This window comes from Haloferula sargassicola, from assembly GCF_040362925.1.
Taxonomy (GTDB): domain Bacteria; phylum Verrucomicrobiota; class Verrucomicrobiia; order Verrucomicrobiales; family Akkermansiaceae; genus Haloferula; species Haloferula sargassicola.
The window spans coordinates 1-55,725 of record NZ_BAABRI010000004.1 but is presented as its reverse complement, the minus strand read 5'-3'; the positions used below and the strand labels follow the sequence as shown (position 1 = coordinate 55,725).

The following is a 55,725-nucleotide window of genomic DNA, read 5'->3' as shown; positions in this document are numbered from 1 at the left end:
CGCGGACGTGGATTTTCAAGTCGAGGTCCTTGGGCAGGTCGACTTCGGCGATGTAGAGCGCCTGATCTCCGATGGCGTGGTGCTCGACTTCTTCGATTCGGCCGTCGCGGGCCTGCGCTTCGATGGTCGTGCGGACCGCGGCGGGGCAGTCGGCGAGGCTCAGCTCGCGGCCGTCGTCATCGGCGGCGGCGAAGCCGGTGGTCAGGGTCAGGGCGATCATGGTCTTGGTCAGGTTCATGGTGTTCATGGTGTTCGTGGTTTCAGGAAAAAGGGATCTCTCAGCGATGGACGCGCACGGTGAGCGGTTCGCCGCCGAGCAGGCCGTCGAAGACGACCAGCAGGTCGATGTGCTCGCGGGTGTCTTCCAGCACGAGCAGGCCTTCGGCCTTGCCGCCGTTTTCGGGCAGCGTGCCGATCGACTGCGTCGCGGTGCCGGCGCCATCCCAGAAGCGGAGCTCGAAATGGTCGTCCGGTTGCTCGGCGAAGCTGACGGGGATCCGCTTGGTGGCGGGGGCGCTGGCGTTTCCCGTGACGATCACGAAGCCATCGCGCACGGCCGCGATTTCGCGGATGCCGCGGCCTTTGCCGAGCTGCAGGCGGTGGACCTTCAGGCTGGCAGGCGAGGCCTCGAAAGGCGCATTCGCGGGGACTTCGAGCACGATGCCGTCGCCATCGAGATTCGGGGCGCGAAGGCCGATGAAAAGCAGGCCGTCGCGGGCGGTGAGGCCCTCGATGTTGAGTCCGTTCTGCTGCAGCGGCTCGTGAAGATGACGCGCGACCGCCGGCGTCCTGGCCAGCCACGGCTGGAGGCTGGTGCGGTCGATCGCCTGCTCGCGGATCTGGCCGGTTTCCGCATCGACCGGTAGTCGGTAGAACGAAAGCCGGTCCGGCTGGATGTCGGCCTTCTTTTTCCCGACGCCGTGTGAGCCGACCACGTAGTAAGCCGAGGTCTGCGGGCAGAAGGCGACGCCCTCGATATCGACCTCCGCCTTGTCGATGGGGCCATCGACGGGCAGCGGGATCGGCCGGCGCGACTCGATGCGGTGCTTGTCCGGCTGCATCAGGCCGGGCTGCACGTGAAACATCTCGTCGCTGCCGACCAGCACCGTGCCGGGGCCGGAGGCGGCGAGCCCGCTCAGGTCGAGCGGGTTCTCGAATGCGGCGAGGTGCCAGCGCTCGTCGCGCAGCTCGAGTTCATGGGCGCCGGCGATGGCCGGCAGCGCGGCGAGGAGAAGGAGGGTCGGGTTCACCCCCGATCCCTAGCCCGCGAAGATGAGGGCCAGATGAGCGGGAGGGAAAAATCGGCTCAGAAGTAGTAGCCGAAGTTGATGTTGAAGCGGCTCTGCCAGCGCTGGCCGCGGTTGGCACCGAAGTTGGTGAACGATTCGTTGCCGATGAAATAGTTGCCGTTCGAGTAGGCCCAATCAACGTAGACATACCAGCCGCCGCGGGCGATCGCCATGCCGAGGACGTTCATGGCCGAGTCGTTGAGGCTCACGCCGGCGTTGTCGCAGCCGTCCTTCAGCAGGATCGAGAAGTCGTCGTAGAAGGTGATCGAGTCGAACCAGTCGTTGTTTTCCGGCTCCCAGGTGTAGGCGATGCCGACCGCCGGCAGCAGCCCGCGGCTGGCGACGGGGAACTCGAAGTCATACGCGCCCATGCCGATCAGGTCGTTGCTGAGGCCGGTGCCCGGGCGGTAGTCGGCGGCGTAGTCGTAGCCGGTGAGCTGGGCGACGACTTCCCACGGACCGCGCTGGTACGTCCCGTGCACCGCGGCGGCGAGCTGGTGGGAGTCGTTGGCGAAACGGGGATCCGCCTCGAGCAGGCCGGCCTGGAACGAGGCGCCGGCGTCGAAGCTGCGGTCCTCGCCGAAGCTGAAGTGGCGGATGGCGCGGAGGTTGACCTGGTGGCGCTCGCGGTAGTGCGAGTTCGGGCTGCCGTTGTCGACGATATCGTAGGAGTAGCGCGCGCTGTCGGCGGTGGCACCGCGGAAGTTCGGTTCGGCGGCGGCGTAGTAGGCGAGGTCGAGCGTCCAGTCGCCGGCTTCCTTGCGATAATTCAGGCCGAGGTCCATGTCGTCGGTGAGGCCAACGTAGTAGCCGAGGTCGAAGAACCAGTTGTGCGAGGTGCCGTAGGGCCCGGCACCGAAGGGGACGCGGTTGAGGCCGGCCTGGAGGACCGAGTCGTCCTCGAACCGCCAGCCGAGCCACGCGGTGTGGGCGAAGTTGTAGCCATCGTACCAGCGGTATTCGGCCTTCGCGAGAAATCCGGGCTCGCCACGGTCGTAGTCGAGATTGATGCGGAAGGTATCGAGCTCGAAGTTGCCACCGTGGCCGCCGCGCTGCGGGGCCGTGGTGCCATTGTGGGTGTAGTCGCCGAGCACGAAGTTGGCGCGGATGGCCCCGCCGATCCGGAGGTCGCCGAGGTAGAAGCCCGCGCGCTCCTCGTCTTTCTGCTCGATGGGCGCGGGGACGTCAGCTTGCTTCGAGGTCTCGGGTGGGAAATCGGAACCCTCTGCTTCCGCTTCAAGCTCGGGCATGGCCTCGCGGGCGGCGAGCTCGGCACGGGCCTGGGCGAGTTCGGCCTCGAGGCGGACCACTTTTTCCTCGAGCGATTCCGGCCCGCTGCGGTCCTGGGAAAAGGCGATCGCCGGCAGCCAGGCGACGGTGGTGAAGAAGGCGGCTTTCAGCATCAAATCATCAGGGGTTCGGAGCTTGGCGGGAGCGTTCCTCGGCGGCGACCTCGCGGATCTCATCGAGTTCCTCCTCGTGCCGCTGCTCCAGCTGGGCCTGCTTCAGGCCCTTGAGGAGCGACCACGCCATGAGCAGCAAAACGATGGCAAAGGGGAAGCCGGTGATGATCGAGGCGGTTTGGAGCGCCGACAACCCGCCGCACAGCAGCAGCACCGCGGCCACGGCCCCTTCCAGCAGCGCCCAGAAGATCTTCTGGATCACCGGCGGATTCGGGTGGCCGCCGCCGGTGATGGTGTCGATGACCAACGAGCCGGAGTCCGAGCTGGTGACGAAAAAGGTGACGATCACGAAGATCGCGATGGTGCCGGTCACGCCGGCCCACGGGAAGCGCTCCAGAAGTACGAAGAGTGCCGTAGAAACGTCCTCGCCGACGGCGGCCACGATCCCGCCGCCGCCGATTACTTCCTCGTAGAGGGCGGTGTTTCCGAACACCGTGAGCCAGAAGAAAGTGACGAGCGTGGGCACCAGCAGCACGCCGAGCGCGAACTCGCGGATGGTGCGACCGTAGGAAATGCGGGCGATGAACATGCCGACGAAGGGGCTCCACGCGATCCACCACGCCCAGTAGAAGATGGTCCAGCCGTTCTGCCAGTGCTCGGGGTTGCCGTTCGAGTCGGCCTGGTAGGCCTCGGTCCAGAACGCCATGCTGAGGAAACGCGCGAGGTAGCTGCCGAGGTTCTGCACGAAGGCATCGAGCAGGTGGGCCGTGGGACCGAGGATGAGCACCATCAGCAGCAGCGCGCCGGCGATGAACATGTTGGTGTTCGAGAGGAACTTGATGCCCTTGTCCAGGCCGCTGACCACGGAGCCGGTGGCGATGAGGGTGATCAGGGTGATCAGGATGATCTGCACGGTCGTCCCGCTGAGGCCGAGCGAGGTCGCGGCGCCATCGCCGCTGGCGGCGGCCACCGTTTCCGGCATCAGGAAATGCAGGCCCGAGTTCACTTGCTGCACGCCGAACCCGAGCGACGTGGCCACTCCGAACAAAGTCGCAACCACGGCAAGGATGTCGATGGCGTGGCCGATCGGCCCGCGCACGCGCTCGCCAAGCAGCGGGTAGAAGGTCGAGCGGATGGTCAGCGGCAGCTTGCGGTTGTAGGCGAAGAAGGCGATCGCCGCGGCCACCACGGTGTAGACGCCCCAGGCGTGCAGCCCCCAGTGAAAGAAGGTCAGGCTCATCGCGATCCGCTCGCCGGCGGGCGCGGCGACGAGGCTGATGTTCGGCGGCGATTGGTAGTGGTAGATCGGCTCGGCGACCGACCAGAACACGAGGCCGATGCCCATGCCGGCGGAGAACAGCATGGCGAACCAGCTCGGGTAGCTGAAGTCGGGCTTGGCCAACCGGCCGCCGAGCCGAACGTCGCCCAGGCGGGTGCTGGCGAGGAGGATGGCGACCAGCAGCAGCGCGTTGACCGACAGCACGAAGAACCAGCCGAAGGAATCGCTCATCCAGGTCTTCGCCGCATTGAAGGCGGCCTCCGCGCCGGCGGCATCGTGCAGCGCCCAGATCCCGCCACCGATGGTGAAGAGAATGATGAGCAGGGCGGAGACGGGAAAAACGATCGGATGGAATTCAAGCGGGCCGATCTTGATGTAGTCCGGGCTGTGGGCGTCGTCTCGGGCTTCCTCAGGCAGGTGGGTCGGCTTCTCGCTCATAAGACTCGGGGACAGGCCCCGAAGTCATGAAAATCGAAACAAGGCCGGTGAAAGTGGGCGGCAAGGGTAGGGCCATCCATCCCCAAGGTGAAGGACCGATTGAAAGAATTGAGACATTGGTCTTCATGCAACGCGGTGCTTCCTACTAGGAAAGCCGTAGTGGCAGCCGTCGCAGGCGCTTGCCGGTGGCGTGGTGGACGGCATTGGCGATGGCGGGAGCGACCGCGATGAGCGGGGTTTCGCCGGCGCCGACCGAGGGCAGGTCGGGCCGGTCGAGCAGGTGGACGTCGAGTTGCGGCAGGTCCACGAAACGAGGCACCCGATACTGCGCGAAGCTGCCGTTGGTGATTCGGCCGTTCTCGAAGTGGATGATTTCGCGAAGCGCCGGGCCGAGTCCCATCAGGATGCCGCCCTCGACCTGGGTGCGGACATTATCGGGGTTGTGGATCTTGCCGCACTCGAAGGCTTGGCAGACGAGAGTCGGGCGGATCGTTTCGCCATCGATCTCGACCTCGACGCAGGCGGCGACGACCGAGCCCTTGTCGAGCCCGCAGGCGAGTCCGACGGCGGACTTTTTCGCGACCCAGCGTTTCCTGAAATCGAAGGCCTCGGCGGCGGCGAGCAGCACGTCGCGCAAGCGCCCGTCTTCGAGGTGATCGAGGCGGAAGCTCAGCGGGTCGCGGTCGGCGACGAGCGCGAGTTCATCCATGAAGCACTCGCGGGCGAAAGTGTTGCCGGTGGTGGCGAGGCAGCGGTAGGAGCCGTGGCGGAGCGGCGGGTCGGCATCCACCGAGCGGACGTGGACCTTCGGGCAGCGGTAGGGCAGCTCGAGGCCGTGGCCGCCGGCGTTGATGTTGACGAAATGCCAGGAGGTCAGCTTGCCCCCGGCATCGAGGCTGGCCTCGGCCTCGATCTCGGCGGCAGGGCGGAAGTAGGCCCAGGAAAACTCCTCGCCGCGGGTCCAGCGGAGCTGCACCGGCTTGCCCGCGGCCTTGGCCAGGCGGGCGCATTCGACCGCGCATTCGCCGGTGTGCTTGCCGCCGAAGCCGCCGCCGAAGTCGGGCACGATCACCCGCACCTTGTCCTCGTCCATGCGGAAGGCGCGCGCCAGCTCGCCCCGGACGCGGAAGGGCATCTGGGTGCCGGTCCAGACGGTGAGGCGTCCATCGTTATCCCACTCCGCGACGGCCGCCCGCGGTTCGAGCGGCGCGTGCTGGACGTAGGCGATGCCATATTTTTCGCGCAGCGCGTGGGCAGCCGATTCCATTTCCGCGGCATGGGGATTGGCGGGGACTTCGGCGGTCTTCCGCAGGTGCACTGCAAGGTCCTTGCTGGTGGGGTGGGGGGCGGCCTCCCACTCGGCCGAGGCCGCCAGCGCTTCGATCCGCTTCGCGGCTTCGTGGGTGGTCGGGGCGACCACGCCGATGAAGTCGCCATCGCGGATCATCGGCAGATTCTTGTCGATCGACTTGAGCTTCGCCGTGTACGAGGGACGCCGTAGCACCTTGCCGTAGAGCATGCCCTCGCGGACGATGTCGCTCGGGTAGCGGTGGCTGCCGGTGACGATGTCGCGGGCGTTGGGGCGGGGAATCGAGTTTCCGAGCACCTCCCATTCGTTCCACGGGGTGAGCGTGACGGACTCGGGGAGCGTCTCGGCGAGCTTTTGGGTGGCGGTTTCGTCGGCGGCGAGGTCGGCGTAGGTGAAATTCTTCTCTTCATGGGTCGCGGAGCCCTTGGCGAAGACGACCTTGCCCGGCTCCACGCCCCAGGCCGCGGCGGCGGTGGCGATGAGGATCTGCCGGGCGGCGGCGCAGCCTTCACGTACGGCGGGCACCGTAGACGGCGTGGTGCGGCTGCCGGCGGTGCCGCCGTCGTCCGGGACCAGTGCGGTGTCCGCCATGACCAGCGCGATGCGGTCGGGCGGGACCCCGAGTTCCTCGGCCGCCGCCTGGGTGAGCTGGGCGCGGGCACCCTGGCCGCACTCGACCTTGCCGGTGAAGACGGTGATCGAGCCGTCCTTGCCGAAATGGACCCGCGCGCCGACGGGCGTGTCGTTTCCGCGGCCGCGGCGGCGCTGGGCGTGGGCGAGTGGCACCATCGAGACCAGCACGCCCGATCCCATCAGCTGCAGGAAGGTGCGGCGGCCGAGAGGGAAGTGGTAGCGGGTGTCGACGAGTTGGGCGTCGATTTCCTGCTCGCTGACCGGGAGATGGAGCGGCGTGGGTTTCATCGGCGGGCCTCCTCGCTGTTGAGGGCGGCGGCCCTTTTCACGGCGTCGCGGATCTCCGAGTAGCCGCAGCAACGGCAGAGGTTGCCGTTCATGGCTGCGGTGATACCGGCTTCGTCGGGCGAGGAATCGCGCTCTAGCAGGCCGACGGAGGTCATGATCATGCCCGCGGTGCAGTAGCCGCACTGGAAGGCCTGCTCTTCGAGGAAAGCCTGCTGGACCGGGTGCAGCTCCCCTTTTGCCGCAAGGCCTTCGATGGTGCGGACCGGCTTGCCGGCGATCGCGGAGACCGGCGTGCGGCAGGAAAAGGCGCGCTCGCTCCCGATGAGCACCGAGCAGGCGCCGCACTGTCCCTCGCCGCAACCGTATTTCGTACCGGTCAGGCCGAGGTCCTCGCGCAACACGTCGAGGAGCGGACGTCCGGGGTCCGTGCGGACCGTGGTGGGATCGCCGTTGAGGGTGAAATGGATGTCCTGCGCCATGATGGGTGAGCGGCCACTGTGGCACAGCCCGCGGGCGATGCCAGCGGATGTCACCTCCAGCACAGCTCGTCCATCGCCCAGACTTCGCTGGCGTGCTGGATCTCCTGCTGGCGCAGCTTGAAGATCTTTTGGCGGCGATCGACGCGTGTGACGTCGTCCAGCTTGTCGGGCTCCGCTTGCTGCTCAAGGCCGTTGGCCTCCTGCTGCGCCTGCTTCATTTCCCGCCAGTGCTGGATGAGCGAGCGGACTTCCTTGCGCACCGATTCGTCATCAAGCGTGGCAAGCACCTGCGGCTCGTCGGGGTGGAGGATCTCATCGAATTTCTCCTGCACCATGCGGGTGCCGGGGATGGCCGGCTTGTCGGAGTCGTGCGCTTTTTTCAGCGCGTTCACCAGTTCGATCGAGCGCCGCAGCCGGCACCAGCGTTGCCACTCGGTGAGATCGGGGTGGGTGGTGTGCTCGTAAGTCGGGAGCCCGGGTTCGTCCTTCACGACGTGCACGTCGTGGTATTCGGCATCGAAGAAATTCCGCACGTCGCCGAGCCACTTGCGGCGCTCGTCGCGCAGGGTGCCGCGCCATTGATCGACCGCCTTGACCAGCTTCGGATCGGCATCCTGCGGCGGCGGCGGGGAGGCGTTGACCTTTGCAAGCTCGGCATCGATCAGCGCGCCGAGCCGCAGCAGGCGGTGCAGTTTCACCTTTTCCTCGCGCATCCGCATTTCGGCATCGACCGAGCGCGCGGTCTGGTCCCAGGCGCTCTGTTCCATCTGGTGGGAAATGTCCTTGAGCTTGCTGATCGAGGCGAGCTGCTTGGGCAGCTGCGTGGCCGGGGTTCGCAGCGACGCGATCAACGCGTCAGGCTTGAGGGCATCGCCCAGGGAAAGGTCGACGGCGCCCTTCACCTCGTCGGTCAGCTCGCGGACAACCGGCTTTTCCTCGGTGGCCTGGGCGAAGTCGGCCTTGGCCTTGAGGTAATCGCGGTTGCGCGTCTTCATGAGGTTCTCGGCCTCGCTCCATTTCAGCTCGACGGTCTCGAAAGGCGACTGTGCCTTCACCTCGGCGGCATAACGGCGTCCCTCGACGGCCGTGTGCTCGACGACGGACTCGCTCACTCGCTGTTGGGCGCAGCTGGAGGCGAGGATGGCCGCCAGACCGATGCAGGGTAGGGAGCACGCCTTCACAGCCGAATCTACGACGCAGGCAAGAGGGTCTTTCGTAAATGTTGAGCAAATGATCGTGGGGGCGCAAGAAGCGCGATGATTGCGCCCTTGAGTGGAAACGATTAATGATGTTGTCATTTCGGATGTTGCTTCCCGCCGCGCTATGACATCCCAACGATCGATCGCCTTCCACGCCTTGCTGCTCATCTTCCTGCTGCACCGATCCGGCAGCGCGCAGGTGGTGCCGAACACGGTATTCAGCGGCAGCGCCACGGCGTATCCTTACGAGGGCGATGGGGCATACTCGATTCCTGCCGCGGAACTGCCGGCCTACACGGTGGCGATGAATGCCGATCAGGACGGAAACTCGGCCTGGGGCGGCGCGTGGGTGGAGGTGACGGGGCCGGAGGGCACGGTGCAGGCCATGGTCGTCGATCTCTGTCCGGGCTGCGGAAGTGGCAATCTCGACATGGACGAGGAGGCCTATTTCCAGATCGCGAGCGAGTATGGCATCGTCCCGATCGCCTGGAAATGGATCACCGCTCCCGGCGAGATCGGACCGATCCATTTCTATTCGGAGGGCAGCAATCCGTATTACCTCAAGCTGCAGGCGGCCAACATCCAGAACCCGGCCGAAAAAATGGAGGTGTTTTTCGAGGGAAGCTATGTCGATATGCCGCGGAGCGCGGACAATCATTTCATCTTCAGCGGTGGCGGCCCGCTGCCTGATCCCTTCACCATCCGCGTCACCGACATCTTCGGGAACGAGGTCGTGTCCGCCGGCCTGACCCTCGCGGGGACGGCGGAAGGACAGAATGGCTCCGGGAATTTCCCGAAAATCACCACCGGGGAAATCGTGATCGAACAACCGCTCGGGACGCCGGTCTTCGACGGGGAAGCGCGCGATTTCGGCATCTCCGTCGATGCTTCCCTGAAGGCGGTCGAGTTCACGGTTCGAAACGAAGGCTCCAGCTTGCTGACGGGGCTCGCCTTGACCATCGACGGCGCGGATGCCGTGGATTTTTCGGTCCGGACGGCACCGGCCCCGTCGCTCGCCCCGGGCGGCACGACGAATTTCAGCATCGGCTTCAGCTCCGCGGCCACCGGCGAGCGCGGCGCGGTGCTGCACCTCGCCAGCAGCGCCTCGGATCCGTCCCTGGCCTCGTATGAAGTGGTGCTGTCCGGTCGCGCGTTTTCCTCCTCCATGGATTCGGATCTCGATGGGCTGAACGATGCCGCGGAGGCGGCGATGGCCCCGCTGGGATTCGATTGGCAGGAGGCGCAGCCCGCGCTGGTGGCGAACTACTATGACCATGCGAATTTGGCCGGACTCTATGATGAATCCCAGGTGAAGGCGCTCCACGTGGATGTGCCGCTGATCCAGCGGCAGTCATCGGGATCGTTCGTCCTCCGGCTCGGGCTGCGGAAATCGGACGACCTGTCGATCTTCGCGCCGTTCCCTTTTTCCGCCTCCGGCATCTCGATCAACGGCGCGGGCCAGCTCGAATACGAATTCACTTCGCCGGACGACGCCGCCTTTTACCGGCTGGAGACGGATTGAGGTTCACTGGATCGAGACGCGGAAGAACCCGTGGCCGTGCGGAAAAAGCGCGGGCGAGGGGGTGATGGTCACGTCCCGCACGCCGCCCCCGGGATCTCTGACGGTGGCGCGATCCAGCACCGGGATGGTCTGAGCCCCACCGGTGGAGCGGGCGATTTCGATCCACAAGGGGCTGCCGAGATCCGCCGAGGCCTGGAGGACGTAATCGAGGTCGGTCCGGCTGGCATCGCATCGGAACCGGAGATCCGCGCCGGCACCGGCGTGGACGGGACGCGGGCCGAGCAGCGCGGCATCGCCGGCTTTCGGATCGGAGGAAAAGGCATACTCGAACAGGTTGATGAGGCCGTCGCCGTCCGGGTCGGAGCCGTCCGCCGCTTCGCCGCTGTCGGCCGGATTGCCGAAATGGTAGTTCCGCCAAGCGGCCCGGCTGGCGGTCGTCCAGCCCGCGCCGCCGGCGAAACGAAGGACCGCATAGTCAAGCGTGCCACCATGGCGGGTGAAGCCGGCGGCCACGATCGAGCCATCCGGCGCAAGGGCGATGTCCCGGCCCTCTTCGTCATCGGAGCCGAGCGAGGTGGTGAGGAGCCCGTCGCTGCCGAAGGAGGGATCGGGCGCGCCGTTCGGCAGCAAGCGCAAGGTCATGATCTCCTGATTGCCCCCGTTGCCCACGCTCAGGGAGCCGGTGAGGACGAGTTTTCCGTCCGGCTGCCGGGCCGCCGAGTAGGTGTCGTTGCTCATCGTCGTGACCCGGCGCACCACCTTGCCACCGATGCCGAAGGCCGGATCGGGCGAGCCATCGGGGAGGTAGCGGACGAGGAGGATGTCGCCGAGGTCCGACGAGCCGACCAGGAGGATCCGGCCGTCGGGTTCGAGCATCAAGCGGCGGCCGAAGTCATGGTGGGTGGAAACCGGAGTTCGCACGCGGCCGGTGCCGCCCAGGGAGGGATCGAGCGAGCCGTCCGCGCGATAGCGCACGAGGCAGAAGTCGTAGTCGGCGGCTCCCGTGGCATAGCCGCCGAGCAGGACCCTGCCATCGGGCTGGACGACCACGCAGCGGCAGTAGTCGTGGGTGTTGCCGCCGATGTCCGTGGTGACCCAGCCGCCGGAGCCGAAGGTGGCGTCGAGGCGACCATCGGGCAGGAACCGCGCGGCGGCGAAGTCGTAGGTGCTCGCGCCCTGCCGTTCGCCGGCCATCACCATCCGGCCGTCGTTTTGAAGTGCCAGTCCATAGGCCCGGGAGCCCGTTTCACCGAGCATCGACAGGACCTTGCCGCCGCTGCCGAAGTCGGGGTCGAGGCTGCCATCGGCCCGATGGCGGGTCATCGCGAACATCGTGTCCCCGTCTTGGTCGGCGTATCCGGCCAGCAGCAAGCGTCCATCCGGCAGCAGGGCCAGCCCGGTCACCTGCGAGCCATAGGTGCCGATGGCCGGCAGGATTTTCCCCCCGCTGCCGAAGGCCGGATCCGGGGCGCCGCCGGGGAGCAGACGCATGGCGGAAAAGCTCTTCCGCCCGGCGACCACCGACGACCCGGCCGCCACGATCCGGCCATCCGCCTGCACGCCCACGGCGGCGGCCACGTCATCGCCGGTGCCGATGGCGGTCACGACCGTGCCGCCATTTCCGAAACCGGGCATGAGGTCGGACGGAGCGAGAATGGTGATCCCGAAGCTCCGGGTGGAGGTCCAGCCGAAGGGGTTGGTCGCCGTGAGCGTGAACTGGAAAGCTCCCGGGGCCTCGCCGGCCAGCCGCATCTTGCCTACATCGACGACCTCACGCGCCTTCCCTGGCACGCGTGGCGCTCGCCCGCCGGGACTTGGAGCAAGGAGCAGGTCGCCCCGACCCACATGTCCTACGTTTACGGCCGCACCGGCCTGCTGCTGGATGGCGCGGACCTGCCCTTGGTCATGCTGGTCGACAACGGCGCGCTCAAGATCGCGCGCCGCACCTCCGGCGGCCAGTGGGTGCTCGACGAGATTGCCGATCTCCTGGACCCGCACGACCACGGCGTGGCCTGTTCGCTGATCCGCGGCCCCGAGGGGCGGCCGATGGTGAGCTACTACGACAGCCTGGAGCGCGACGTGATGGTGGCGTGGAAACCGGCGGCCGGGCCGTTGACGATCAAGCCGCTCGGCGGCCAGCAATACCGGCTGGAATGGGGCGGGGAAACGACCGGCGTGTGGATCGACCGCAGCCCGAGCCTTGATGCGGGATCGTGGATCGAGGCGGCGGGACCGGTGACGGGGACCCACTGGACGACCACCCAGCCGGAAGACCGCATGTTCTACCGCGTGCGCTCCGAGTAGGGACTTTTTTTCCCGGTGTGCGCGGGTAGCTTCGGGCCGTCGCGATGGTGAAGACATGGATGGGAGCGCTGCTGGAGAAGCGTCTGCTCGGCGAGCTGGAACTCGGCGCGGGGGAGTGGGCGATCGACTTTTCCCAGCCGCCGGGCGAGCCGGCGCTGGCCGGGCCGGACTCGGTCTCGTGGCGCGTGTTCCGGAGCCCGGTGGCGCTGCTGGTCGGCGGCATCGCGGCGGTGATCATGGAGCTGGCCGAGCCCCGGGTGCGCTCGGGGGTGTGGGATTACTCGAGCTTCCGCACCGATCCGCTATCGCGCATGCGGCGCACCGGCTACGCGGCGCTGGTCACCGTCTACGGCCCGCGCTCCGCGGCGGAAAAAATGATCGCCGCGATCGGTCGCATGCACGCCCGGATCCGCGGCACCACGCCGGGGGGAGAGCCCTACCGGGCCGACGATCCCCAGCTGCTGGCCTGGGTCCACGCCACGGCGCTCCATGGCTTCATGGAAGCCTACCACCGCCATGTGCGACCTCTTTCCGCGGGTGAGCGGGATCAATTCGTGGCGGAGGGCGTCCCGGCCGCCCGGCTCTACGGCGTGGAAAATCCACCGCGCTGCGAGGACGATCTTCACGCGATGTTCAAGGCCATGCTGCCGCGGCTCGAGCGCTCGGAGATCCTCTTCGAGTTCCTGGAAACGCTTGCCCGCCTGCCCTTGCTTCCCGGCCCCCTGCGACCTCTGGCCGGGCTGGTCATCCCCGCCGCGGTGGATCTGGTCCCTTCCGCGATCCGCTCGGCGGCCGGGCTGGGCCCGGGTTTCCCGATGCCGCCGGGGGCTCGTTCGATGCTGGCGTTTTCCGGAAAATCGATCGCCCGGCTGCCCATGCCCTCGCTGCCACCGGCAAGGGCCTGCGCCCGGCTCGGCCTACCCGCCGGACATTTGTTGGGGTGACGGGTGGCAAACAACGAGCCCGCGGGGCGCGATCGCGGGGGATCCTCACCGGTGCCTTCTCTGCCGCCTTCCGTGACCGGGGAGACCATATCGGCGGCCGGCAGATGGGTCGCCCACCGGGGATGGGCCGTGCGGAGATAGACCGGCGAAGATAAAGAAAGCGCAACACTCGGCCGGTTGGAGCGTTGACATGAGGCGGCTAACCCTGCTTTCTCCGGCCACTGGCGGCGCTTTTCGTTCGTCGCGGCCCGCCCGCACGTGGCAGGATCGGGACATGCCATAACAGGAACCACGAAGACCGATGTCGAAGAACATTTCCAACAACGCAACCGGACGCCTCAGCGACGAGGCGGTCGAAGCCATGGCCGCCACCTTCCGGGTCCTCAGCGAGCCCTCACGCCTGTCGCTGCTCCAGGAGGTGAAGGGCGGCGAAAAGTCGGTCAATGAGTTGGTCGAGGCGACCGGGCAAGGCCAGGCCAGCGTTTCGAAGCACCTCAAGATCCTGTTCGATGCCGGGCTGGTGAGCCGCCGGCGGGATGGCACCAAGGTCTACTACCGAGTCGAGGGCGACTTCGTTTTTTCCCTGTGCAAGATGGTCTGCGACCGGCTCGACGAGGCCCAGCACTCCCGCGGGATCATCGACTTCCGCTGACTCGCCACGCTCCGGCCGCGGCAGGGCCGGAAACGTCAAGCGCCCGGTGGCCGATGACCCCCGGGCGCCCGTTTTTCCCCGAATATCAAATCATCACGGCTGCGGACGGGGCGTCTCCGCGGTTTCGGCGGGCAGCTCGGGCAGCGTCACCTCCGGCAGCTTGCCGGTGAGCGACCGCAGAAAGGCGGCCACCTGGGCGACTTCGTTTTCATCCAGCACGCCGCCGAGCTGGCTGTCGCTCATGATCTTCACCGCCTCCTCCAGCGTCCAGATCTGGCCGGAGTGGAAGTAGGGCGCGGTCAGCGCGACGTTGCGCAGCGGCGCGGCGCGGAAGACGTAGTGGTCGGCCTCGGTGTTGGTCAGGGCGAAGCGGCCCGTGTCGCCGGCGGGAAGGATGTCGGCAGTGGGTTTTTTCAGCACGCCGAAGGGGTGGTAGCTCCGGCCGCCGATGTTCACGCCGCTGTGGCAAGCGATGCAGCCCTTCGTCACGAACAACCGCAGGCCGGCCTTCTGGTTGGCATCGAGCGCGGCTTCATCGCCGCCGAGGTAGCGGTCGAACGGCGCGTCCGGGGTGATCAGTGTGGCCTCGAAGCTCTCGATCGCCCTGGCCATGTTGTCGAAAGTGACCGGGGAATCCTCGCCGGGAAAGGCTCTGCCGAAGCGCTCGGCGTACTCGGGGATGCTCTTCAGCACGGACTCGACCCGCTCCGGCGTGCTGGCCATTTCCACTCCGGCCTGCACCGGCCCCTTGGCCTGCGTCTTGAGGTCTTCGGCCCGGCCGTCCCAGAACTGCGCCACGTTGAAGACGGCGTTGAGCACCGTGGGAGCATTGCGCGGGCCCTTCTGCCAGCCATGGCCCACCGAAGTAGGCAGGTTGTCGTCGCCGCCCATCGCCAGGTTGTGGCAGCTATTGCAGCTGAGAGTGCCCCCCTTCGAGAGGCGTGGGTCAAAGAAGAGCATTTTGCCCAGGGCCACCTTGTCCTTGCTGGTCGGATTGTTGGGGATTTCCTCCGCCTGGGCAGGCACCCGCCCGAACACCGCGCGTGCGGTCTGGAGAATCCTCGCATCGTCAGCCCGGGCGCTGACCAGGGTGGCGGCCACGCCTGGCACCACCCACACGAGGAGAATGAAGCGGGTTTCCATGGCGGCCGGGATCGTGGGGAACGTTCGACCTCAATGCTACGCATGGCTTGGGTTTCTCAGCCCGTGATTTGCCTAACCATGGCGGACGGAATCCTCCGGAATCCCGCACCGGGCTTATTCCGCGACAAAGCGATGGCGCTCGGCATGCTCCGTGGCGAGCGGGAGGAGCGTGGCGGCATCGTCGCCGAGTTCGGTTGCGATGATCTCCTGCTCTTTCTTCAGGTTGGTGTGCACGAGATACGGGTTGTCGGTATTGATGCAGAAGGGGATGTCGTGGCGCGCCAGATCCCGGATGAAATGGCCGAGCGTGGTGAAGTCCGGAATGACCTGGGTCACGCGGTTGACGGTCGGGCAGACCTCCAGGCAGGTCTGCCGCTCGCGCAGGATGGTCAGCAGGGTGGTGCGGAGTTTCTTTTCCGCGTGGCGCAGCTCGATGCCGTGGCCGATGCGGTCGGGCCGGACTTTCTCCAGCACCCGCCGGATGCCTTCGGGTCCGGTGCCGGCGCTCTCCCCCACGTGGTAGGTCAGTTTCAGGCCGGCTGCGCGGGCGGTCTCCATCATGCGTGCGATCTCGCCCAACCACTCGGCATCGAGTTCCAGCGCGCCGGATTCCGGGCCGGCCATGTCGAGGCCGACGACGCCGTTGGCGCCGTTCAGGGATCCCCGGCTGCGCCATTTCACCGCGGCCTCGATGATCTGCCAATTGGCATCAAGGGGCAGGTCGCGGCCGAGCGAGAGAATGATGCCGGTGGCCACGCCATAGTGCAGCGAGGCCCGCTCGAGGCCCTGCATGACGGCCAGGATGATGGCATCCATGGTGTGCAGGCCCTGGCGGACGCGTTTGTAGGGATTGAACCGGAGTTCGACGGTGTTCACCCGGGCGCGGCGATAGGCTTTGGCGACCACCTGATAGGCAGAGACGCTTGCCGCCGAGGGAGATGACTGGATTTCCTCGGTGACTTGAAAATAGCGGCCCAGGAAGTCATCGAGCGACTTCACTTCATCGGTTCGTGCGGTCAGCGACTGGTGAAAAGTGGTGAAATCCCGGAAGCTGGTCCGCAATCCGTTGTCGCATAGGATTTCCCATAGCACCGAGGACGGAACCGCGCCGCCGAGGTGGATGTGGAGGTCGTGCATGGCCCAGCAAAGCCACTCCCGTGCCGGATGGCAATGCCGGTGGAGGTAGGGGCACGGCGGACGGGGGACAGTGGGACACTCCGCCCGGTCCCTTCGGCGACAGGCTCAATCCGGACAACGGCGATCACTACTTCACCACGCCGATTCCGGTCATCGGCATCCAGGTCGATCATGACAACCGCGGAGATGGTGAGGATGATTTTCGAATCGATGTCGATGGAGTGATGTCGCTCAGCGATCCCTATGCGGCCTCCGGCGTGACCACGGTGAAGACCTATCTGCCGTATGAATGGCACAACGTCGGCACCTGCACCGACGACACCGGTGGCGGGATGACCTATCTGGGTGGGTTCTCGCTGGTGGTGAGCGACAGATCCTTCCCGAGCCGGCGGCTCCCTCGCTCATTGGTCTTTCCGGATTGCTGGTGGCCTGTGGCCGCCGCCGTGACTGACGTTCGCTGTTGGGGCACCCGGCCGGTTCATGGCTTCCTGCTCCGCGGGGCATCCGAATGAGCTAATGCTCGCGTTCCGGCGGCGTGGCGGGCAGAAGAGGGGCCGATGGATCGACGGGTATTTCTGGGCTGGGGGAGACCGCTGCTGGGGGCGGTGGTGGAGTGGCTTTGGGCGCGTCGCGGGGAAATGCCGGGGATGTTGGTGGTGGTGCCGACCGCCCAGGCGGGCCGTCGTTTGCGCGAAGCGCTGGCGGAAAAGGGGGCTTGTCTGGCGCCGCGGGTGACGACGGCGGGCCAGCTGCTGGTGCCGGAGGGCGCGGTGGGTCGGGCGGTGGAGGTGGCGGCGTGGGTCGAGGCGCTGGAGGCGGTGGAGGATTGGACGAAGTTCGAGGCGGTGTTCCGGGAGTCGCCGGGCGAGGGGGAGGCACCGGGATGGGCGCTGGCTTTGGCGCGGTCGATGGTGGATCTGGAGCGCTCGCTGCGGGAAAACACTCTGGCAATCCCGCAGGCGGCGAAGTGGCTGGAGAACACGATCGAGGCCGAGCGCTGGGCGGGCTTGGCGGAGCTTTCGCGTCGTCGCGATGAGGTGCTGCGGGCTTGGGGCATGACGGGCGCGAACCGGGCTCTGGCGGAGGCGCCGAAGCTGTCGGGGAAGTTGGTTTTCGCGGGCGTGTGGGATTTTCCCGATGCACTGGTGCGGCGGATCGAAGAGGCGGAGGTCACCTGTTTGGTGGCGGCTCCGGCGGAGGAGGCGAAGCACTTCGATGCGTGGGGTCGGCCGCTGAAGGAGTCTTGGGAAAAGCGCGACCTGGACTGGCCGGAAAGCGGTGGAGTTCATCTGGCGGCGCATGCGCGGCATCAGGCGCAGCGGGCGGTCGAGCTGGTGGCGGCGGCGGGGACGGGATCGGACGAGCTGACCCTGGGCTGTGCCGACGAAGAGACCTCGGGCGAGCTGGTGCGGGCCTTCCGGGCGGCGGGGTGGAAGGTGCATGATCCGGGCGCGGTGGCCGGCGCGGGGGCGCGGGCGTGGTTGAAGACATGGCGGCGGTTTTTGCAAAAGCCGGAGGCGGCGGAGGCGATCGATCTGCTGGGCTACGCCTCGACTTCGGCGCTGGTGGGCGGGAAGCGCGTGCAGCGGGCGGAGGCGCTTTCGAGGCTGCGCGATGCGTGGCTGGTGAGGGATTTGGACGATGTGAAACGGGTCGCGGCAATGGACGATCGCAGCGCGAAAGATGCGGAGCTGGCGGCGGAGACCTTGGAGCGATTGCAAAAGTGGCGGGGCGGTTTTTTGCGGCAGCCCTTTCCTGAGGCGATGGCGGGTCTGCTGGAGCGAGTCGATGCGGCGGGCGAGTGGAGCGGGCTGCGCGAGGCGGTGGAAAGCGTGGCGGCGGTGCAGGGACGTCGGCCGTCGAGCTTCTGGCTGGATCTGGTGCTGGGCGAGCTGAGCGGCAGTCCGGCGGAGGTGCCGGAGGGCCGGGTGGCGGACGTGCAGGGTTGGCTGGAGCTGCTGCACTCGGATGGCCGGCATGCCGTGATTTGCGGGCTGAACGAAGGTCGCGTGCCTTCGCCGGCGGGCGCGAATCCGTGGCTGCCGGAAGGCGTGCGTGAGCGGCTGGGGCTGGGCACCGAGGCTCAGCGCGGCGCGCGCGATGCCTTCGTGCTGCGGGCGGTGATCGAGTCGCGGAAGGCCGGAGGGCGGGTGGATCTGCTGCTGGCGAAGTCGGGCGGCGATGGCGATGCCTTGCTGCCATCGCGGCTGCTGCTGATGGCGAAAGGTGGCGAGCTGGCGCGACGGGTGAAGTTGCTTTTCCAAGGCGTCGAGCCGCCGGACGCAGGCGTGGCCTTCGAGATCGATTGGCGATGGCGGCCGCAGCGTCGCGAGGTGCGGGTGAAAGACGGCACGCGCACGATGTCGGTCTCGGCCTTCAAGGACTACCTCGCGTGCCCGTTCCGGTTTTACCTGAAACACGGGCTGGGCATGAGTCGGCCGGAGCCGGAGCGGGTGGAGTGGAATGCCCGCGATTTCGGCACGGTGGCGCACGAGGTGTTGGAAACGTGGGGCAGGGACCCCGTGGCCCGGGAGTTCACCAAGGTCGAGGCGCTGCGGGAGTATTTCGAAGCGCAGGTCGAGGATCGGCTGCGGGTTCGCTTCGGCGAGCGGGTGCCGCTGGCGGCGCGGATGCAGGCGGAGAGCCTGAAGCAGCGGCTCGGGTGGTTCTCGAAATGGCAGGCGGTGGAGCGGGTCGAGGGCTGGCAGGTGGAGGCGGTGGAAAGGGCGTTCACCTTCGAGCTGGCGGGCGTGACCGTGCGCGGGACGATCGATCGCATCGATCGTCGCGGCGACGAGATCCGGGTGCTCGATTACAAGACTTTCGCGAAGCTGAACGGTCGCGAGGTGCGGCCGTCGCATGTGGGCAAGGTGACCGCAGCGACGCGGATCCCGGCGCATCTCGAGGGGGTGGAGGAAACGCGGGTGTCGATGATTTCCGGGAGGTCGAAGAGCCCGTCGGAGCACCTGTGGCGCGACCTGCAGGTGCCGCTCTATGCGGTGGCGCTGGGCGAGGTGAGCGCGATGGGCTACTTCGTGCTCGGTGCAAGCGAGGGCGAGTGCGGGGTGAGCTGGTGGGGGCACTTCGACGACGAGCAACGCGACTCGGCCGTGGCCTGCGCGACCTGGGTGCTGAAGCAGGTGAAGGCCGGGGCTTTCTGGCCGCCGGCGGAGAAGATGAAGTATGACGATTTCGAGGCGCTGGCGGTGGGTCGTCAGCTTGAAGACCTGGTGATGGAACCGAAGGAGTGGAGCGATGGAGATCCTGCGTAAGAACCTCATGATCCGGGCCTCGGCGGGCTCGGGAAAAACTTATCAGCTGAGCAACCGCGTGATCGGTTTGGTCGGTCGCGGCGGGGTCGATCCCGAGCGGATCGTGGCGCTGACTTTCACCCGCAAGGCGGCGGGTGAGTTCGCCGATGCGGTGCTGGAAAAGCTGGCGAAGGCGGCATCGGATCCGGCCGAGAGGGCGCGGATCGAGGAAGCGCTGGGCGGGCCCTTCGATGCGATGGAGGTGCTGGAAAAGGTGGTGCGTGCGCTGCCGCGGCTGGCGCTGGGGACGATGGACAGCTTCTTCACGCGGGTGGTACGGGGTTTCCAGTATGAGTTGGGGGTGACCGGCGGGAGCTTCGAGTTGTTGGAGGGGCCGCAGCGGCGGGCGAAGCTGGACGCGCTGCTCGGCGGGCTGGTGAGCAACGCGCTGTGGGATGAGGACGCGGAGGAGTTTCTGTCGGCTTTCCGCCGGGCGACGATGGGTCGCGAGCAGAAGGCGGTGGTGGACCTGTTGTTGGGTTTTTTCAACGAGTGGCAGGACAAGTGGCGGGAGCGGGGAAACGTGTTGTTAGAGGGCTTGTCGCGGGCCTTCGGCGAGCTGCCGGAGGTGGACGAGTGGGAACGCTCGAAGGCGAAGATGGGAATGGCTTTGAGATCGGCGGCGAAGGACATCGAGTGGACGCGCAAGGGGCAGGACGAGGCGATGGAGAAGGCGATCGGGGCATTCGAGAAGCACACGATCGGCAGCGGCTCGTTGAGCGGCGCGACCGGTTTTCTGAAGGGAATGATGGAGTGGGAGGGCGACGGCCAACTGGTGCTGAAGCATTACAAGGAGGTCGTGCCGGGACCGGTGTTCGAGGACCGGCTGCGCGGGCTGATGAAGCTGCTGGTCGGCTGCGAAATGGCGGCGGCGGTCGAGCGGACGCGGGCGGTGCTGGGTTTGGTGCAGGCCTTCGATGCGGCCTGCGAGCGGCAGCTCCGGCGTCGGGGTTTGCTGGGCTTCGACGACGTGAAGGTGCTGATGGGCGAGTGGCTGAAGAGCGAGGCGGGCCGGCTGCGGCGGGAGGCGGTGGATTTCCGGCTGGATGCGCGCTACGACCACTGGCTGCTGGACGAGTTCCAGGACACCAGCGGGGCGCAATGGAACGGGCTGCGGCCGTGGATCGACGAGGCGGCGAGCGATGATGCTTCTACGATGTTTGTGGTAGGTGACGCCAAGCAGGCGATCTATGGCTGGCGGGGCGGCGACGTGAAGCTGTTCGACACGGTGCGGGATCACTTCAGCCTGCAGCCCGAGTCGATGCCGGTATCGCGTCGATCCTGTGGGGCGGTGCTGGATTTCGTAAACCGCGTGGGCGGGAACGAGGCGGGGATCCGGGAGGGGTTCGGAGCAGGTTTGGCCGCGCGTTGGTTGGCGGGCTGGGAGCGGCATGAGCCGGCGGATCCGGAGCTGAGCGGACAGGTGCGGGTCGAGGTGGTGGACAAGGAAGAGGAGCCGCATGCGCGGGTGGTGGAGATTTTGAAAGAGATCGGCGTGGGCGAGAAGCAGCTGACCTGCGGGGTGCTGATGCGGACGAACGATCAGGTGGTGGAGCTGGCGGATCGGTTGCGGGAGGCGGGATTCCAGGTGATCGAGGAAGGGCGGCGTCGGCCGACCAAGGATCACGCGGTGGGCGTGGCGCTGCGGGCCTTGATCGCTTGGCTGGCCAATCCGGCCGACAGGATGGAGCGCGGGGTGGTGGCGATGTCGCCCTTGGATGGGGAGCTGGAGAAGCGCTTCGGTGGCTACTGGCAGGCGCGCTGGGAGGGTCTGCTGGCGGAGGTCGAGCGGCGGGGATACGGCGGGATGCTGGAAGACCTGGTGGTGCCGCTGCGCGAAACGATTTCCGATTTCGGCCACGGCCGGGCGATGGATGTGATCCGCGCGCTGGAGGCTTTCGATGCCGAGGGAGATGGCGGTCCGCGCGAGGCTCTTCAAGCGATCGAGGGGCTGGAAGTGGCGCAGGAGCCAGGGGCGGCGGCGGTGCAGGTGATGACGATGCACAAGTCGAAGGGCCTCGGTTTCGACGTGGTGATCCTTCCGGAAATCAGCGACGACCAGGTGCCGAACGCGGGCAAGTTCGGGATCGCGGAGGGGCCGGACTGGCTGCTGCAACCGCCGGCGCAATGGGTGCGGCGGCAGGTGCCCGAGCTGCGCGAGGCGGAGGAGCGGTGGGGCGAATCGCAGCAATACGAGTCGCTGTGCCTGCTCTATGTGGCGCTGACGCGGGCGAAGCGCGGGCTTTTCGTGCTGCTGCCGCAGGTGTCGTCATCGCGCGCTGCGGGAGCGTGGGCTTCCCCGGCGGAGTTGGTGAGGTCGGCTTGTGGAGTCGATGGCCGGGAAACCGGAGTGGTTTGTGAAATCGGCGACGGAGGCTGGCTGGACGAGGTCGCGGCGAGCGAGATGAGGCCGGAGGTGGCCCGTCCGGTGCTGGTGAATGCCAACCCCCTGCGTTCGCGGGCGACGCCGAGCGGTGAGAAGTCGGCTGCTGGCGGTCGGAAGGCTGCATTTTCCACCTCGGGAGTCAGATTCGGGAGTGAGGTCCACGCGGCCTTCGAGGCAGTGGGTTGGATGGACGAAAGCGAGCCGTTGTTTCCTGTCGGAGCGGGGGGAGAGGTGGTCCGTGAACTACTAAGCATGGCGGAGTTCCAAATCCCGTTCGAGCGAAGAGGGAGAAGGGTGGAACTTTTCCGCGAGCAGCCGGTGGAAACGATCCTCGACGGCCGGTGGCTGAGCGGGGTGATCGACCGACTCCATGTCCATGAAGACGGTCGACGAGTGGAAGTGATCGATTTCAAAACCGACTCGGTCGCCTCGGCGGGCGAGCTGAGGTCGCGCTATGAAGGGCAGATGAGGAGTTACCGGAGGGTGATGGAACAGATTTATCCCGGCGCGGTGATTTCGTGCCGCATCCTCGCGGTCGCGCTTCGCAGGTGGGTCGAGATGGAGGGCAAAAATGCTTGAAATGATTCAGGAGGAGGGATAGATTGCGCCGTGTGAAGCAAAAGGTATCCTATGCCGACGAACCGGAGGACGACGGTCTTTCCTCCATTCTTCGCGAACCGGAAGCTGCCTATGTGGTGGAACGCGTGCGGGACGGGCTTGCCATTTCCGAGTTCCACGCAGCGCGGGTGTTGCTGGGACTGACCGAGGAGCGGCTTGGCGGGCTGCTCGGTATGTCACGGGCGACGCTGCATCGAAGGAAAAAGTCGAGGCACTTGGATCGGGCCGAGTCGGACCGTCTGGTGCGTTACATCCGGCTTTTTTCGAAGGCGTGTGAGGTCTTCGGCGGCGAAGAGGGCGCGCGGTCGTGGCTGGCATCCCCGGCGTTGGCATTCCGGGGAGAAGCTCCGCTGGATTTCGCGGATACGGAGATCGGTGCCCGTGAGGTGGAGGCCCTCCTGATAAGACTGGAACACGGCGTTTTCAGTTGATCATGGCGGCCTATTTCAGGTTGGTGCAGGCGCGCTGGGCCGGTGCTGCGATGAGTGGGGAAGGCGCGAGGCTGGCAGGAGGTCGATGGAATCCGCCGGGAGTGCCGGCGGTTTATTTGGCGGGTTCTCGCGCGCTGGCGGCTCTGGAAGTGCTGGTGCATGCGCCTCGCGAACTGCTCGCCGTCGAGTGGCGGATGATCGAGGTGCAGGTGGAGGAGGATGAGATCGATGCTGCGGCGGATCTGCCGGATGATTGGCGGGATCTGCCGTCGTCTCCGGGTGCGCGTCGGTTCGGAGGAAACTGGCTGCGGTCGGCGAGACAGCTCGCCTTGCGTTTGCCGAGCACGATCATCCCCCAAGAGGCGATCCTTTTGATGAATCCGAGGCACGAAGCCGCGGCGGGGCTGGTGATTTCGGAGCCGGAGTGGTTCCGCTTCGATCCGCGGATTTGAAGGAATTCAGCCGGGAATCAGGTGGGCGATCCAAGCGATGAGCCGGGCGCCCGGGGTGAGGAGGGCGTGGGCGAGGACGGTGCCGATTAGGCGGCTGACGCCCATGCCGAGGACGGCGGCGCGGAGCTTGGAATCGGTGTCGGTGCTGCCGGCGGCGGCGGAGTCGGTGATGTAGGAGAGGTAGGGATCGACGAAGGCGAAAAGGAGGATGGTTCCGAGGAAATTGACGACGGCCGAGAGCTGGCCGGTGGTCATCCGGAGCTCGGGCGCGTAAACGCCGGCGTAGAGCGAGCTCAGCACGCCGGTGGTGAGGAGCGCGCTGCCGCCGACATTGAGCAGGAAGATCCCCCAGGGCAGACGTTTTTCCGGTGAAAGGAATGAGAGGTTGTCGCGGGATGGAAGGGACCAGGCCTCGCGCATGGCGAGCCATCCGGCGGGGCTGAAGGCGTGGAAGGTGAGGCGACCGATCGAGGGGAACCGGTCGAAGGCCGAGACCATCGCGGAGATGTAGCGCTGGAAGCTGGGAATCGCGACGATCCCGATCAGCGTGGCGACGCTGGACGCGGTGATCAGCGCATGGAAATCGCCGGCGAGAGTGGCGGCGCTGCCATCGAGTTGCGACTCGACGCGCTTCGACAAGCTCGGAGTGAGCAGGGTGTTGGCGCTGCGCGAAACGAGGACGAGCAGATTGAAGAGCGAGAGGCAGAAGGCGATCTTCCCGGTGCGGGCACCGGCGATGCGGACGCCGTAGGATAGGGTGGAAACGAGGTGGGTGATTCCGAGGAACGCGCAGAGAAGCAGGATCGACACGGTGGTGATGAGGTTGACGGAATGCTGACCGGGCCGGCGCGGTCGGCAAGCCCGGGCTCAGGGGACCTTCACGGCGGCTTTTTCCTTCGGAGCGGGCAGGCGGAGGCCGACGATGTCGCCCTGCGCGAGGGCCATTTCCTCGACCTGCTCGCGGGTGGCCCAGACCTCGATCTCGCGGCGCGGACCGGTCTCGGGAAGGACGCCGAGGCGGGCGAAAGGACCGGCGACGAAGAGCCGGCTGACCCGGCCGGTGAGGTCGACGCCCTCCTCGGCGGCGAACTTCAGCTCGATCTCGTGGGGGCGGATGTAGCGGTCGCCGGAGAGCTTGTTGACCTCGCCGAGGAACTCATAGACGAAGGACGTACGGGGAGTGTCGTAGATCTGTTGCGGCGGTCCGGATTGTTCGATGCGGGCATTGCGCATGACCACGACCTGATCGGCGAGTTCGAGGGCTTCCTCCTGATCGTGGGTGACGAAGAGCGTGGTGAGCCCGATTTCATCGTGAAACTGGCGGAGCCAGCGGCGGAGTTCTTTTCGAACCTGGGCGTCGAGGGCCCCGAAGGGTTCGTCGAGCAGCAGGACCTTCGGCTGGATGGCCAGCGCGCGGGCGAGCGCGACCCGTTGGCGCTGGCCGCCGGAAAGCTCGGACGGACGCCGGTCCTGAAGGCCCTCGAGGCGGACCATTTTCAGGAGATCGAGGGTGCGGTCGCGGATCTCTTTTTTCGGCGGCCGCAGGGATCGGGGCTGCACGGCGAGGCCGAAGCCGATGTTTTCCGCAACGGTCATGTGGCGGAAGAGGGCGTAGTGCTGGAAGACGAAGCCGACGCTGCGCCGGCCGGCGGGGACATCGGCGACATCGTGGCCGTGGAAACGGATGCGCCCCTCGCCGGGATCGGCGAATTCGAGGCCGGCGATGATCCGCAGCAGCGTGGTTTTTCCCGATCCGGAGGGACCGAGCAAGGCGGTCAGGGACCCGTTAGGGACATCGAGCGAGACGTCGTCGAGGGCGCAGTAGCTGCCGAAGGTCTTGTGGATGTTCTGGATGGAAACGGACATGGTTCAGTGGTGGACGGAGCCCGGTCGGCCGAGCAGGTGTTCAAGGGCGGACTTGAGCCCGAGGGTGACGAGCGCAAGCAGGGCGAGGAGGGTGGCGGCGGCGAAGGCGGCGCTGAAATGGTACTCGTTGTAGAGCACCTCGATGTGCAGCGGCAGAGTGTTGGTCTTGCCGCGGATGTGGCCTGAGACGACCGAGACGGCGCCGAACTCGCCCATGGCGCGGGCATTGCACAGCAGGACGCCGTAGAGCAGGCCCCACTTGACGTTCGGAAGGGTGATGCTGCGCAGAATGCGCCAGCCGCTCGCCCCGAGGATGGCGCCCGCTTCCTCCTCGTCGGTGCCCTGCATTTCCATCAGTGGAATCAGCTCGCGGGCGACGAAGGGAAAGGTGACGAAAAGCGTGGCGAGGACGATGCCCGGCACGGCGAAGACGACGCGGATGTCATGGGCGGCGATCCACGGACCCCACCAGCCGTGACTGCCGAAAAGGAGCACCCAGACGAGGCCGGCGATCACCGGCGAGACGGCGAAGGGCAGGTCGATCAGGGCGAGGAGGAAGGAGCGGCCCTTGAAGCGGAACTTGGTGATCAGCCAGGCGGCGGCAAGGCCGAAGAGGGTATTGACCGGCACTGCGACGGCGGCGGCAAGCAGGGTGAGCCGGATGGCGGATAGCGCGTAGCGGTCGGTCAGCGAAGCCGCGAACACCGACCAGCCACGGCGCAGCGCCTCGACGAAGACCAGCCCGAGCGGGATGAACAGGAAGAGGCCGAGGAAGCCGACGGCGCCGGCGATGAGCAGGAGCCGGACGGGCAGGGACTCGGTGGTGACGGGGCGCGTGGACATGGCTCAGTGGATCCGCGCAACGAGGCGGCGCTGGAGGAGGTTGATGACGAGCAGCAGGGAAAACGAAACGATCAACATGGCGGCGGCGATGACCGAGGCGCCCGCGTAGTTGAACTGCTCGAGCTGGCCGATGATCAGGATCGGCAGGATCTCCGTCTTGAAGGGGAGGTTGCCGGAAATGAAAACCACCGAGCCGTATTCCCCGATCGCGCGGGCGAAGGCGAGGGTGAAGCCGGTGACGAGCGCAGGCACGAGGGCGGGGAAGATCACCCGCCGGACGGTGGTGAAACGGGCCGCACCGAGGGTGGCGGCGGCCTCCTCGAACTCAGGTTGGAGGTCTTCAAGTACGGGCTGCACCGTACGAACCACGAACGGAAAGCTGATGAAGGTGAGGGCAATGAAGACGCCGACCGGACTGTAGGCCCCCTGGACGCCGATCAAGGCGAGCTTTTCCCCGATCCAGCCGTTGGGACCGTAAAGCTCGGCCAGGGTGATGCCGGCGACGGCGGTCGGCAGGGCAAAGGGGAGATCGACCATCGCATCGAGCAAGCGCCGCCCCGGGAAGCGATAGCGGACAAGCACCCAGACCACCAGGAGGCCGAAGCCGGCCGCCGTTGCCGCCGCCAGCGCGCTGGCGCCGAAGGTCAGGCGGAAGGCCGCGGCGACCCGAGGAGTGCGGAGGATTTCCCAGCTCTGGGCCGGTCCGAGGCCCGCCGCCTTGAGGAACAAGGCGGCGAGCGGAACCAGGATCACCGCGGTGAGCGCGGCCACCGTGATGCCGAAGGAGAGCCCGAATCCGGGGATGACTCGTCGTGCCATGGGGGTGGGGTTCGCGGGTGCTATTGCCCGTAGATCTGATCGAAGATCCCGCCATCGGCGAAATGGGTGGCCTGCGCCTTGGTCCATCCTCCGAATTCGTTGTCGATCGTCACCAGGTTCAGCTTCGGGAACACGCTTTCGTACTTGGCCGCGGCCTCCGGACTACGGGGACGATAGTAGTGCTTTCCGATCAGGTCCTGCGCCTCGGGCGTGTAGAGGAACTCGAGGTAAGCCTTGGCCAGGTCGGCGGTGCCGTGCTTTTCCGCATTCCGGTCCACGACGGCCACCGGCGGTTCGGCAAGGATGCTGATGGAAGGGGCGACGATCTCGGTTTCTCCGGGAAATTCCTTCTGGATGAGGAAGGCCTCGTTTTCCCACGATAAAAGCACGTCGCCGATCTTCCGCTGCGCGAAGGTGGTGGTCGAGCCACGCGCGCCGGTGTCGAGGACCGGCACGTTGCGGTAGAGCGAGCGGACGAAATCGCGGGCGGCCTTCTCGTTGCCGCCGGACGAGTGACTCGCATAGGCCCAGGCGGCAAGGTAGTTCCAACGGGCGCCGCCGGAGGTCTTCGGGTTCGGGGTGATGACCTTGATTCCTCCGCGGACCAGATCGCTCCAGTCCTTGATGCCCTTCGGGTTGCCTTTCCGGACCACGAACACAATGGTCGAGGTGTAGGGGCAGCTGTTGTCGGGGAGGCGGGTCTGCCAGTCCTTCGGAAGCAGGCCGGCTTCGATGGCGATGGCATCGATATCGTTTGAAAGCGCGAGCGTGACCACGTCGCCTTCGAGGCCGTCGATCACCGCCCGGGCCTGTTTGCCGGATCCGCCGTGGGACTGTTCGATCTCGACCGGATTGCCGGTCGCGGTTTCCCAGTGTTGAGCGAAGAGTTCGTTGAACTCGACATAGAACTCCCGCGTCGGATCGTAGGAAACGTTGAGGAGTTTGGCGGGGCCGCCGGTGTGTTTGATGTCGCAACCCGTGAGGGAAAGGGCCGCGATGGTTGAGAGGAAGATGAATGATTTCATGATCGTAGGTTGGGGTGTTCAGAAGGAAAAGCGGATGCCGGAGAGCCAGGTGAAGCCGTCGTAGCCGGTGCCGGGAACGCCGCCGGAGAGCTTGGCGTATTCGCCGCCGGCCATGAGCTTGAGTTTGTCGCCGTGGATGAAGTATTGGGCGCCGAGATAGAGGGCGTGATAGGTGTCGCCCCGGGCCGCGGTGACCTGGGATTCGTAGCGGGACTGGAGCCGGACGCTGGACGGGCCATCACCGTGCGAAACCGAGCAGCGGCCGACGAGTTGCAGGCGCTTCGGAATCAGGTCGTAGGTTCCCAGAAGGTAGCCGCCGCCGACGTTCCCGTTCGAGCCCTGGCCGCCGGTGGCGTAGAAGGCTTCGGTGACCAGGCTCCATGGTCCGTCCTGCCACCACCACGTGGCGGAAACGACGTCCTCGTAGCGGCTCAGGACGTTGCTGTCGGTGTCCCGGTCGCTGTGGATCCAGTTAAGTCGCACCTCGTTCCTGGCAAAACCGGTGCTCCGGGAAAAATCGTAGCCCGCGCCGAGAGACAGGCTCCACGAGGCGTCGAAGTTGCCGAGGGCGTGCGAGAAGCTGTTGCGATCGGGATCGACGGAGTTCGAGAAAAGCCCGACCTGCCAGAGAAACGGGGGGTTTCTCCCCTCGACGGTCAGTCCCGTGGCCCGGTCGATGTTGAGCTGGTTGAAGATCTGCGAGCGCTCGAAAGTCGGTTGGTTGTTCGAGGATTGCAGCCAGTCGTAGTAGCCGATGAAGGGCTTGGTGCGGCCGAGAGTGATGTCGATGTCGTCGCTGGCCTTCCATTTCACGTAGGCATCGACGAGGCCGTCGTAACCGTCGCGGAAGCCGTCGTTGCTCTGGAAATCCAAGCGCGCCTCCAGGCGGGAATCGAAGAGCCTGGCATCGAAACCGAGCCTCGAGCGGCGGTCCTCCCAATCGCTGACCGAGCCTTGGGAGGCATCGATGTCGTAGTATTGCCCCTGGTAGCGACCGCGGAGCTTGAACTCCTGCAGGATCGGATTCTCTCGATTCTGGTAGAGCGTGAACCCGTCCCAGAAGCGTTCGAAGCTCGCGGTTTCCTCGGCGTCCGGGGTGCCGAGGAAATCGAAGCCCGGTGACGGCGGGGTGGTGAGTCCGAGCAGGAGGAGGGCGGCTTTTCTCCGAAGCCGGAGGTGGCCGATGATGTGGCTACGGACTTGCGGCGAGGTCGGCGGCGATGCTTTTCCGCGATGCGCGGGTGTTTGAAGACCGTGAAGGTCGTTGGAGTTCATGTGTTTCTGCAGAGCGTCCGTCTCCGGTGGTCCGGTGGGCGTTCGCAGAGGTGATGAAGGCCTCCGCGCGTGCGGCAGGCGAGAGGGGCACGGCAGTCCTATCGACCGCGTTGATGAGAGAAGCGGGTGCGTTCGAGGCTTTCGATCTGAGTCACTTGTCCGTCGTGGACGGTGATCTGGACCGAGCCGTATTTCAGGCGGGTGACTTTTTCCCGGACCACCTCGAGCCAGGCTTCGGCACCGGCCTGGGCGGGAGCAGCGGGATCAATGGGCGTCTTCGGATTCATGACCGGTGGCAAGTTGGGAAAGGCCGGCGAGGAACCCATCAGCGGGATCGGCGCGGCGTTTCGATGAGGTCGTGGGTTCGAAATCCTGGGTCAGGCGGGCGAAGGGAGGCGCCACGCCGTCGCGGCGCATCTTCCGCAGCGTCACCTCGACCACCTGGGCGAGCGTGTAGCGGTCGAGAATCCCGGCGATGGCGTTGCGGACATCGATCATGAGCATGCGCAGCCCGCAGTGATCCTCATCGGGACAGGTGCAGCGCTGATAGGCGCCTTCGCTGGCGCAGCAGATCGGAGCCAGGCGGCCGTCCATGAGCCGGACCAGGTCGCCAATGCGCACCGATTCGGCCGGCACAGCCAAGGCATAACCGCCCATCTTGCCACGCTTGGTTTCCACGATGCCCTCATTGCGGAGTTCCTGAAGGATGCGCTCGATGAATTTCAGCGGCAGTTGATTGGCCTCCGCCAGCTCCACGCCGGAAACGGTGGCCAGACCCAGCTCCCCGGCAATCCCGAGGTGGATCGTGGCACGCAGGGCGTACTCGGCTTTCTTGGAGAGGTTCATCGGTGAAACTAGACGGGATGGTAGGAAATAAAACTATACCTGCAAGTGGGAAATACGGGCAAAATTAAGGCCGGTCTCCGCGGGAGACCGGCCTTGGTTTGGGAAGGGTCGATCAATCCTTCACATCCATGGCGGCGTATTCGCCGTCCTTGCGGCGCCAGAGAATGGTCAGGCAGTCGCGGCGGGCGCTCTTGTAGAGGATGAAGGGGCGGTCGGTGAGCTCGAGCTCCATGACGGCATCTTCCTTGTACATCGTGCGGATGCCGTAGCGCTCCTTGTGGACGATGAACGGCTCGGGATCGGTGGCGGAGTCCTCGGGGTGATCGAGGGCGGATTCGTCGAAATAGCTTTCGTCGATATAGCGGATCGACTCGTTGCGATGGGGCCGCCGCTTCTTCATGAGGCGGGTTTTCTGCTTCCTCATCCGGCGCGCGATCTTGTCGATCGTGTCGTCAATGGCGGCGTACATGTCCTGTCCTTCGGTGTGGGCCTCGATCACGATGTGGTTGGCGCAGAAGAGGAGAATTTCGGCAATGTGACGGTTCTTTTGGACGTCGAGGATCGCCTTCGCCTCAATGATGCGCGGGTAGTCGAGGTGAAGCCCTTCGATCTTTTTCTGAGCGTACTCGCGCAAGGAATCGGTCACCGATTCGTGACGCACGGTCACCACAATGGGCAGGTTCACGTTTTCAGTTTGCATCGCTTTTTCTTGTTTTGGTTTCAGGTGAAATGGACGGCGGTTTTATCCGCCCTATCCACCCTGAACTCTGGAGCAGATTTGGAAAGGATGCCATGCGGATCTTCAAAAAATCACGGCATGCCTAACAAAAAGCGCTTCACCCGAGGGCCGCGGAAAGCCCCCGCGGGTGCTGGATCGTCACCGGCCCGAGGTCGGCCCCGTGGTGGTAGCCCCAAGTCACGCCGATGAAGGGGACGCCGGCGTTTTCCGCGGTCTGGCGGTCGATGGCTGAGTCGCCGACAAATCGTGCGTTTTCCGGGGAAATTCCCCACCCGGCGAGGAGGGCGAGGGTCGAATCCGGGGCCGGCTTGCGGGGGAAGTCGTCCGACTGGCCGAGGACGCGGTCGAAAAGGCCTTTTTCGAAGAGAAAATCGGCGATTTCGCGGGTGAAGGAGTGGGGTTTGTTCGAAAGGAGGGCGAGTTTGCGGCCACCGAGCGAGGCCAACATTTCCTCGATGCCGGGGTAGAACTCGGTGCCCTCGCGCCAGGTGTGCGCGTAATGATCGCGGAAGGCGGCCTCGAGGGCCTCGGCGGTCGTTTCCGTCCGCGCGGGGAGCGCGCGGCGGGCCAGCTCGAGCGAGCCGCTGCCGACGAAGTCGCGGACTTTTTCCTCGGGATGGGTGGGCAGGCCGGCGTCGGAAAGGGCGGCATTGAGGGCCGCGGCGATGCCGGGAAGGGAATCGACGAGGGTGCCGTCGAGGTCGAAAATCAGGGCTTCGGTCACGGGCCCCGTCGAATCAAAAAGCGATCAGACTGACCAGCTCGGCGTCGGTGTATTCGGACGGATTGTCGGCGGCGATTCCGACCGCTTCGGTGCGGACGAACTCGTCGAGCACGGCGAGCGATTCGCTGGCCGGCGGGGCCACTTCCACGACCTTCGGCGCGGTCGGCTGCGGCGGGTTGTTCAGCAGCACCACGCCGAGCACCACGGCGGTGACGGCCGAGGCAAAGGCACCCAGGCCGAGCGGCAGGGCGACTTTTTTCCACCACGGCTCCGGCTGGCTGAGACGGGCGGCGCGCAGGGTGTCATCGACGAAGCGCGGCCCCGCCTGGCGGGCAGGGGACTGCCGCAGGAGATCCCAGATCGGATCGTTTTCGATGGGGTCGGGGTCGTGCTTCATGGCGGTTCGCTGGGAACGTTGGGAAAACCCGGGATTCCGGAGGAAGTTGCGGCGGGTGTCAGACACCGCGCTGGTCGCCCCAGAGGCGGACGTGGAGACGATCGCTGAATCGCCACCCGCGTTCAAGCGCGGCGGCGGCGAGCTTGGCGGCGCTGCGGTCGAGCTCGGCGGCGGTCCGGCCCTCGGGCATGAGCACGATGCGATCCGGGGCGATGCCGTAATGCTCCGCAAGCGTCCCGATTTCCTCGAGGTCGCCGGGGCCGGTGGCGACGAATTTGAACCACGCCCGCGGGTGGGCGGCGAAGTGGCCGAGGGCGACCGGGACGATCCGCAGGGCCTCGTCCATGCCGGAGTGGGAAAGCTTCGGGGAAATGTTGAACTGCTGGATGGCGGCATCGAAGCCCGGCTCCGGGACGCGGGTGCCGTTGGTTTCGACCTCGAAGCTCCAGCCGGGGTCCGTGGCACGCAGCAGGCCGATCATTTCCAGCAGCTCGCCCTGCTGGAGAAGCGGCTCGCCGCCGGTGAGGACGACGTGGCGGCAGGGCATGGCGGCCAGCCGCGAGGCCAGCTCGGCGGGGGCGATCTCGAAGGTGACGTCGGCCTTGTCGTGCTTGGTGCCGCGGTCGTGCTCCCAGGGGGTGCCCTTGAAGTTCCACGTATAGTCGGTGTCGCACCAGCGGCAGTGGAGGTTGCAGCGCGAGGTGCGGACGAAGATGGCCGGCCGCCCGACCGACACGCCCTCGCCCTGGAGGGTGTGGAAAATCTCGGGTCCTGCGTCGAGTCGGGCGAGCTTCATCGGGCGCGGAGCTTGCATGGCGGAATGCGGGTTGTGAAAGCCGGATCGCCGGGTGTTAGCTCGTGGCCATGAAGATCGTGACCAAGCGAGGCGACAACGGCGAGACCGACCTGCTGTTCGGCAAGCGGATGAGCAAGACCTGCCTGCGGGCGGAGACGCTGGGGGCGATCGATGAGCTGAACTCGGCGCTCGGGCTGGGTCGGGCGGCGGGGCTGAGCGCGGAGGTCGAGGAAATCGTCGATCGGGTGCAGGCGAAACTGGTCGGCCTGATGGGCCAGCTGGCGACCCTGCCGGAGGACATGGAGCGCTATGAAAAGCAGGGTTTTGACAAGGTCGGCCCGGAGGACATCGCGTGGCTCGACGAGCGGGCGGAGGATTTCCAGCAGCGCGAGATCCGTTTCGACGGCTGGGCGCGACCCGGTGCCGAGGGCTCGATGGCCAAGGCGGGCCTGGATTTCGCACGGGCGATCGCGCGGCGGGCCGAGCGACGGGTGTGGGAGCTGCACGAGTCCGGCGAGCCGGTGCCGGAGGAGGTGCGGAAGTTCTTCAATCGGCTGTCGGACCTGTGCTGGCTGATGGCGCGTGCAGGATGACCCGCGTGGCGCCCCAGCCGCCGGTGGTGGCGGGGTGGTGGAAACTCTCCACCTCGGGCAAGCGCCGTAGCAAGGCGTGGACGCCCTCGCGCAGGGTGCCGGTGCCCTTGCCGTGGATCCCGCGCACCGAAAGGATCCCGCGCTGGCGGCATTCGCGGAAGTACTCGGGGAGCAGCTCGCCGATCTCGTGCGGGCGGAAGGTGTGAAGGTCGAGCTCGGAGGTGATCGGGTGCGGATGGGAGTCGTCCATGAAATGATGAAAAAGATTCAAGTGCCGCCCGTTTTTTCGCTTTCCAAAGAGGGGATGGCAACTTAGGTCTCCGCGCGCCAAGTAATGGTGACCGTAGCTCAGTTGGTAGAGCCCCGGATTGTGATTCCGGTTGTCGCGGGTTCGAGCCCCGTCGGTCACCCCACCTTTTTTTTCGGGGTTTTTTCGTCCGGGATCAAGAGGCGAAGGGCGGTCTGAAAACATGGAGCACAATCTCGAGAGCCGACTCGGCTACAAATTCCGCAATTCCTTCCTGCTGGCGGAGGCGATGACCCACCCGAGCCTGGCATACGAGTCCAGGCGGCCGCATTTCGACAACCAGCGGCTCGAATTCCTGGGTGACGCGGTGCTCCAGTTGATCCTGACCGAGGACCTTTTCCGCATGTTCCCGGATTTCTCCGAGGGCATCCTGACGAAGCTCCGCTCGCGGCTGGTGTCGCGGCGGGCGCTGGCGCGGTTCGCGCTGACGATCGACCTCGGCAGCTTCGTGCTGCTCGGCAAGGGCGAGGAGGCGACCGGCGGCCGGCGCCGGACCTCGACCCTGGCCGATGCTTTCGAGGCGCTGATCGGCGCGGTCTACATGGACGGCGGCTTCGATGCCTCGCGTGAGCTCGTCCTGCGGCTTTTTCAGAAGGAAATCGAGGCCCTGGCCGGCAGTCCGGAGGAGAAAAACCCGAAGGGCGAGCTGCAGGAGAGCCTGCAGGCGCTGCGGCCGGAAGCCCCGGAATACGAGATCCTCAGCGAGAGCGGCCCCGACCACCGCAAGGTGTTCCTGGCGCGCGTGATGTGGTGCGGGCTCGAACTCGCCCAAGGGCGCGGCAAGAGCAAAAAGGAGGCCGAGGCACGGGCGGCGGCCGAGGCCCTGCGCACCCGCGGCTGGGAGAAAAAGCCCGATCCGGAGGAGGCATAAGGATTTTTCACTGACCGGAGGTCGAAGCCGCACTAGGTTCGCCTCCACCCGAAGCGACATGACGAAGGAAGCGAAAGGAAAGGAATTGGCGGTGGCTTGTGCCAGGGCGGCGGACGAAATCCAGGCGGAGGACATCCGCGTGTGGGACCTCCGCGGGTTGTCGTCGCTCACGGACTTCATGGTCGTCTGCTCGGGCAGCTCGATGCCCCACCTGCGCGCGATCCTGCGCGACGTGCGCGGCCACGTGAAGGACTGGACCGGCACCCTGCCGGTGAACGCGGAGGGCAAGGCCGACACGCGCTGGGTGGTGCTCGACTACATCGACGTCATGGTCCACGTGATGCACGCGGAAATGCGCGACTACTACGGCCTCGAGCAACTGTGGGGCGATGCCAAGGAGGTCGCCTGGCAGGACGCATGAAGATCGAGATCCTGAACACCGGCAGCGAGTTGCTGTTGGGCACCACGCTCAACACGCACGGCCGGTGGATGGGTCAGCAGCTTTTCAAGCTCGGCCTGCGGGTGGCACGCCAGACGACCGTGCCGGATGGCGATGCGATCCGCGGCGCGCTCGATGAAGCCGTGCGCCGGGCCGATGTGGCGATCGTTACCGGCGGGCTCGGCCCGACCAGTGACGACATCACGCGCGAGGCGGCCTCGGCCGTGACCGGCACCGAGCTGATCGAGGACGAGGCGGCCCTGCGGTCGTTGGAGGCATTTTTCGAAAAACGCGGCCGCACGATGGCCCCCGACAACCGCAAGCAGGCGCAAGTGCCGGTGGGTGCCGAAGTGCTGTCGAATCCGAACGGCACCGCGCCGGGCATCTACATCCCACCGCGGCTCAACGGGGCGGCGAATTGTGCGATCTTCCTGCTGCCCGGCCCGCCGCGGGAGCTCTACCCGATGTGGGAGGCGGAGGTGGTGCCGAAGCTCCGGTCGCTGTCGGGAGGCGACGTGCTCGCCAACTTGGCCCAGCTCAGCCTGGCGATGGTCGGGGAAAGCGACGTCCATCAGGAACTCGACGCGGATTTGGCGAAGATCGCCGGCTTGGAAGTCGGTTACTGCGCCCGCTTGGGCGAAGTCGATGTGCGCCTCATCGGTTCGGATGATGCGGTCAAAGAGGGACGTGCGCGGGTGCTGTCGTCCTTTTCGGAAAACTGCTTTTCCGAAGCCGCCGAGTCGCTCGAGCAGGTCGTAGTCCGGCAGATGGCGGAGCATGGCCTGAAGCTGGCGACCGCGGAGAGCTGCACCGGCGGACTGATCGCCAGCCGGCTCACCGACGTGCCCGGAGCCAGCGCCGTGCTGACCCACGGCTGGGTGACTTATGCGAACGAGGCCAAGGTCTCGCAGCTCGGCGTTTCCGAGACGGACCTCGCCGACCATGGCGCGGTGAGCGAGCCGGTGGCGCGGCAGATGGCCGAGGGCGCGTTGCGGGTTTCCGGTGCGGATCTGGCGGTGGCGGTGACCGGCATCGCCGGGCCGGACGGGGGGACGAGCGAAAAGCCGGTCGGCACCGTGTTCATCGGGCTCGCCCGGCGCGGCAGGGAAACCGAGGTATCCCGCCAACTGCATCCACGGGATCGCCATGGCTTCAAGCGCATGGTCAGCCAGAGTTCTTTGGATCTGCTGCGGCGAGCAGTGGCGGAGAAAGCGGCGCGATCCTCTGGATTGTGAGAGTCGGGCCCATCCTCCGGTGGACCCTCGCCGGTTTAAGGACTCCCGCCCATTCCCTTCCACCTCTTTAAAGGGCCCCCACCACCAAGAAGACCCCTCGTCGTCTGCCGCACTGGAAACAGCCTGGCGTCACCTACTTCCTCACCCTCGATCGCTATCGGCTCGGCGGCAGAAGGAATCCTGGGACCATATCGTGCGGAGCTTGAAGCAGCTGGAGAGGTTCCGCGATTCCATCGGGGATAACCCGAGGCTGGCGAAGCTGGAGGAGGGGCGGTTTGTTGCGGGCACGGCGGACAGCACGTTCGGAGACGCGCGGTCCACTCGCAAACCCCGAGGTTTGCGCCACTCAGAACGGGATGTCGTCGGACTCGTCGGGCTCGTTGTCGAAGGCCGCGTCCAGCGAGCTGTTGGTCGGAGCGGAGCTGCCGGAGGAGGCCGGGGCGCTGCCGCCTCCGTCACCGGATTTCTCAAGCTTCCAGGCCACGAGGTTCACATAAAAGCGGTCCTTGTACTCATTGCCGCGGATGTCGAAGGTGACCTTGACGGTGTCGCCTTCCGACACGCCGTCGAGGATCGCGGCCTTGTCCTTCACGGCCTCGAACTTGATGTGCTGGGTGAAGTTGCCATCGGGGACCTCGACGACGAACTCCCGCTTCGAGAATCCGGAGGAAAACGTCTGGGTCTCGTAAAGTTTGTGGACGGTGCCCTCGAGTTCGTAAGCCATGCGGCGAGTCTTGCGGGTCAGGCCCCGGGTTTCAAGCGGCGGTACCGTCGCACTTCGAATTCGTCGTGCGCTTCGAGGACTTCCGGCTCGCAGAAAAGAGACTCGAACTCGGGAAACACGGTATCGCCCGCGTGATCCTGATAGACATGGGAAACCAGCAACTCGTCGAGGTCGGCCAGGAAAGCCTCATAGACCTGCGCGCCGCCGATGATGAAAACCGGGCCGACCAATCCGAGAGACTCCAGCGCCGCCGGCGAGGCCAGCGTTTCCACACCCTCGGCGGACCATGACGAGTCCCGGGTGAGGACCAGGTTGCGGCGTTTCGGCAGCGGTCGGCCGATCGACTCGTAGGTGGTGCGCCCCATGACGATCGGATGCCCGGAGGTGGTGCGCTTGAAGAAGGCGAGGTCCTCGGGCAGGTGCCAGGGCAGTTTTCCGCCGCGACCGATCACGCGCTCCGAGGTCATGGCGACGATGGCGATGAGCTTCATTTCAGCATTTCAGCATTTCAGCATTTCAGTGTTTCAGCTTTTACACCGAAACCTCGGCCTTGATGTGCGGATGCGGGTCGTAGCCGGTGAGCTGGAAATCCTCGAAGGTGAAGTGCTCCAGCTCGCGGACGGCGGGATTGATCTCCATCACCGGCAGCTTGCGAGGCTCGCGGGTGAGCTGCTCGCGGGCTTGGTCGAGGTGGTTCGAGTAGAGGTGGAGGTCGCCGAAGGTGTGGATGAAATCCCGCGCCTCGAAGCCGCACACCTGAGCGAGCATTTGGGTCAGCAGCGCGTAGGAGGCGATATTGAAGGGGACGCCGAGGAAAAGGTCGGCGGAGCGCTGATAGAGCTGGCAGGAGAGGCCGGGTCGCTCGCTTTCCGGCTGGTGGACGAAGAACTGAAACAAGCAATGGCAGGGCGGGAGGGCCATGCGGTTGAGTTCTCCAGGGTTCCAGGCGACGACGAGATGTCGGCGCGAGTGGGGATCGCCGCGCAAGCCGTGGACAAGCTCGGCAATCTGATCGACCTGGCGGCCGTCGGGGGACGGAAAGGAACGCCACTGGCGGCCGTAGACCGGGCCGAGGTCGCCGTGTTCGTCGGCCCACTCGTCCCAAATGCGGACACCGTTGTTCTTGAGGTAGGCGATGTTGGTGTCGCCCTTCAGAAACCAAAGCAGCTCGTGGATGATCGAGCGCAAGTGCAACTTCTTGGTGGTCAAGCAGGGAAAGCCTTCGCGCAGGTCGTAGCGGACTTGCCGGCCGAATACCGAAAGGGTGCCGGTGCCGGTGCGGTCGGATCTTTCTTCGCCGTTCGCCAGCACGTCGCGGAGCAGCTGCAGGTAGCCTTGCATGGGCGGATGCTGACGAATCGGCGTCCGGGAACAAGCCCGGGAGTTTACTTCGTAAACGCGGGACTTACGCGATCGCGTAATACATGAACGCGGAGTTCGGCGCATAGTGACCCCGTCAGCGCGAGGCGCTTCCTTGCTTCAAGCCTGACCCCGATTCCGGTTGTCCCCCCCGAAAAAGGAATCGGCTATTCCCCCCCGAAAACAAAGTCCCCGGGCGCTGGTGACCCCCACTAGCGCCCGGGGATTTCGGTTTTTGGAAACGTTGATGGGGAATCGGGATGAGGCGGCCCCGAGCGGGCGAGCGGGAAGAATCCCGAAGGGGCTTGGGTAAGGAGGCGAGCCGGGGCTCTCCCGTCCGGCGGCCGGAGACAGCTGCTCCTGTCGCAAGCCGGAGGCTCGCGTCACTTGGAGCGCCGATTGTGAAATCGGCACGAGTGGTCCCTGGATACGGAGATTCTCTGGCCCCCCGAATTCAGGGCATGGCGGTCTCGTGGCTCATTTGGCGAGGCGAGCGGGAGGCCGATTTCATCATCGGCGCTCCATCGGCTCGGCGTTCCCTCCTGCTCACTCGACTGTCACCGATTTCGCGAGGTTTCTCGGCTGGTCGATGTCGCAGCCGCGGTGGCGGGCGATGTGGTAGGAGAGCAGCTGAAGGGCGACGGCGGTCGGGATGGTGGCGACGAGGGGGTGGCAGCGAGGGACCTCGATGACGTCGTCCATGAAAGCGGCGGCTTCTTCATCGCCTTCGGTCACCACGCCGAGGATGCGGGCCCCGCGGGCACGGCATTCCTCGACGTTGCCGAGGGTCTTGTCCTTGCCGGCGATGTCGATGGCCAGCGCGACGACCGGGGTGCCTTCTTCGAGCAGGGCGATCGGGCCGTGCTTGAGCTCGGCGGCGTGGTAGCCCTCGGCGTGGATGTACGAGATTTCCTTGAGCTTGAGGGCGCCTTCGAGCGCGACCGGATACAGGTAGCCGCGGCCGATGAAGAAGGCGTGCTCGTTTTGTGCGTAGCGCTGGGCGACCCCCGCGATCTTGTCGCTCTGCCGGACGGTCTTTTCCACCAACTCGGGCAGGCTCTCGATCTCGCGCGCGAGTCGGATGCCTTCATCCCGGGAAAAGCGACGGCCGCGGCCGAGCTTCACCGCCATCATGAGCAGCACGGCGACCTGGCAGGTGAAGGCTTTCGTCGAGGCGACGGAAATCTCAGGCCCGGCGTGGAGGTAGACGCCGCGGCCGGTCTCGCGGGCGATGGTGGAGCCCACGACGTTGCACAAGCCCATGACAAAGGCACCCTTCTGGTTCGCCTCGCGGACGGCGGCGAGGGTGTCGGCGGTCTCGCCCGATTGGGAGATGGCGACGACAAGATCGCTGCGGGTGATGAGCGGGTTGCGGTAGCGGAACTCGGCGGCTTGCTGGACCTCGGCGTGGACGTCGGCGAGATCCTCGAACGCGTATTCACCGACCAGCCCGGCGTGGAGCGAGGTGCCGCAGCCGACCATGACGACGCGGGAGATCTCCGCGAGGTCGCGGGCGGAGGTGCCCATGCCGGAGAGGACGGAGGAGCCGAGGTTGAAATCGAGCCGGCCGCGGATGGCGTTTCGCAGGGCATCGGGCTGCTCATGGATTTCCTTGAGCATGAAGTGCTCGAAGCCGCCCTTTTCCGCGGCCTCGGCATCGAAGCCCAGCTCGGCGACTTCGCGGGTGACCGGGATGCGGTCGAGGTCGCGGATCTCGACGTTGTCCGCGGTGACGATGGCGATGTCGTTGTCCTCCAGATAGATGACCTGGCGGGTGTGGGAAATGATGGCCGAGGCGTCGGAGGCGACGATCGTCTCGCCATCGCCGACACCGATGACGATCGGGCTGCCGCGGCGGGCGGTGATGATTTTCCCGGGCTCGCGGGCGCACACGACGGCGATGCCGAAGGTGCCTTCCACCTGGTGAAGTGCGTCGCAGACCGCTTGGAAGAGGTCGCCCTTGTATCTTTCGCCGATGAGGTGGGAGAGCACCTCGGTGTCGGTCTCGGAGTAGAAATGATGGCCCGTGCCCTCGAGGCGGGCGCGCAGCGGGCGGTAGTTTTCGATAATGCCGTTGTGGACGAGCGCGATCTCACCCGACTCGTCGAGGTGCGGGTGGGCGTTGACCTCCGTCGGCGGGCCGTGGGTGGCCCAGCGGGTGTGGGCGATGCCGGACAGGCAGTTGGCGAAACGCTCGGCCGGCCATTCGCTGCGGGCCTTTTCATTAAGCGAAGCGACCTTGCCCGGTGCCTTGCTGACGATGATCTTGCCATCCTCAATGACAGCGAGACCGGCCGAATCGTAGCCGCGGTATTCGAGGCGCTTGAGGCCGTTGATGAGGACCCGCGGGGCGGGGGCTTTACCGATGTATCCGACGATGCCGCACATACTAGGACGATGGTAGATGTTGGATGTTAGTTGGTGGATGGGAGGTCGCGTTTGACGATCTCGCCGGGGAGCGTGGTGGCGCCGGGGCCGATCTTCCGGGCAGGGTAGATGGAAGTGTTGATGCCGGTGTGGACGCCATCGCCGATGACGGTGCCGAACTTTCGGCGGCCGGTATCGACGACCTTGCGGCCGACCAGCGTGCGATGGTTCCTGCCGTCATGGCGGAGGTTCGAGGTGATGGTCCCCGCGCCGAGGTTGACCTTTTCCCCGAGGACCGAATCGCCGACGTACGAGAGGTGCCCGACATTGGTGCCGGAGAGCAGAATGGAGTTCTTCACCTCGACCGCGTTGCCGACGTGGCAGTGGTCGCCGATCGAGGTGTTGCCGCGGATATAGCAGTTCGGGCCGATCTTGCAGTTCGCTCCGATGATGACATTTCCCTCGATGTAGACGCCGGGCAGGATGCGGGTGCCGGGGCCGACGTGAACTTGGCCATCCAAGATCGCCAACGGATGGATTCTTCCGTCGGACTTGGCCGAGGCAAGGGCGTCCCAATCTGTCTCAAAAGAGCCTACGTAGAGTTCGTTGGCGCGCAGGAAATCCCACGAGTGGACGATGACAAACGACTCCTGGGCCGGCACAAGCACGTCGGTGTCCGGCTCACCGCCCTTCCATGCGAGGGGAGTTCCTTCCGCATCGACGAGCGCACCCTTTCCGGCCTCCTCCAGCGTGGCGAGATCGGAGGGGGAAATCCAAGCATTCGGATGAAACGACCAGCCCGGCCCGAAGGCGGCCTGGTGGTCGCGCAGCGGGCGGTTGCCGATCGGAAAATCGGGGATCGAGCGGGTGAGAAGAACGGGCATGATGAATGCGGATGGCGGACGAAATTCCCTGCTGCTGGCTACCTGCGACTCCTCAGGCCGCTCCGAGTTCTTGCTGGACGATGCGGATGAAGCGGCCGGTCCAGTCTTCAACGGTGTCGGCGTCGCGGTGCTCGACGAGGATGCGGATCTTGTTTTCGGTGCCGGAGTAGCGGATGAGCTGGCGGCCGGCATCCCCGAAAGTGGCGTCGGCTTCGGCGATGGTCTGGGACAGGCCGGGGAGGGTGTCGATGGGCGGCTTGGAGGCGACGGGCAGGTTGATGAGCTTCTGCGGGAACTCGGTCATGCAGTTGGCGAGCTCGGCGAGGCCGGCATTTCTGCGCTTCATCATGCCGAGGATCTGCAGCGCGGAGAGGATGCCATCGCCGGTGGTGGCGTGGTCGGCGAAGATGAGGTGGCCGGAGTTTTCGCCTCCGAAAGAGTGGTTGTTTTGGCGCAGCGCCTCGATGACATGGCGGTCGCCGACCGGGGTGGTGATGACCTTGATGCCGTTTTTCCGCATCGCCTCGTGCAGGCCGAGGTTGCTCATCACGGTCACCGCCACGGTGTTGCCGCGGAGTTTTCCCTGCTCCTTCAGGGCCAGCGCGCTGAGGGCGAGGATGCGATCGCCGGAGACGGCCGTGCCGGTGGCGTCGGTGAAGATCACCCGGTCGGCATCGCCATCGAAGGAAATGCCGAGATCGGCACCATGGGCGCGGACGAGCTGGCCGGCGTGCTCGGGGTGGAGCGCGCCGCAGCCGTCGTTGATGTTGATGCCGTCGGGCGTGCAGCCGGTCTTGATGACCTCGGCGCCGAGTTCGCGGAAGATGAGCGGGGCGATGAACCAGGCGGCGCCGTGGCCGCAATCGACCACGATCTTGAGCCCGTGGAGCGGGATGTTGTCGGCAGTGTGCTTGGCGTATTCGATGTAGCGGCCGCGGGCGTCGTCGATGCGATGCGCCTTGCCAATCCGCGCGGGCGGGACGGCGGGGGCGTCGCCTTCCTCGCCGAGGATGTAGCGCTCGACGAGGCCCTCGAGCTGGTCGTTGAGCTTGAAGCCGTCGGGGCCGAAGATCTTCAGTCCGTTGTCCTCGAAGGGGTTGTGGGAGGCGGTAAGCATGATGCCGGCGGCGCAGCCCATCGATTTGGTGAGGTGGGCGATGGCCGGGGTGGGCAGCGGACCGGGCAGATAGACGTCCATGCCCGAGGAAACGAGACCCGCGGTGAGGGCGGTTTCGAGCATGTAACCGGAAATGCGGGTGTCCTTGCCGACCACGACGCGGTTGCGGCGGTTGCCGTCGGCGCGGAGGACTTGCGCCACCGCCTGGCCGACCCGCAGAGCGACCTCCGGGGTGATGGGGAACTCGTTGGCGCGGCCGCGGATGCCATCGGTGCCGAAAAGTTTCATGCGGGCTTATGTTCATAGAAAAATGAACTGGCAAGCTGGAAATGAGAATTGGATTCGGGGACGGACCCCTTCGAAGGGTGTTTGTTCAAGAATTAATGAACACAAGACTCGGTGGACGGAAAGAGGTGAGATTTCCAAAACAGTGACTTCCGTCCCCGTCCCTCCGTGCATGATTTGCCCGCCCATTCAGTGGGTTCAGGAATGAGTCGTGATTTTCGCTCGCCGGGCTTCGTGGGGGCGGGGAACTTGAAGCATGCAGAGGACGGCGGTGCTGAATGTGGTCGGGTTGTCGGCATCCTTGCTGGATGAGCGGATGCCGCGGCTGCGCGCCTTCGCGGAAAGAGTCGGCCGCCAAAGCTTCAGGCCGGCCTTTCCGGCGGTGACGTGCACGGCACAGTCGTCGATGCTGACCGGACTCCCGCCCGCGGAGCACGGGATCGTGGGCAACGGCTGGTATGACCGCGAGTCGGCGGAGGTGCGGTTTTGGAAACAAAGCAACCGCTTGGTCCGGGGCCGGAAGATCTGGGAGGTCGTCAAGGAGCGCGATGCGGCGTTTACCTGCGCGAACCTGTTCTGGTGGTACAACATGGCGACGGCCGCGGATTTCGCGATGACGCCGCGGCCCTTGTATCCCGCGGATGGGAGGAAGGTGTTCGACATCCACACGCAGCCCATGGGCTGGCGGGAGGAGGTGAAGGCGGCGCTCGGCGAGTTCCCGTTTCCGTCGTTCTGGGGCCCGATGGCCGGAATCGCGTGTTCCGAATGGATCGCCGCGGCGGCGAGGTGGACGGAGGAAAAGGCCTCGCCGACGCTGTCGTTGGTGTATCTGCCGCACCTCGACTACGGCTTGCAGAAATTCGGTCCCGGCGCACCGGAGATGGACAAGGAGCTGGGCGAGATCGACCGGGTGACGGGAGAGCTGATCGACTTCTATGAGGCGCGGCAGGTGAAGGTGATGGTGGTTTCCGAATACGGGATCGGGCCGGTGGAGCGGCCGGTGCACCTGAACCGGCTGATCCGGCGAAAGGGCTGGCTGCAGGTGAAGGACGAACTCGGGCGCGAGACGCTGGACGTGTTCGGCTCGGAGGTCTTCGCGGTGGCCGATCACCAAGTGGCGCACGTTTACGCGAGGAAGGGGGCGACGCCTGAGCTGCGGGCGTTTCTGGAGCAGATCGACGGCGTGGCCGAGGTGCGGGAGTCGATCGATGGCGAGCGCAGCGGGGACTTCGTGGTCGTGGCAGAGCCGGACGCGTGGTTCACCTATTACTACTGGGAGGACGACGCCAAAGCGCCCGATTTCGCGCGGACCATCGATATCCACCGCAAGCCCGGATACGATCCGGCGGAGCTGTTTCTCGACCCGGCGATCCGCGCGCCGAAATGGGAGGTGGCGAAGTTTCTCCTGAAGAAGAAGCTCGGGCTGCGCGGGCTGCTGGAGGTGATCCCGCTGGATGCGAGCCTGGTGAAGGGTTCACACGGGCGGGACGCGGTGGAGGAGGGCCTGCGGCCGGTGATCCTGGGAGCGGCGGGGGCGGTGAACTCGGCGGAGGATGTCTTCCGGGAAATGCTCGCCGCGATCGGTGCCGGGGCGCCTTCGCCCCACGGGGAGTGAAGCGGCCTCGCGAGCGATGGGAGGAAAGCGTGCCGTCTAAAATTTCTCCGCGGTCCGCCGGCGTTTCTCGAAGATCGCGGTTTCCCCGTAGCCGCAGGATTTGGCCAGCTCGGTCGCCGGGGCGAAGTCGCGGGCGACTTCGGCGGGGGTGTGGGCGTCGGAGGAAATGACCAGCGGGATGCCGGCGGCGCAGGCCAGCTTGAGGAAGTCGGCGCTCGGGTAGGCTTCGGCGCAGGGTTTGTGCCAGCCGGCGGTGTTCAGCTCGATCGCTTTTCCGGCACCGGCGATCGTCTCCACGACCGGCTCGTAAAAACGGGTCAGGTCGCCGCCAGGGGCGTAGGCGAATTTTTTCACCAGGTCCGGGTGGGCGAGAATGTCGAAAAGGCCGCTGGCCGCCATCTCGGCGTAGGTTTTCCAGTAGTGGGTCCAGACGTCCTCCACGTCCGCCTCCGCCCAGCGGCCGAGCCACTTCGGGTTGTCGAAATCCCAGGTGCCGAGATAGTGGACGGAACCGATGAGGTAGTCCCAGTCGTAGCGCCCGGCGAGATCCTCGATCCAGCCCTCGCAGCCGGAAAGCCAGTCGCACTCGAGGCCGGCCCGGACGGCGAGGCGGCCATCGGCATGGCGGCGGCCGCGCTCGATGAGTTCGAAATACCGCGGCAGGTCGGCCTCGCGCATCCGCCAATCGTCGAAGGGTTCGGGGCGGGCCGGGGCGTGGTCGGACATCCCGAACTCGCTCAACCCGGCGGCGATGGCCGCCTCGACATAGGCTTCAGGCTCACCTTCCGCGTGAAGGCAGAGCGGCGTGTGGGTATGATAGTCGGCGGGCAAGGCGGATTCAGGGTTGCGGGTGTTTCCTAACGGGCTCTATCTTGGAGCGGGCGCCGCCCTCCATCCTTGATGAACTTTGAAGCAAGCCAAGCTCAAGCTGTCGCACGATTCACCGATCCCCTGATCGCGCAACTCAAACGGCATCCGAAACGGGTGGTCTTTTGCGATGGTGAGGACCTGCGCGTGCTGCGGGTGGCCGAGCGCCTGGTGAAGGCCGAAGCCGTAGTGCCCATGCTTCTAGGCGATGCGGCGAGAATACGGGCGATGGCGGACGAGCATGGGATCAGCCTGACCTTCGTCAAGGTGCTGGAGCCCCGCACGGCGGCCGACTTTCCGCTGTTCTGCCAGCGGTATGAAAAAATCCTCAAATACCGTGGTTCAGTGGCCGACGACATCGAGAGCGTGGTGTCCAAACCCGCGGTGTTCGGATCCCTGATGATCCAGTACGGCCAGGCCGATGCCATGGTGGGAGGCAATGCGTCGATGCCGACAGCTTTGTTCCGGGCTTTGATCCAGAGCATCAAGCCCCTGCCGGACGTGCCGAAATTCTTCGGGGTGACGGTGCTTTCGGCCCCCCACCTCGATCATTTCGGGGGCGATGCTCTTCTTTTCCTGGCCGACACGGGCATGATTCCCGAGCCCACCACCGACCAGCTTGCCGCGATGGCGATCGAGACCGGCAAGCTCGCCCGACACATGCTCGGACGGAGACCCCGCGTCGCCCTGCTCAGCCATTCCACCAAGGGCTCGGCCGGCACCGGACCCGCCCGCAAGGTCGCGGCGGCCGCGGCCTTGGCCCGCGACAAGGCGACGGAGGATGGCCTCGACCTGTGGATCGAAGGGGAGGTGCAGGCCGACGTGGCGCTCGATCCCGAGGCGGCCGAAATCAAGCTCGCCAAGGCGGAGGACCGGGCCTCGGCCGACGTGCTGGTTTTTCCCAACCTCGATGCCGCCCACATTTCCCTGAAGCTGCTCCAGCACTGCGCCGGGGCGGTGAACTTCGGTCCGCTGGTGGTGGGGCTTGCCCGGCCGGTGGCCCAGGTGCCGCGCACCGTGTCCGAGGACAGCCTTTTCGGCACTGCCGCCGCCGTGGCGGTGGAGGCCATCAAATATCACCACTTGTATCCCGACGGAGAGGTCTGACGACAGGCTTCAGGCCTCCGGTCCGAGGCTCTCGGCGAGGCGGCCGAAAAGCTCGGCATCCTCCATTTCCTCGTGAACCGCGAAGGCGGCCTCCAGATCCTCGACGATGCGAAGTACGAGGTCTCCCGGAGTAAACGGCAGTCTGAGCCGGGATCGGAGTTCCGGTGAGGCCCGCATCAGCCGGCGGGCCAGGACGTCGCTCTCGATCGGGCTCAGCCCGCCGGCGGGGTCGAAGGTGCGATGCCCCCGCTGCGCATCCGGGATCACCAGGTAGAAGGTCCCCGGGAAATTCACGCCCCGCATCTGTGCCCCGAGACGTTGGCCGATGAGGAGCAGGATCGCCCCGAGCCCGAGTGAGTTCCCGGGCGTGCCTTCAGCCAAGGCGGCGAGATCGTAGTGCCGGGGAACCAGATCGCCCCCGCGATCGACCTTCAGATAGTTTTCCAGCAGAAACCGGCACAGCGCCGCCTCGCCGCCCTTGGAAAAGGAGGGCTCCGCTTCCTCGGCCAGAAGGTCCAGGGCATCACCGAGCGGTTGTCGCAGGCTCACTCCGTCGTGGAGGAAATCGGAGATCGCCCGTAGCAGCGACTCGGCGGCCTCCCAGTCCTCGGCCAGTCCGCCGAGGCCCCGGGTCGGGACCACCCATTCTTCCGCCAGGCGACGGCGGCGGGCTGGGCGGAGCAGACGTCCCAAGGTGCGACGTTCCGCAGGATCGAGGGGAGCGGGAAGGTCATCGATCCAGTCGCTCACATCACCGTGGTAGGCTTCCAGCTCGCGCATGACCGACGACCGGACTTCCGGAGTCTCGTCATCGACCAGGCGGACCAAGGTAGCGAGGTGTTGCGAGCTGGGTCCGGGCGTCGACATGGGGAAACAGGCACGTCCGCGGAAAAAGGGTGGTGAGGACGGCCCGCTGCGGGAAAAATGGTGCGCGATACTGGGTTCGAACCAGTGACCCCCACCGTGTCAAGGTGGTGCTCTACCACTGAGCTAACCGCGCATGGAGCGGGACTTTTTAGGGCCCCTGCCGCGAAGGAGGCCGGAGGCTAGGGGCCCGATCGGGTGGATGCAAACGCTTTTTTCAACGAGTTGGCCAGACCGTTTCCGGCGGCATCGGCACCGGGTGCCGGGGCACGAAAAAGGCGGAAGCCCGGGGGCCTCCGCCTCTTTAAAAACATCAACCGACGCGAACAGTCCGATCACGGCGGAGGTGACGAATCTGTCGCTGGGAGTGAAGTTACTTCTTCTTGGCGGCTTTTTTCGCGGCCTTCTTGGCGGCTTTCTTCGCCACCTTCTTGGCTGCTTTTTTCGCTACCTTTTTGGCGGGGGCCTTCTTGGCAACCTTCTTGGCGGCCTTCTTGGCCACTTTCTTCGTCACCTTCTTGGCCGGGGCCTTCTTGGCGGCCTTTTTGGCCACCTTCTTCGCCGCCTTCTTGGCGGTTTTTGTCGTCTTCTTGGCAGGCATGGCTTTGTGTCGTTTTAGTTCGCGTTCGATGTTGGTTTTCTCTTCCGGAGTCAAAGTTCCGGCGGAGAGTAGCGCGAGGAGCGCCTCGCCAAGGCGTCCTCCGAAAGCGTTGGTCAGAAAGTCATCGGCCGCCTTGCCGGCGATCTGTTCCTGGCTGTAAGCCGCTTCGTAAGTATGGGCCCGACCCGAGCGGGTCCGCTTGACGAGCTTCTTGCGCTCGAGGCTCTGCATGACGGACAGAACCGTGGTATAGGCGCGATCCTTCCCGTCCGGAAGTGACTCAAGTACGCCGCCTACAGTAGACGGTCCTTCGTGCCAGAGGACGGAAAGGGCCTGCAATTCTAGATTGGATGGTATCGCTGGCATCAGAGGTTGCTCTGTTTGTTACCACCATGAAGCTAGTACTACATATACCTGTCAAGTTCAAACACCCCGACATTTTAAATTTCCGAAATAATTTTTCCGGGTGCGCGCTGTCGCCTACGGCAGGTGGCGTAGATGAGCCGGCGGGGCGATATCAGTGGCTCGGGGCGCCAGCCGGGCGCTTGAAGCCGGGAACGATTTTCTGGATCGCGCTCCACAGCTCGTCCTCGCTCGGATGGCCGTTGAAGAGGATGCTTCCGTCGAGGTCCACCAGCACCATCGTGGGTGCCGACTGAATGCGCAGCAGGGGCGCCAGCGGCCGCTTTTTTCGGTCCAGCACCCACGGACCGGCGGGACGTTTTCCCAAGGACTCCAACATCGCGAGGGTGTCGGTGCGCGTCTCTTCGTCGGACTCGCCGACGATGGACATGACCGCGATGCCGGCTTTCTCAAGGGAGGAGGCGAGCTTGGCGAAGTCGCCGAGGCTTTCCTCGCACTCGCGACTCCAGGGAGAAAAGAAGTGGATGAGGAGCGCCTTGCGATCGCCGACGACTTCGTGAAGTGTCGTACTTCCGCCGTCGAGGGTCTCAAGGCTGATGCTGAAATCCAGGTGCAGGTTCCGCATCGCCTCCTGCAGGCGCAGGCGCTCGATGTGGGGCGCGAAGGCGGCGCCCTGTTTCGGGCTCAGCCAGAAGGCTTCGGTGATGTGCTGCTTGAAGCCGGCGGTGTCGTCCTTTTCGAGGCAGGCAATGGCCTGGGCGTATTCAACGACCGCCAGCCAGTCCTCGCGCACGCCGAAGATCTCGGAGTCGGCGAGCTTGAAGCTGTCCCGCCGGGCCTGGAACTCCGGTGCGAGGCCGGCGATCATCTCGTCTTCGCGGCGATCGACGGAGTAAAGAAAGCGCGCCTCCAACACCGATTGGTCGGAGGCGCCGAGCTGGCGGGCGCGGTCGATGGCTTTGTCGAGAGCCTGCTTCGACTCCCGCTCGGAAAGCATCAGGTCGACCGCCTCGCGGAGGCTCATGCCGGCCGCCGGCTCCTCCGCCCGGGCCAGGGGGGCGAGGGCGAGAAGGAGCGCGATGCCGGCCGCCCGCATCATCGGCCGGGAATGGTGAGGGTCTGGCCGAGCTTCACCGTCGTTTCGGTGGCGGCCATGCCGTTCGCCGAGCGCAACGCGTCCTGCGAAACGCCGTATTTCTTGCTGATGCCCCACAGGGTGTCGCCCCTGACCACGGTGTGAGTGCGGCCGGAAGAGGCGACCGACGGGGCCGGGCTGGCGGTCGAGGGGGCGGGTGCCGGAGCCGGAGCGGCCTCTTCGTATGCGGCGCTGCCGTAGGATGGATCGGAGGCCGGCGCGTTGACGTCCTGATAGGGCGCGGATTCGTAACCGCCGGAGTTGGGAACACCATAGGGGTTCGAGGTGTCGTAGCCACTGGCGGTATCGTAGTTCTCGTCGCCCTTGAAGGTGCTGCATGAGGCAAGCGCGGAGGTGGCGAGGAGGGCGGTGAGGCGGATCTTTGGATTCATCGGTCTGGTAGGGTTCGGGTTCTCAGGCGGCCGGTTTGGAAAGAGAACGACACCCGGCGGGTGGTTTATTCAATCCTCCGAAAGAAGTCGATGGCCGTTTGCGTGGTGTGGGCGGCGAGTTGCTCGACCGATTCGCCGCGGGCTGACGCGATCCGTTCGGCAATGACCGCGACTCTTGCGGGTTCATTGCGCTCACCCCGATGAGGATGGGGCGCGAGATAGGGGGAGTCCGTTTCCAGCATGAAACGGCCTGCCGGAACCTTCGTCGCGACCTCCAGAACGTCGCCGGCGTTCTTGAAGGTGGCGACGCCGCCAAAGGACACCAGTCCGCCGAGGTCCAGCACCGCCTGCGCGTTTTCCCCATGACTGATGAAGCAGTGGAAAACCGCGCGCACCTCCGCGGCGTGCCGGCGGTAGATCGACAGGGCGTCTTGGAAGGAAGCATCGCCGCTGCGATCGCGGGTGTGGATCACCAGGTTGAGCCCCGCTTCCGCGGCGAGTCCGAAGTGGGCATCGAGAAGCTCCCGCTGGCGTTCGCGAAAACCGGTCTCGTCCCAGCCCTCGGGCGCGGGATGAAAGTAGTCGAGCCCCGTTTCCCCGATGCCGCACACGCGAGGATCGGCGAGGTGAGGCCGCAGCTGGTCGATGACATCTTGCGGAGCGTGATGGACGTCGCAGGGGTGGATCCCGATGCAGCACTTCACGCCGGGGTGCGCCGCGGCGATCTCGAGGTTCGGCTGGAGGTCATCGAGGCAGGTGGCCAACGTCACCATCCGCGTCACGCCCCCCTCGCGGGCCCGGGAAACGAGGGCTGCGACCTCGCCGCGGGGGAACTTGTGGGAGGCGAGGTGGCAGTGGGAATCGGTCAGCATGGGAAAAAACTCAGGCCTCCTGGGTGCGGGGCCGGTAGAGGACGGCGAACGGCACGAAGAGCACGGCGGTCGCGGCCATCAGGGCGGTGAAAAACCAGAAGTAGGCGGCCTTCTCCAGCTTGTTGCCGCCACCCAGGCGGCTGGTCAGGGTGAAGGGTTCGGAGGACACCTCGGCCTCCAGCTTGCCGCCGTGACGGATCAGCCAGGGCTCATCGGGGTGAAAGCGATCACTCCACGAAGCCTTCGTTTCCCCCGGGGCGCCCTCGGCCAGCGATACCAGCGTGGTGAGGTCCCAAGGGGTCTTCATTTCGCCATCGGCACCGGCACTGGTGAGGCGCATGGTGAGGGAATTCAGGATGTCGTAGCGGATCGCATTTCCCCACGGATCCTCGCCGAGCCCGCCGACTTCCTCAGGCGTGGGCGGACGACCCAGCTCGACGGCTTGCCGGCCGATCTTCTTCGCCAGTTCCTCCATGGCTTCGCGACCGGGAAACTCGGCGGACTTGAGCTTGCCGTTTTCCACCCGGGCGATGAGGTCGTCGTCCGTGCCGGTGGTGCCGTCGTATCCGGGAAGCACCACGTTTTGCGGCGAGTCCTGCCAGTCGGACGGCAGCCGGTGGATGGCAGCCTCCAGCTGCGTCTTGGCCGGCTCGTCGATCTGGATGAAAATATTGACCAGGGCGGTGATGCCGTTGCCCACGAACACGGAGAACAGGAACAGCGACATCATCATCGACTTCATGTGCTTCGGTGCCTGGGTGTAGGCGAACTCGAGGCCGACGATGGAAATCATGATCTCCGCCGAGGTGAGCACCACATAGGCGGCGAGTTGCCAGGTGACGTGAGGGGCCTGGCCGGCATCGATCTTTTCCTGGGCGATCGCGACCAGCGCGAAGGCACCCGTCATGAGAAACATCCCGGTGGCCATCTTCCGCAGCGGCGTCACGCGCACAACCTTTCCGACCGCCGGATAGATGCCGAAGGCGAAGACCGGGATCAGAAGCAGGATCAGGATCGGATTCGCCGCCTGGATCTGCGAGGGGAGGAGCTCGATGCCAAACAGATGGCGGTCCATCGACACCGCCTGGAATACCAGCGTCGAGGCCGTCTGATCGAACAAGCTCCAGAACACCGCCACAAACAGGAACAGCGGGATCAGCCATGCCAGCGACCCCAGGCCCTCTTTGGAAAACACCTGCCCCACGAAATCGGAGCCGCTCGCAGGCACGTGAACGAAGCGGTGGCGCCCGATCCAGAAAACCACCGTCGCAAGCGCCATCAGGATGCCCGGCAGGCCAAACGCCCAGTGCGGGCCATACCACTCCAGCAGCCAGGGGATCAGCAGATTCGAGATCGCCGCGCCGAGGTTGATGGAAAGATAGAACAGGTTGAAGACCTTCGTCAGCAGATGCTGGTTGTTCGGTCCGAACTGGTCTCCAACGTGGGCGGAAACGCAGGGCTTGATGCCGCCGGCACCGATCGCGATGAATCCCAATCCGGCCAGCAGCCAACCCTGCACGATGCCGCCGATCCCCATCAATGCCAGGCACAGGTGGCCCACGCAGTACACGACCGACAGCGTGATGATGGTCCGGTATTTCCCCCAGAACCAATCGGACACCAGCGCGCCGAAGAAGGGGGTGAAGTAAACCGCGGCGGTGAAGGCGGCCACATACACGGTGGCCTGCGTCTCGGACATCGACTCGCCTCCGAGGTAGCCGAGGTAGTTGGCCAGGAAGATCGCCAGCCCCGCCTTCATCCCGTAGAACGAGAACCGCTCCGCGGCTTCATTGCCCACGATGTGCGGGATGCCCGTCGGCAGCTTGGGAGAGTCGGAAGGTTCGGTGCGGTATTCGGCCATGGGTCGGTCGCCTGCGAGGCACGTTGGACGCCAAGATCTCCGGGAATTGCCTCGATCAGAAAATCCCCCGAGAACGGGATCACCAGCGAACGGCCGCCGCCGCCCAGGTGAGGCCGGCGCCGAAGGCCACCAGCACGACGTTGTCGCCCTTCTTGATGCGGCCGGAGCGGTGCGCTTCATCGAGCGCGATCGCCACCGCCGCCGCGGACGTGTTGCCGTATTTCTGGAGGTTGGTGAAAACGCGGTCGTAGGGGACGTCGAGACGCTCCGCGATCGCATCGATGATCCGCAGGTTCGCCTGGTGGGGCACCACCAGCGCGATGTCCTCGGGCTTCAGGCCCGAGCGCTCGATGACCAGCTCGGCGGATTGCTTCATCCGCGTCACCGCGTGCTTGAAGACTTCCTTGCCGAGCATCGACATCGTCGCCAGGCGCTGGTCGGCGTTCTCGATCGTGATCGGGCAGGCCGAGCCCCCGCCGGGAATATTGAGCAGGTGGGTCTGGCGGCCATCGGTGCCGACCTCGGTGGCCAGGATCTCCCCCTCGTCCGGAGAGCTGGCTTTTTTCAAAACCGCGGCCCCTGCCCCGTCGCCGAACAGCACGCAGGTCGAGCGGTCGTCCCAGTTGACGAAGGCGGACAGCTTTTCCGCGCCGATGATCACCGCATTGCTGAAGGCGCCGTCGGAAATCAGGCGCTTGGCGATCTTCATCGCGAACAGGTAGCCCGAGCAGGCCGCCGAGATGTCGAAGGCCACGGCCCCCAGCGCGCCGATCTTCTGCTGCACGTAGCAGGCCGTGGCGGGCGTGAGGGTATCCGGCGTGATGGTCGCCACGATGATCAGCTCGATCTCGCTCGCCTCCATCCCGGCCTGCTCGAGCGCCCGTTCGGCGGCCTTGGCGGCGAGGTGGGAGGTAAACTCGTCATCGGCGGCGATCCGGCGCTCGCGGATGCCGGTGCGGGTGACGATCCACTCGTCGGAAGTGGCGACCATTTTCTCCAGGTCGGCATTGGTCAGGACCTTCTCCGGAACGTAGCTGCCGGTGCCTGCGATGCAGACCGGCGTCTCAGAATGCGCGGCGCTCATGTCGGCGGCGAATCTGGGTGCTGGACTCCAACGAGGCAAGGGGGAAGGGGGGCTTCGATAAACCACCCGCTGGCGCCCCTCGTGTGAGGGGCGACACGTCGAGCCCTTCAGATTCCCGTCGCCGACGTTGTTTCAATCCGCGCCCCTCGTGTGAGGGGCGACGGGCACGCATTCGAGCTGATCCCCCTCACCGTTGTTTCAATCCGCGCCCCTCGTGTGAGGGGCGACGACTCCAGCCTGAGGTGAAGGTCTCGCACCACCTGTTTCAATCCGCGCCCCTCGTGTGAGGGGCGACATTCCCGTGTGGTCGAACTGGGGACGCGCCAAGGAGTTTCAATCCGCGCCCCTCGTGTGAGGGGCGACCGTCTGAATCCCTCGTGTCCATTCGTCACCGCGGAGGTTTCAATCCGCGCCCCTCGTGTGAGGGGCGACTCGCGTCCGCTCTGCAAGGTGCTTGGGTTGCCACGTTTCAATCCGCGCCCCTCGTGTGAGGGGCGACTACGTCTCGTCCAGCGCCGGCGGAGCAACGGATGGTTTCAATCCGCGCCCCTCGTGTGAGGGGCGACGTTACGACCTGCGCTCCGGCGGCACGCATGTCGTGTTTCAATCCGCGCCCCTCGTGTGAGGGGCGACGTTACGACCTGCGCTCCGGCGGCACGCATGTCGTGTTTCAATCCGCGCCCCTCGTGTGAGGGGCGACTCGCGTTCTTCGACTTCGCCCGCGGCGGCGACGAGTTTCAATCCGCGCCCCTCGTGTGAGGGGCGACTGGAGCGGGCGCGGCAGGCTGCGCGCGAGGCGGCGTTTCAATCCGCGCCCCTCGTGTGAGGGGCGACTTCCTGGAACTGTTGGATGCGCAGCCAGTCGATGTTTCAATCCGCGCCCCTCGTGTGAGGGGCGACGGGGCGCGGGCAAGAGCCGTCTCGGCCAGGGCATGTTTCAATCCGCGCCCCTCGTGTGAGGGGCGACGCGCCGGCGGGTCAAGGGATGGAGGATGCCCGAGTTTCAATCCGCGCCCCTCGTGTGAGGGGCGACAGGTGATCGTCGCCGTGAAGGTGGTCCCTGCGGTGTTTCAATCCGCGCCCCTCGTGTGAGGGGCGACCGGAGTGGCTGGAATCCCAGCAACGCCGCGAAGGGTTTCAATCCGCGCCCCTCGTGTGAGGGGCGACAACAGCAAGCGATCGCTCCTCGGCTGACATCATGGTTTCAATCCGCGCCCCTCGTGTGAGGGGCGACTGACCGCGCGGGAGATCGAGGCGCGGGAAAGCGAGTTTCAATCCGCGCCCCTCGTGTGAGGGGCGACCGGCAGCGACCAGTCCTCCATGTCGGAGAGCTTGTTTCAATCCGCGCCCCTCGTGTGAGGGGCGACTGGGCTTCATCCTGATCAGCTCCGGACCGCACGTGTTTCAATCCGCGCCCCTCGTGTGAGGGGCGACGGTGAAGCCGGGGCACATGTTCAGCTTTCCGCGGTTTCAATCCGCGCCCCTCGTGTGAGGGGCGACCCTTTGCCGCTTTCATACGACAAGAACGCCGCGAGTTTCAATCCGCGCCCCTCGTGTGAGGGGCGACGCGGGTAGACCTCGGGGTGACCCTCAAACCAATTGTTTCAATCCGCGCCCCTCGTGTGAGGGGCGACAGGCGGGCGAGAAGCCGGAAAGCGATGATCTGATGTTTCAATCCGCGCCTCTCGTGTGAGGGGCGACCCTGCTCTTCAACGCCATCGACCACCGCGAGTGGTTTCAATCCGCGCCCCTCGTGTGAGGGGCGACCCGCGGGTGACGGAGGTCTCGAAGATCTCGCTGCCGTTTCAATCCGCGCCCCTCGTGTGAGGGGCGACGCCTGCTCTTCAACGCCATCGACCACCGCGAGTGGTTTCAATCCGCGCCCCTCGTGTGAGGGGCGACGCCGAGTGCACCGCCGCCATTGCCGAAGCCTACGTTTCAATCCGCGCCCCTCGTGTGAGGAGCGACCCCCGTCTCCACCGACCCGGCGGGGAGCGTGATCAGTTTCAATCCGCGCCCCTCGTGTGAGGGGCGACCGCCCGCGGGATGTGGTAGCTTAGGGGCCGCGATGTTTCAATCCGCGCCCCTCGTGTGAGGGGCGACTTACCTTGAGCCGGACCCCGAAAATCGGTCCAATGGTTAAGCTATGATTGTGGAGCGTGGGTTGGTACCGCAAACCGAACCGAACACGCACAAAATGAAAGGCAAACGCAGAAGACACGACCCCGAGTTCAAG

At 65.7% G+C, this 55,725-nt stretch carries 52 protein-coding genes, 2 tRNA genes and 1 CRISPR repeat array (1 of these 55 only partly in view); of the genes, 16 read left to right on the top strand and 38 right to left on the bottom strand.

Features of this window, described 5'->3' with window-relative positions; genetic code table 11:
- From ABXH26_RS04180 to ABXH26_RS04150, 7 genes are all read right to left on the bottom strand, one after another.
- Positions 1-247 carry the 5' portion of a hypothetical protein gene (locus ABXH26_RS04180; protein WP_353565784.1) on the bottom strand. Its footprint begins 233 nt before the window's first position, so the window shows 247 of its 480 coding nt (coding positions 1-247); its start codon is at positions 245-247; the stop codon falls past the left edge of the window.
- A gap of 31 nt (positions 248-278) precedes the next feature.
- Complete coding sequence (locus ABXH26_RS04175) at positions 279-1,250, bottom strand: DUF3616 domain-containing protein (protein WP_353565783.1); 972 nt, start codon at positions 1,248-1,250, stop codon at positions 279-281.
- 56 nt (positions 1,251-1,306) lie between these two features.
- On the bottom strand, positions 1,307-2,692 hold the full coding sequence (locus tag ABXH26_RS04170; protein ID WP_353565782.1) for a hypothetical protein: 1,386 nt from the start codon (positions 2,690-2,692) through the stop codon (positions 1,307-1,309).
- A 7-nt stretch (positions 2,693-2,699) separates the two neighbouring features.
- The gene (locus ABXH26_RS04165; protein ID WP_353565781.1) at positions 2,700-4,409 is read right to left on the bottom strand and encodes a BCCT family transporter; all 1,710 of its coding nucleotides are present in this window, start codon (positions 4,407-4,409) and stop codon (positions 2,700-2,702) included.
- 145 nt (positions 4,410-4,554) lie between these two features.
- Positions 4,555-6,639 (bottom strand): xanthine dehydrogenase family protein molybdopterin-binding subunit, encoded by a 2,085-nt coding sequence (locus tag ABXH26_RS04160; protein ID WP_353565780.1) that lies wholly within the window; start codon positions 6,637-6,639, stop codon positions 4,555-4,557.
- Positions 6,636-7,118 carry a (2Fe-2S)-binding protein gene (locus tag ABXH26_RS04155; protein WP_353565779.1) on the bottom strand — a complete coding sequence of 161 codons (483 nt, stop codon included), beginning with the start codon at positions 7,116-7,118 and terminating at the stop codon, positions 6,636-6,638. The genes ABXH26_RS04160 and ABXH26_RS04155 overlap by 4 nt, the downstream gene beginning before the upstream one ends.
- A 50-nt stretch (positions 7,119-7,168) precedes the next feature.
- A complete protein-coding gene (locus ABXH26_RS04150; protein WP_353565778.1) occupies positions 7,169-8,299 on the bottom strand; it encodes a hypothetical protein in 1,131 nt (376 codons plus the stop codon).
- Between the two features lie 142 nt (positions 8,300-8,441).
- Here ABXH26_RS04150 and ABXH26_RS04145 point away from each other — a divergent pair, with 142 nt between their 5' ends.
- Positions 8,442-9,839 (top strand): expansin EXLX1 family cellulose-binding protein, encoded by a 1,398-nt coding sequence (locus ABXH26_RS04145; RefSeq protein WP_353565777.1) that lies wholly within the window; start codon positions 8,442-8,444, stop codon positions 9,837-9,839.
- A 3-nt stretch (positions 9,840-9,842) separates the two neighbouring features.
- Here ABXH26_RS04145 and ABXH26_RS04140 read toward each other — a convergent pair whose 3' ends face one another.
- Positions 9,843-11,630 carry a delta-60 repeat domain-containing protein gene (locus ABXH26_RS04140; protein ID WP_353565776.1) on the bottom strand — a complete coding sequence of 596 codons (1,788 nt, stop codon included), beginning with the start codon at positions 11,628-11,630 and terminating at the stop codon, positions 9,843-9,845.
- A 54-nt stretch (positions 11,631-11,684) separates the two neighbouring features.
- Between ABXH26_RS04140 and ABXH26_RS04135 the strand changes: the two genes are divergently transcribed.
- The 3 genes from ABXH26_RS04135 (at position 11,685) to ABXH26_RS04125 (ending at position 13,739) form a co-directional block, all read left to right on the top strand.
- Positions 11,685-12,143: a hypothetical protein gene (locus tag ABXH26_RS04135; protein WP_353565775.1), complete on the top strand. Its 459-nt coding sequence runs from the start codon at positions 11,685-11,687 to the stop codon at positions 12,141-12,143.
- A 44-nt stretch (positions 12,144-12,187) separates the two neighbouring features.
- Entirely contained in the window at positions 12,188-13,087 is a 900-nt protein-coding gene (locus ABXH26_RS04130) for an oxygenase MpaB family protein (RefSeq protein ID WP_353565774.1), read from the top strand.
- Positions 13,088-13,388: 301 nt separating this feature from the next.
- A complete protein-coding gene (locus ABXH26_RS04125) occupies positions 13,389-13,739 on the top strand; it encodes an ArsR/SmtB family transcription factor (RefSeq protein WP_353565773.1) in 351 nt (116 codons plus the stop codon).
- A 93-nt stretch (positions 13,740-13,832) separates the two neighbouring features.
- On the opposite strand, the gene ABXH26_RS04120 is transcribed toward ABXH26_RS04125, so the two are convergent.
- Both ABXH26_RS04120 and ABXH26_RS04115 read right to left on the bottom strand, forming a co-directional pair.
- Entirely contained in the window at positions 13,833-14,882 is a 1,050-nt protein-coding gene (locus ABXH26_RS04120; RefSeq protein WP_353565772.1) for a cytochrome-c peroxidase, read from the bottom strand.
- Positions 14,883-14,996: 114 nt separating this feature from the next.
- Positions 14,997-16,019 (bottom strand): adenosine deaminase family protein, encoded by a 1,023-nt coding sequence (locus ABXH26_RS04115; protein ID WP_353565771.1) that lies wholly within the window; start codon positions 16,017-16,019, stop codon positions 14,997-14,999.
- A gap of 20 nt (positions 16,020-16,039) precedes the next feature.
- Here ABXH26_RS04115 and ABXH26_RS04110 point away from each other — a divergent pair, with 20 nt between their 5' ends.
- Genes ABXH26_RS04110 through ABXH26_RS04090 form a run of 5 tightly spaced genes read left to right on the top strand, consistent with a single transcriptional unit; the run spans position 16,040 to position 23,217 of the window.
- A complete protein-coding gene (locus tag ABXH26_RS04110) occupies positions 16,040-16,531 on the top strand; it encodes a hypothetical protein (RefSeq protein ID WP_353565770.1) in 492 nt (163 codons plus the stop codon).
- Between the two features lie 45 nt (positions 16,532-16,576).
- Complete coding sequence (locus tag ABXH26_RS04105; RefSeq protein ID WP_353565769.1) at positions 16,577-19,291, top strand: PD-(D/E)XK nuclease family protein; 2,715 nt, start codon at positions 16,577-16,579, stop codon at positions 19,289-19,291.
- A gap of 7 nt (positions 19,292-19,298) precedes the next feature.
- Positions 19,299-22,295: a UvrD-helicase domain-containing protein gene (locus ABXH26_RS04100; RefSeq protein WP_353565768.1), complete on the top strand. Its 2,997-nt coding sequence runs from the start codon at positions 19,299-19,301 to the stop codon at positions 22,293-22,295.
- A 32-nt stretch (positions 22,296-22,327) separates the two neighbouring features.
- Positions 22,328-22,765, top strand: a complete 438-nt coding sequence (locus tag ABXH26_RS04095; RefSeq protein ID WP_353565767.1) for an Xre family toxin-antitoxin system antitoxin — start codon at positions 22,328-22,330, stop codon at positions 22,763-22,765.
- Positions 22,766-22,767: 2 nt separating this feature from the next.
- Positions 22,768-23,217, top strand: a complete 450-nt coding sequence (locus ABXH26_RS04090; protein WP_353565766.1) for an RES family NAD+ phosphorylase — start codon at positions 22,768-22,770, stop codon at positions 23,215-23,217.
- Positions 23,218-23,223: 6 nt separating this feature from the next.
- On the opposite strand, the gene ABXH26_RS04085 is transcribed toward ABXH26_RS04090, so the two are convergent.
- The 12 genes from ABXH26_RS04085 to ABXH26_RS04030 form a co-directional block, all read right to left on the bottom strand.
- Entirely contained in the window at positions 23,224-24,027 is an 804-nt protein-coding gene (locus ABXH26_RS04085) for a lipid II flippase family protein (protein WP_353565765.1), read from the bottom strand.
- 57 nt (positions 24,028-24,084) lie between these two features.
- Entirely contained in the window at positions 24,085-25,083 is a 999-nt protein-coding gene (locus ABXH26_RS04080) for a sulfate/molybdate ABC transporter ATP-binding protein (RefSeq protein WP_353565764.1), read from the bottom strand.
- Between the two features lie 3 nt (positions 25,084-25,086).
- Complete coding sequence (gene cysW, locus ABXH26_RS04075; protein ID WP_353565763.1) at positions 25,087-25,926, bottom strand: sulfate ABC transporter permease subunit CysW; 840 nt, start codon at positions 25,924-25,926, stop codon at positions 25,087-25,089.
- A 3-nt stretch (positions 25,927-25,929) separates the two neighbouring features.
- Complete coding sequence (gene cysT, locus ABXH26_RS04070) at positions 25,930-26,745, bottom strand: sulfate ABC transporter permease subunit CysT (protein ID WP_353565762.1); 816 nt, start codon at positions 26,743-26,745, stop codon at positions 25,930-25,932.
- Between the two features lie 20 nt (positions 26,746-26,765).
- Positions 26,766-27,770: a sulfate ABC transporter substrate-binding protein gene (locus tag ABXH26_RS04065; RefSeq protein ID WP_353565761.1), complete on the bottom strand. Its 1,005-nt coding sequence runs from the start codon at positions 27,768-27,770 to the stop codon at positions 26,766-26,768.
- Between the two features lie 18 nt (positions 27,771-27,788).
- Positions 27,789-29,045 (bottom strand): porin, encoded by a 1,257-nt coding sequence (locus ABXH26_RS04060; protein ID WP_353565760.1) that lies wholly within the window; start codon positions 29,043-29,045, stop codon positions 27,789-27,791.
- A 98-nt stretch (positions 29,046-29,143) separates the two neighbouring features.
- Positions 29,144-29,332, bottom strand: coding sequence for a YezD family protein (locus tag ABXH26_RS04055; RefSeq protein ID WP_353565759.1), 189 nt, complete (start codon positions 29,330-29,332; stop codon positions 29,144-29,146).
- The gene (locus ABXH26_RS04050; RefSeq protein ID WP_353565758.1) at positions 29,310-29,891 is read right to left on the bottom strand and encodes an RrF2 family transcriptional regulator; all 582 of its coding nucleotides are present in this window, start codon (positions 29,889-29,891) and stop codon (positions 29,310-29,312) included. The genes ABXH26_RS04055 and ABXH26_RS04050 overlap by 23 nt, the downstream gene beginning before the upstream one ends.
- 112 nt (positions 29,892-30,003) lie before the next feature.
- A complete protein-coding gene (hpf, locus tag ABXH26_RS04045) occupies positions 30,004-30,576 on the bottom strand; it encodes a ribosome hibernation-promoting factor, HPF/YfiA family (protein ID WP_353565757.1) in 573 nt (190 codons plus the stop codon).
- A 151-nt stretch (positions 30,577-30,727) separates the two neighbouring features.
- Positions 30,728-31,354 (bottom strand): HAD family hydrolase, encoded by a 627-nt coding sequence (locus tag ABXH26_RS04040; RefSeq protein ID WP_353565756.1) that lies wholly within the window; start codon positions 31,352-31,354, stop codon positions 30,728-30,730.
- Between the two features lie 13 nt (positions 31,355-31,367).
- Positions 31,368-31,751, bottom strand: a complete 384-nt coding sequence (locus ABXH26_RS04035; RefSeq protein ID WP_353565755.1) for a hypothetical protein — start codon at positions 31,749-31,751, stop codon at positions 31,368-31,370.
- A 58-nt stretch (positions 31,752-31,809) separates the two neighbouring features.
- On the bottom strand, positions 31,810-32,547 hold the full coding sequence (locus tag ABXH26_RS04030) for a 7-carboxy-7-deazaguanine synthase QueE (RefSeq protein ID WP_353565754.1): 738 nt from the start codon (positions 32,545-32,547) through the stop codon (positions 31,810-31,812).
- A 68-nt stretch (positions 32,548-32,615) separates the two neighbouring features.
- Here ABXH26_RS04030 and ABXH26_RS04025 point away from each other — a divergent pair, with 68 nt between their 5' ends.
- Positions 32,616-33,140, top strand: coding sequence for a cob(I)yrinic acid a,c-diamide adenosyltransferase (locus ABXH26_RS04025; protein WP_353565753.1), 525 nt, complete (start codon positions 32,616-32,618; stop codon positions 33,138-33,140).
- Here the strand turns inward: ABXH26_RS04025 and ABXH26_RS04020 are convergent.
- Positions 33,094-33,390, bottom strand: a complete 297-nt coding sequence (locus ABXH26_RS04020) for a Smr/MutS family protein (protein WP_353565752.1) — start codon at positions 33,388-33,390, stop codon at positions 33,094-33,096. The two genes, ABXH26_RS04025 and ABXH26_RS04020, sit on opposite strands and share 47 nt — an antisense overlap.
- A gap of 87 nt (positions 33,391-33,477) precedes the next feature.
- Here ABXH26_RS04020 and ABXH26_RS04015 point away from each other — a divergent pair.
- The 4 genes from ABXH26_RS04015 (at position 33,478) to ABXH26_RS04000 (ending at position 35,992) form a co-directional block, all read left to right on the top strand.
- Positions 33,478-33,553 (top strand) — tRNA-His (locus ABXH26_RS04015).
- A gap of 57 nt (positions 33,554-33,610) precedes the next feature.
- A complete protein-coding gene (gene rnc, locus ABXH26_RS04010; RefSeq protein ID WP_353565751.1) occupies positions 33,611-34,318 on the top strand; it encodes a ribonuclease III in 708 nt (235 codons plus the stop codon).
- Between the two features lie 58 nt (positions 34,319-34,376).
- Positions 34,377-34,739 (top strand): ribosome silencing factor, encoded by a 363-nt coding sequence (gene rsfS / locus ABXH26_RS04005; protein WP_353565750.1) that lies wholly within the window; start codon positions 34,377-34,379, stop codon positions 34,737-34,739.
- A complete protein-coding gene (locus ABXH26_RS04000) occupies positions 34,736-35,992 on the top strand; it encodes a competence/damage-inducible protein A (protein ID WP_353565749.1) in 1,257 nt (418 codons plus the stop codon). Before rsfS ends, ABXH26_RS04000 begins: the two co-directional genes overlap by 4 nt.
- A gap of 346 nt (positions 35,993-36,338) precedes the next feature.
- Here ABXH26_RS04000 and ABXH26_RS03995 read toward each other — a convergent pair whose 3' ends face one another.
- From ABXH26_RS03995 to glmM, 6 genes are all read right to left on the bottom strand, one after another.
- Positions 36,339-36,716, bottom strand: coding sequence for a DUF3127 domain-containing protein (locus ABXH26_RS03995; protein WP_353565748.1), 378 nt, complete (start codon positions 36,714-36,716; stop codon positions 36,339-36,341).
- A gap of 17 nt (positions 36,717-36,733) precedes the next feature.
- Entirely contained in the window at positions 36,734-37,207 is a 474-nt protein-coding gene (locus tag ABXH26_RS03990) for a dihydrofolate reductase (protein ID WP_353565747.1), read from the bottom strand.
- A 40-nt stretch (positions 37,208-37,247) separates the two neighbouring features.
- Positions 37,248-38,057: a thymidylate synthase gene (locus ABXH26_RS03985; protein ID WP_353565746.1), complete on the bottom strand. Its 810-nt coding sequence runs from the start codon at positions 38,055-38,057 to the stop codon at positions 37,248-37,250.
- A gap of 564 nt (positions 38,058-38,621) precedes the next feature.
- Positions 38,622-40,463: a glutamine--fructose-6-phosphate transaminase (isomerizing) gene (gene glmS / locus ABXH26_RS03980; RefSeq protein ID WP_353565745.1), complete on the bottom strand. Its 1,842-nt coding sequence runs from the start codon at positions 40,461-40,463 to the stop codon at positions 38,622-38,624.
- A 26-nt stretch (positions 40,464-40,489) separates the two neighbouring features.
- On the bottom strand, positions 40,490-41,326 hold the full coding sequence (locus ABXH26_RS03975) for a hypothetical protein (RefSeq protein ID WP_353565744.1): 837 nt from the start codon (positions 41,324-41,326) through the stop codon (positions 40,490-40,492).
- A 52-nt stretch (positions 41,327-41,378) separates the two neighbouring features.
- Positions 41,379-42,731, bottom strand: coding sequence for a phosphoglucosamine mutase (gene glmM / locus ABXH26_RS03970; RefSeq protein WP_353565743.1), 1,353 nt, complete (start codon positions 42,729-42,731; stop codon positions 41,379-41,381).
- A 253-nt stretch (positions 42,732-42,984) separates the two neighbouring features.
- Between glmM and ABXH26_RS03965 the strand changes: the two genes are divergently transcribed.
- Positions 42,985-44,343, top strand: a complete 1,359-nt coding sequence (locus tag ABXH26_RS03965; RefSeq protein ID WP_353565742.1) for an alkaline phosphatase family protein — start codon at positions 42,985-42,987, stop codon at positions 44,341-44,343.
- Positions 44,344-44,379: 36 nt separating this feature from the next.
- Here ABXH26_RS03965 and ABXH26_RS03960 read toward each other — a convergent pair whose 3' ends face one another.
- On the bottom strand, positions 44,380-45,174 hold the full coding sequence (locus tag ABXH26_RS03960; protein WP_353565741.1) for a histidinol-phosphatase HisJ family protein: 795 nt from the start codon (positions 45,172-45,174) through the stop codon (positions 44,380-44,382).
- A gap of 69 nt (positions 45,175-45,243) precedes the next feature.
- Between ABXH26_RS03960 and ABXH26_RS03955 the strand changes: the two genes are divergently transcribed.
- A complete protein-coding gene (locus ABXH26_RS03955) occupies positions 45,244-46,317 on the top strand; it encodes a phosphate acyltransferase (RefSeq protein ID WP_353565740.1) in 1,074 nt (357 codons plus the stop codon).
- 9 nt (positions 46,318-46,326) lie between these two features.
- Here the strand turns inward: ABXH26_RS03955 and ABXH26_RS03950 are convergent, their stop codons facing one another.
- The 8 genes from ABXH26_RS03950 to ABXH26_RS03915 all read right to left on the bottom strand — a co-directional run bounded on the left by ABXH26_RS03950 (position 46,327) and on the right by ABXH26_RS03915 (position 53,489).
- A complete protein-coding gene (locus tag ABXH26_RS03950; protein WP_353565739.1) occupies positions 46,327-47,184 on the bottom strand; it encodes a transglutaminase family protein in 858 nt (285 codons plus the stop codon).
- Between the two features lie 58 nt (positions 47,185-47,242).
- Positions 47,243-47,317: transfer RNA gene (locus tag ABXH26_RS03945), tRNA-Val, on the bottom strand.
- 237 nt (positions 47,318-47,554) lie between these two features.
- Positions 47,555-48,148 (bottom strand): BlaI/MecI/CopY family transcriptional regulator, encoded by a 594-nt coding sequence (locus tag ABXH26_RS03940; protein ID WP_353565738.1) that lies wholly within the window; start codon positions 48,146-48,148, stop codon positions 47,555-47,557.
- 151 nt (positions 48,149-48,299) lie between these two features.
- Entirely contained in the window at positions 48,300-49,244 is a 945-nt protein-coding gene (locus tag ABXH26_RS03935; RefSeq protein WP_353565737.1) for a TlpA family protein disulfide reductase, read from the bottom strand.
- A complete protein-coding gene (locus ABXH26_RS03930; RefSeq protein WP_353565736.1) occupies positions 49,241-49,672 on the bottom strand; it encodes a LysM peptidoglycan-binding domain-containing protein in 432 nt (143 codons plus the stop codon). Before ABXH26_RS03930 ends, ABXH26_RS03935 begins: the two co-directional genes overlap by 4 nt.
- A 65-nt stretch (positions 49,673-49,737) precedes the next feature.
- Positions 49,738-50,544, bottom strand: a complete 807-nt coding sequence (locus ABXH26_RS03925; RefSeq protein ID WP_353565735.1) for a TatD family hydrolase — start codon at positions 50,542-50,544, stop codon at positions 49,738-49,740.
- Positions 50,545-50,554: 10 nt separating this feature from the next.
- On the bottom strand, positions 50,555-52,405 hold the full coding sequence (locus tag ABXH26_RS03920) for a POT-type proton-dependent oligopeptide transporter (protein ID WP_353565734.1): 1,851 nt from the start codon (positions 52,403-52,405) through the stop codon (positions 50,555-50,557).
- 79 nt (positions 52,406-52,484) lie between these two features.
- Positions 52,485-53,489, bottom strand: a complete 1,005-nt coding sequence (locus tag ABXH26_RS03915; protein ID WP_353565733.1) for a beta-ketoacyl-ACP synthase III — start codon at positions 53,487-53,489, stop codon at positions 52,485-52,487.
- A gap of 129 nt (positions 53,490-53,618) precedes the next feature.
- Positions 53,619-55,592: direct repeats of the CRISPR family, unit length 33 nt; unit sequence GTTTCAATCCGCGCCCCTCGTGTGAGGGGCGAC.
- Positions 55,593-55,725: the final 133 nt, after the last annotated feature.

Bases quoted from the DNA above. Each gene is read 5' to 3' on its own strand.
- ABXH26_RS04170 (WP_353565782.1), bottom strand. From the start codon at position 2,692: ATGCTGAAAGCCGCCTTCTTCACCACCGTCGCCTGGCTGCCGGCGATC.
- ABXH26_RS04165 (WP_353565781.1), bottom strand. From the start codon at position 4,409: ATGAGCGAGAAGCCGACCCACCTGCCTGAGGAAGCCCGAGACGACGCC.
- ABXH26_RS04160 (WP_353565780.1), bottom strand. From the start codon at position 6,639: ATGAAACCCACGCCGCTCCATCTCCCGGTCAGCGAGCAGGAAATCGAC.
- ABXH26_RS04155 (WP_353565779.1), bottom strand. From the start codon at position 7,118: ATGGCGCAGGACATCCATTTCACCCTCAACGGCGATCCCACCACGGTC.
- ABXH26_RS04145 (WP_353565777.1), top strand. From the start codon at position 8,442: ATGACATCCCAACGATCGATCGCCTTCCACGCCTTGCTGCTCATCTTC.
- ABXH26_RS04135 (WP_353565775.1), top strand. From the start codon at position 11,685: ATGTCCTACGTTTACGGCCGCACCGGCCTGCTGCTGGATGGCGCGGAC.
- ABXH26_RS04130 (WP_353565774.1), top strand. From the start codon at position 12,188: ATGGTGAAGACATGGATGGGAGCGCTGCTGGAGAAGCGTCTGCTCGGC.
- ABXH26_RS04125 (WP_353565773.1), top strand. From the start codon at position 13,389: ATGTCGAAGAACATTTCCAACAACGCAACCGGACGCCTCAGCGACGAG.
- ABXH26_RS04120 (WP_353565772.1), bottom strand. From the start codon at position 14,882: ATGGAAACCCGCTTCATTCTCCTCGTGTGGGTGGTGCCAGGCGTGGCC.
- ABXH26_RS04115 (WP_353565771.1), bottom strand. From the start codon at position 16,019: ATGCACGACCTCCACATCCACCTCGGCGGCGCGGTTCCGTCCTCGGTG.
- ABXH26_RS04105 (WP_353565769.1), top strand. From the start codon at position 16,577: ATGGATCGACGGGTATTTCTGGGCTGGGGGAGACCGCTGCTGGGGGCG.
- ABXH26_RS04100 (WP_353565768.1), top strand. From the start codon at position 19,299: ATGATCCGGGCCTCGGCGGGCTCGGGAAAAACTTATCAGCTGAGCAAC.
- ABXH26_RS04090 (WP_353565766.1), top strand. From the start codon at position 22,768: ATGGCGGCCTATTTCAGGTTGGTGCAGGCGCGCTGGGCCGGTGCTGCG.
- ABXH26_RS04080 (WP_353565764.1), bottom strand. From the start codon at position 25,083: ATGTCCGTTTCCATCCAGAACATCCACAAGACCTTCGGCAGCTACTGC.
- cysW (WP_353565763.1), bottom strand. From the start codon at position 25,926: ATGTCCACGCGCCCCGTCACCACCGAGTCCCTGCCCGTCCGGCTCCTG.
- cysT (WP_353565762.1), bottom strand. From the start codon at position 26,745: ATGGCACGACGAGTCATCCCCGGATTCGGGCTCTCCTTCGGCATCACG.
- ABXH26_RS04065 (WP_353565761.1), bottom strand. From the start codon at position 27,770: ATGAAATCATTCATCTTCCTCTCAACCATCGCGGCCCTTTCCCTCACG.
- ABXH26_RS04060 (WP_353565760.1), bottom strand. From the start codon at position 29,045: ATGAACTCCAACGACCTTCACGGTCTTCAAACACCCGCGCATCGCGGA.
- ABXH26_RS04055 (WP_353565759.1), bottom strand. From the start codon at position 29,332: ATGAATCCGAAGACGCCCATTGATCCCGCTGCTCCCGCCCAGGCCGGT.
- ABXH26_RS04050 (WP_353565758.1), bottom strand. From the start codon at position 29,891: ATGAACCTCTCCAAGAAAGCCGAGTACGCCCTGCGTGCCACGATCCAC.
- ABXH26_RS04035 (WP_353565755.1), bottom strand. From the start codon at position 31,751: ATGAAGCACGACCCCGACCCCATCGAAAACGATCCGATCTGGGATCTC.
- ABXH26_RS04030 (WP_353565754.1), bottom strand. From the start codon at position 32,547: ATGAAGCTCGCCCGACTCGACGCAGGACCCGAGATTTTCCACACCCTC.
- ABXH26_RS04025 (WP_353565753.1), top strand. From the start codon at position 32,616: ATGAAGATCGTGACCAAGCGAGGCGACAACGGCGAGACCGACCTGCTG.
- ABXH26_RS04020 (WP_353565752.1), bottom strand. From the start codon at position 33,390: ATGGACGACTCCCATCCGCACCCGATCACCTCCGAGCTCGACCTTCAC.
- rnc (WP_353565751.1), top strand. From the start codon at position 33,611: ATGGAGCACAATCTCGAGAGCCGACTCGGCTACAAATTCCGCAATTCC.
- rsfS (WP_353565750.1), top strand. From the start codon at position 34,377: ATGACGAAGGAAGCGAAAGGAAAGGAATTGGCGGTGGCTTGTGCCAGG.
- ABXH26_RS04000 (WP_353565749.1), top strand. From the start codon at position 34,736: ATGAAGATCGAGATCCTGAACACCGGCAGCGAGTTGCTGTTGGGCACC.
- ABXH26_RS03995 (WP_353565748.1), bottom strand. From the start codon at position 36,716: ATGGCTTACGAACTCGAGGGCACCGTCCACAAACTTTACGAGACCCAG.
- ABXH26_RS03990 (WP_353565747.1), bottom strand. From the start codon at position 37,207: ATGAAGCTCATCGCCATCGTCGCCATGACCTCGGAGCGCGTGATCGGT.
- ABXH26_RS03985 (WP_353565746.1), bottom strand. From the start codon at position 38,057: ATGCAAGGCTACCTGCAGCTGCTCCGCGACGTGCTGGCGAACGGCGAA.
- glmS (WP_353565745.1), bottom strand. From the start codon at position 40,463: ATGTGCGGCATCGTCGGATACATCGGTAAAGCCCCCGCCCCGCGGGTC.
- ABXH26_RS03975 (WP_353565744.1), bottom strand. From the start codon at position 41,326: ATGCCCGTTCTTCTCACCCGCTCGATCCCCGATTTTCCGATCGGCAAC.
- glmM (WP_353565743.1), bottom strand. From the start codon at position 42,731: ATGAAACTTTTCGGCACCGATGGCATCCGCGGCCGCGCCAACGAGTTC.
- ABXH26_RS03965 (WP_353565742.1), top strand. From the start codon at position 42,985: ATGCAGAGGACGGCGGTGCTGAATGTGGTCGGGTTGTCGGCATCCTTG.
- ABXH26_RS03955 (WP_353565740.1), top strand. From the start codon at position 45,244: ATGAACTTTGAAGCAAGCCAAGCTCAAGCTGTCGCACGATTCACCGAT.
- ABXH26_RS03950 (WP_353565739.1), bottom strand. From the start codon at position 47,184: ATGTCGACGCCCGGACCCAGCTCGCAACACCTCGCTACCTTGGTCCGC.
- ABXH26_RS03940 (WP_353565738.1), bottom strand. From the start codon at position 48,148: ATGCCAGCGATACCATCCAATCTAGAATTGCAGGCCCTTTCCGTCCTC.
- ABXH26_RS03935 (WP_353565737.1), bottom strand. From the start codon at position 49,244: ATGATGCGGGCGGCCGGCATCGCGCTCCTTCTCGCCCTCGCCCCCCTG.
- ABXH26_RS03930 (WP_353565736.1), bottom strand. From the start codon at position 49,672: ATGAATCCAAAGATCCGCCTCACCGCCCTCCTCGCCACCTCCGCGCTT.
- ABXH26_RS03925 (WP_353565735.1), bottom strand. From the start codon at position 50,544: ATGCTGACCGATTCCCACTGCCACCTCGCCTCCCACAAGTTCCCCCGC.
- ABXH26_RS03920 (WP_353565734.1), bottom strand. From the start codon at position 52,405: ATGGCCGAATACCGCACCGAACCTTCCGACTCTCCCAAGCTGCCGACG.
- ABXH26_RS03915 (WP_353565733.1), bottom strand. From the start codon at position 53,489: ATGAGCGCCGCGCATTCTGAGACGCCGGTCTGCATCGCAGGCACCGGC.